At 47.7% G+C, this 57671-nt stretch carries 54 protein-coding genes (2 of these 54 running past the window's edge); 30 read left to right on the forward strand and 24 right to left on the reverse strand.

Features of this window, described 5'->3' with window-relative positions; genetic code table 11:
• The 4 genes from FJ444_RS14020 to FJ444_RS14035 form a co-directional block, all read left to right on the forward strand.
• Positions 1-127, forward strand: partial view of a cobalamin-binding protein gene (locus tag FJ444_RS14020; RefSeq protein WP_140959154.1) — the 3' portion only. 692 nt of this gene lie to the left of the window's left edge; 127 of the gene's 819 nt are visible here — the last part of the coding sequence; the start codon falls outside the window, past its left edge; its stop codon occupies positions 125-127.
• A gap of 18 nt (positions 128-145) precedes the next feature.
• Complete coding sequence (locus FJ444_RS14025; RefSeq protein WP_140959156.1) at positions 146-526, forward strand: rhodanese-like domain-containing protein; 381 nt, start codon at positions 146-148, stop codon at positions 524-526.
• A gap of 94 nt (positions 527-620) precedes the next feature.
• Positions 621-1013: a DUF2721 domain-containing protein gene (locus FJ444_RS14030; RefSeq protein WP_140959158.1), complete on the forward strand. Its 393-nt coding sequence runs from the start codon at positions 621-623 to the stop codon at positions 1011-1013.
• Positions 994-1572: an N-acetyltransferase gene (locus FJ444_RS14035; RefSeq protein ID WP_140959160.1), complete on the forward strand. Its 579-nt coding sequence runs from the start codon at positions 994-996 to the stop codon at positions 1570-1572. Before FJ444_RS14030 ends, FJ444_RS14035 begins: the two co-directional genes overlap by 20 nt.
• Positions 1573-1644: 72 nt before the next feature.
• Here FJ444_RS14035 and tyrS read toward each other — a convergent pair whose 3' ends face one another.
• A complete protein-coding gene (gene tyrS / locus FJ444_RS14040; RefSeq protein ID WP_140959162.1) occupies positions 1645-2844 on the reverse strand; it encodes a tyrosine--tRNA ligase in 1200 nt (399 codons plus the stop codon).
• A gap of 174 nt (positions 2845-3018) precedes the next feature.
• On the opposite strand from tyrS, the gene FJ444_RS14045 reads away from it, so the two are divergent.
• From FJ444_RS14045 to FJ444_RS14060, 4 genes are all read left to right on the forward strand, one after another.
• Positions 3019-4332, forward strand: coding sequence for a peptidoglycan DD-metalloendopeptidase family protein (locus tag FJ444_RS14045; RefSeq protein WP_181405168.1), 1314 nt, complete (start codon positions 3019-3021; stop codon positions 4330-4332).
• A 5-nt stretch (positions 4333-4337) separates the two neighbouring features.
• Positions 4338-5465: an anhydro-N-acetylmuramic acid kinase gene (locus FJ444_RS14050; RefSeq protein WP_140959166.1), complete on the forward strand. Its 1128-nt coding sequence runs from the start codon at positions 4338-4340 to the stop codon at positions 5463-5465.
• 13 nt (positions 5466-5478) lie between these two features.
• Complete coding sequence (locus FJ444_RS14055) at positions 5479-5946, forward strand: Lrp/AsnC family transcriptional regulator (RefSeq protein ID WP_140959168.1); 468 nt, start codon at positions 5479-5481, stop codon at positions 5944-5946.
• 175 nt (positions 5947-6121) lie between these two features.
• Positions 6122-7216: an alkene reductase gene (locus tag FJ444_RS14060; protein WP_140959170.1), complete on the forward strand. Its 1095-nt coding sequence runs from the start codon at positions 6122-6124 to the stop codon at positions 7214-7216.
• 54 nt (positions 7217-7270) lie between these two features.
• On the opposite strand, the gene FJ444_RS14065 is transcribed toward FJ444_RS14060, so the two are convergent.
• The 4 genes from FJ444_RS14065 to FJ444_RS14080 form a co-directional block, all read right to left on the reverse strand.
• Positions 7271-9058: a PLP-dependent aspartate aminotransferase family protein gene (locus FJ444_RS14065; protein ID WP_140959172.1), complete on the reverse strand. Its 1788-nt coding sequence runs from the start codon at positions 9056-9058 to the stop codon at positions 7271-7273.
• A gap of 130 nt (positions 9059-9188) precedes the next feature.
• Positions 9189-9761, reverse strand: coding sequence for a glutathione S-transferase family protein (locus FJ444_RS14070; RefSeq protein WP_140959174.1), 573 nt, complete (start codon positions 9759-9761; stop codon positions 9189-9191).
• A gap of 102 nt (positions 9762-9863) precedes the next feature.
• Complete coding sequence (gene erpA, locus FJ444_RS14075) at positions 9864-10208, reverse strand: iron-sulfur cluster insertion protein ErpA (RefSeq protein WP_140959176.1); 345 nt, start codon at positions 10206-10208, stop codon at positions 9864-9866.
• 148 nt (positions 10209-10356) lie between these two features.
• Positions 10357-10872 (reverse strand): type II secretion system protein, encoded by a 516-nt coding sequence (locus tag FJ444_RS14080; protein ID WP_140959178.1) that lies wholly within the window; start codon positions 10870-10872, stop codon positions 10357-10359.
• A 482-nt stretch (positions 10873-11354) separates the two neighbouring features.
• On the opposite strand from FJ444_RS14080, the gene FJ444_RS14085 reads away from it, so the two are divergent.
• Complete coding sequence (locus tag FJ444_RS14085; protein ID WP_140959180.1) at positions 11355-13271, forward strand: alpha-amylase family glycosyl hydrolase; 1917 nt, start codon at positions 11355-11357, stop codon at positions 13269-13271.
• A 49-nt stretch (positions 13272-13320) separates the two neighbouring features.
• Here the strand turns inward: FJ444_RS14085 and FJ444_RS14090 are convergent, their stop codons facing one another.
• From FJ444_RS14090 to FJ444_RS14100, 3 genes are all read right to left on the reverse strand, one after another.
• On the reverse strand, positions 13321-14064 hold the full coding sequence (locus FJ444_RS14090; RefSeq protein WP_140959182.1) for a MauE/DoxX family redox-associated membrane protein: 744 nt from the start codon (positions 14062-14064) through the stop codon (positions 13321-13323).
• A 131-nt stretch (positions 14065-14195) separates the two neighbouring features.
• On the reverse strand, positions 14196-15071 hold the full coding sequence (locus FJ444_RS14095; RefSeq protein ID WP_140959184.1) for a copper resistance D family protein: 876 nt from the start codon (positions 15069-15071) through the stop codon (positions 14196-14198).
• An 8-nt stretch (positions 15072-15079) separates the two neighbouring features.
• Complete coding sequence (locus tag FJ444_RS14100) at positions 15080-15415, reverse strand: copper resistance CopC family protein (RefSeq protein WP_140959186.1); 336 nt, start codon at positions 15413-15415, stop codon at positions 15080-15082.
• 252 nt (positions 15416-15667) lie between these two features.
• Between FJ444_RS14100 and FJ444_RS14105 the strand changes: the two genes are divergently transcribed.
• Together FJ444_RS14105 and FJ444_RS14110 are read left to right on the forward strand one after the other, a co-directional pair.
• Complete coding sequence (locus tag FJ444_RS14105) at positions 15668-16213, forward strand: PH domain-containing protein (RefSeq protein WP_140959188.1); 546 nt, start codon at positions 15668-15670, stop codon at positions 16211-16213.
• The gene (locus tag FJ444_RS14110; protein ID WP_140959190.1) at positions 16210-17757 is read left to right on the forward strand and encodes a PH domain-containing protein; all 1548 of its coding nucleotides are present in this window, start codon (positions 16210-16212) and stop codon (positions 17755-17757) included. Before FJ444_RS14105 ends, FJ444_RS14110 begins: the two co-directional genes overlap by 4 nt.
• Positions 17758-17775: 18 nt before the next feature.
• Here the strand turns inward: FJ444_RS14110 and FJ444_RS14115 are convergent, their stop codons facing one another.
• Positions 17776-18516 (reverse strand): hypothetical protein, encoded by a 741-nt coding sequence (locus FJ444_RS14115; protein WP_140959192.1) that lies wholly within the window; start codon positions 18514-18516, stop codon positions 17776-17778.
• An 8-nt stretch (positions 18517-18524) separates the two neighbouring features.
• Positions 18525-19262, reverse strand: a complete 738-nt coding sequence (locus FJ444_RS14120) for a DUF6776 family protein (protein WP_140959194.1) — start codon at positions 19260-19262, stop codon at positions 18525-18527.
• Between the two features lie 147 nt (positions 19263-19409).
• On the opposite strand from FJ444_RS14120, the gene FJ444_RS14125 reads away from it, so the two are divergent.
• The 3 genes from FJ444_RS14125 to FJ444_RS14135 all read left to right on the forward strand — a co-directional run bounded on the left by FJ444_RS14125 (position 19410) and on the right by FJ444_RS14135 (position 21773).
• Positions 19410-21086, forward strand: coding sequence for a chloride channel protein (locus tag FJ444_RS14125; RefSeq protein ID WP_140959196.1), 1677 nt, complete (start codon positions 19410-19412; stop codon positions 21084-21086).
• A 13-nt stretch (positions 21087-21099) separates the two neighbouring features.
• The gene (locus FJ444_RS14130) at positions 21100-21528 is read left to right on the forward strand and encodes a CopD family protein (protein ID WP_140959198.1); all 429 of its coding nucleotides are present in this window, start codon (positions 21100-21102) and stop codon (positions 21526-21528) included.
• 62 nt (positions 21529-21590) lie between these two features.
• Positions 21591-21773, forward strand: a complete 183-nt coding sequence (locus FJ444_RS14135) for a hypothetical protein (RefSeq protein WP_140959200.1) — start codon at positions 21591-21593, stop codon at positions 21771-21773.
• 29 nt (positions 21774-21802) lie between these two features.
• Here FJ444_RS14135 and FJ444_RS14140 read toward each other — a convergent pair whose 3' ends face one another.
• A complete protein-coding gene (locus FJ444_RS14140; RefSeq protein ID WP_181405169.1) occupies positions 21803-22426 on the reverse strand; it encodes a UPF0149 family protein in 624 nt (207 codons plus the stop codon).
• A gap of 146 nt (positions 22427-22572) precedes the next feature.
• Here FJ444_RS14140 and FJ444_RS14145 point away from each other — a divergent pair, with 146 nt between their 5' ends.
• Positions 22573-23760 carry an Nramp family divalent metal transporter gene (locus tag FJ444_RS14145; RefSeq protein WP_140959204.1) on the forward strand — a complete coding sequence of 396 codons (1188 nt, stop codon included), beginning with the start codon at positions 22573-22575 and terminating at the stop codon, positions 23758-23760.
• Here the strand turns inward: FJ444_RS14145 and FJ444_RS14150 are convergent.
• The 3 genes from FJ444_RS14150 to typA form a co-directional block, all read right to left on the reverse strand.
• Positions 23749-24879 (reverse strand): MalY/PatB family protein, encoded by a 1131-nt coding sequence (locus FJ444_RS14150; RefSeq protein ID WP_140959206.1) that lies wholly within the window; start codon positions 24877-24879, stop codon positions 23749-23751. The genes FJ444_RS14145 and FJ444_RS14150 overlap by 12 nt on opposite strands.
• A gap of 29 nt (positions 24880-24908) precedes the next feature.
• Positions 24909-25286, reverse strand: a complete 378-nt coding sequence (locus tag FJ444_RS14155; protein WP_140959208.1) for a response regulator — start codon at positions 25284-25286, stop codon at positions 24909-24911.
• Positions 25287-25843: 557 nt separating this feature from the next.
• Positions 25844-27670 (reverse strand): translational GTPase TypA, encoded by a 1827-nt coding sequence (gene typA, locus FJ444_RS14160; protein ID WP_140959210.1) that lies wholly within the window; start codon positions 27668-27670, stop codon positions 25844-25846.
• Positions 27671-28077: 407 nt separating this feature from the next.
• On the opposite strand from typA, the gene glnA reads away from it, so the two are divergent.
• The 4 genes from glnA to glnG all read left to right on the forward strand — a co-directional run bounded on the left by glnA (position 28078) and on the right by glnG (position 32708).
• The gene (gene glnA, locus FJ444_RS14165) at positions 28078-29487 is read left to right on the forward strand and encodes a glutamate--ammonia ligase (protein ID WP_140959212.1); all 1410 of its coding nucleotides are present in this window, start codon (positions 28078-28080) and stop codon (positions 29485-29487) included.
• A gap of 136 nt (positions 29488-29623) precedes the next feature.
• The gene (locus FJ444_RS14170) at positions 29624-30091 is read left to right on the forward strand and encodes a DUF4124 domain-containing protein (RefSeq protein ID WP_181405170.1); all 468 of its coding nucleotides are present in this window, start codon (positions 29624-29626) and stop codon (positions 30089-30091) included.
• A gap of 125 nt (positions 30092-30216) precedes the next feature.
• On the forward strand, positions 30217-31293 hold the full coding sequence (gene glnL / locus FJ444_RS14175; protein WP_140959341.1) for a nitrogen regulation protein NR(II): 1077 nt from the start codon (positions 30217-30219) through the stop codon (positions 31291-31293).
• A gap of 2 nt (positions 31294-31295) precedes the next feature.
• Positions 31296-32708, forward strand: a complete 1413-nt coding sequence (gene glnG / locus FJ444_RS14180) for a nitrogen regulation protein NR(I) (RefSeq protein WP_140959216.1) — start codon at positions 31296-31298, stop codon at positions 32706-32708.
• Between the two features lie 60 nt (positions 32709-32768).
• Here the strand turns inward: glnG and FJ444_RS14185 are convergent, their stop codons facing one another.
• A complete protein-coding gene (locus tag FJ444_RS14185; RefSeq protein ID WP_140959218.1) occupies positions 32769-33926 on the reverse strand; it encodes an HD domain-containing phosphohydrolase in 1158 nt (385 codons plus the stop codon).
• A 232-nt stretch (positions 33927-34158) separates the two neighbouring features.
• Between FJ444_RS14185 and FJ444_RS14190 the strand changes: the two genes are divergently transcribed.
• The 4 genes from FJ444_RS14190 to FJ444_RS14205 all read left to right on the forward strand — a co-directional run bounded on the left by FJ444_RS14190 (position 34159) and on the right by FJ444_RS14205 (position 37739).
• A complete protein-coding gene (locus FJ444_RS14190) occupies positions 34159-34884 on the forward strand; it encodes a 1-acylglycerol-3-phosphate O-acyltransferase (RefSeq protein ID WP_140959220.1) in 726 nt (241 codons plus the stop codon).
• Positions 34885-34916: 32 nt separating this feature from the next.
• Positions 34917-35312: a ribonuclease E inhibitor RraB gene (gene rraB / locus FJ444_RS14195; RefSeq protein WP_140959222.1), complete on the forward strand. Its 396-nt coding sequence runs from the start codon at positions 34917-34919 to the stop codon at positions 35310-35312.
• A 159-nt stretch (positions 35313-35471) separates the two neighbouring features.
• Complete coding sequence (locus FJ444_RS14200; protein WP_219993903.1) at positions 35472-36683, forward strand: YjgN family protein; 1212 nt, start codon at positions 35472-35474, stop codon at positions 36681-36683.
• A 9-nt stretch (positions 36684-36692) separates the two neighbouring features.
• Positions 36693-37739, forward strand: coding sequence for a M48 family metallopeptidase (locus FJ444_RS14205; RefSeq protein WP_140959226.1), 1047 nt, complete (start codon positions 36693-36695; stop codon positions 37737-37739).
• A 57-nt stretch (positions 37740-37796) separates the two neighbouring features.
• Here FJ444_RS14205 and FJ444_RS14210 read toward each other — a convergent pair whose 3' ends face one another.
• Both FJ444_RS14210 and bla read right to left on the reverse strand, forming a co-directional pair.
• On the reverse strand, positions 37797-38990 hold the full coding sequence (locus FJ444_RS14210) for an FAD-dependent oxidoreductase (RefSeq protein WP_140959228.1): 1194 nt from the start codon (positions 38988-38990) through the stop codon (positions 37797-37799).
• Positions 38991-39235: 245 nt separating this feature from the next.
• Positions 39236-39967 (reverse strand): subclass B1 metallo-beta-lactamase, encoded by a 732-nt coding sequence (bla, locus tag FJ444_RS14215; RefSeq protein ID WP_140959230.1) that lies wholly within the window; start codon positions 39965-39967, stop codon positions 39236-39238.
• 89 nt (positions 39968-40056) lie between these two features.
• Here bla and FJ444_RS14220 point away from each other — a divergent pair, with 89 nt between their 5' ends.
• Entirely contained in the window at positions 40057-40755 is a 699-nt protein-coding gene (locus FJ444_RS14220) for a choice-of-anchor H family protein (RefSeq protein WP_140959232.1), read from the forward strand.
• A gap of 68 nt (positions 40756-40823) precedes the next feature.
• Here FJ444_RS14220 and FJ444_RS14225 read toward each other — a convergent pair whose 3' ends face one another.
• The gene (locus FJ444_RS14225; protein ID WP_140959234.1) at positions 40824-42755 is read right to left on the reverse strand and encodes a PHB depolymerase family esterase; all 1932 of its coding nucleotides are present in this window, start codon (positions 42753-42755) and stop codon (positions 40824-40826) included.
• Between the two features lie 260 nt (positions 42756-43015).
• Here FJ444_RS14225 and FJ444_RS14230 point away from each other — a divergent pair, with 260 nt between their 5' ends.
• Positions 43016-44281 (forward strand): sensor histidine kinase, encoded by a 1266-nt coding sequence (locus tag FJ444_RS14230; protein WP_181405171.1) that lies wholly within the window; start codon positions 43016-43018, stop codon positions 44279-44281.
• On the forward strand, positions 44262-44897 hold the full coding sequence (locus FJ444_RS14235; protein WP_140959238.1) for a response regulator transcription factor: 636 nt from the start codon (positions 44262-44264) through the stop codon (positions 44895-44897). The genes FJ444_RS14230 and FJ444_RS14235 overlap by 20 nt, the downstream gene beginning before the upstream one ends.
• A gap of 569 nt (positions 44898-45466) precedes the next feature.
• On the opposite strand, the gene azu is transcribed toward FJ444_RS14235, so the two are convergent.
• The 6 genes from azu to FJ444_RS14265 all read right to left on the reverse strand — a co-directional run bounded on the left by azu (position 45467) and on the right by FJ444_RS14265 (position 52695).
• The gene (gene azu, locus FJ444_RS14240; protein WP_140959240.1) at positions 45467-45910 is read right to left on the reverse strand and encodes an azurin; all 444 of its coding nucleotides are present in this window, start codon (positions 45908-45910) and stop codon (positions 45467-45469) included.
• An 865-nt stretch (positions 45911-46775) separates the two neighbouring features.
• Positions 46776-48068 carry a PAS domain-containing methyl-accepting chemotaxis protein gene (locus FJ444_RS21745; protein ID WP_140959242.1) on the reverse strand — a complete coding sequence of 431 codons (1293 nt, stop codon included), beginning with the start codon at positions 48066-48068 and terminating at the stop codon, positions 46776-46778.
• A 376-nt stretch (positions 48069-48444) separates the two neighbouring features.
• Positions 48445-48864, reverse strand: a complete 420-nt coding sequence (locus tag FJ444_RS14250; protein ID WP_181405172.1) for a group 1 truncated hemoglobin — start codon at positions 48862-48864, stop codon at positions 48445-48447.
• Positions 48858-49694 (reverse strand): DUF3034 family protein, encoded by an 837-nt coding sequence (locus tag FJ444_RS14255; RefSeq protein WP_140959244.1) that lies wholly within the window; start codon positions 49692-49694, stop codon positions 48858-48860. Before FJ444_RS14255 ends, FJ444_RS14250 begins: the two co-directional genes overlap by 7 nt.
• Positions 49676-51934: an EAL domain-containing protein gene (locus FJ444_RS14260; protein WP_181405173.1), complete on the reverse strand. Its 2259-nt coding sequence runs from the start codon at positions 51932-51934 to the stop codon at positions 49676-49678. The genes FJ444_RS14255 and FJ444_RS14260 overlap by 19 nt, the downstream gene beginning before the upstream one ends.
• A gap of 86 nt (positions 51935-52020) precedes the next feature.
• The gene (locus tag FJ444_RS14265; RefSeq protein ID WP_140959248.1) at positions 52021-52695 is read right to left on the reverse strand and encodes a methylamine utilization protein; all 675 of its coding nucleotides are present in this window, start codon (positions 52693-52695) and stop codon (positions 52021-52023) included.
• A 534-nt stretch (positions 52696-53229) separates the two neighbouring features.
• On the opposite strand from FJ444_RS14265, the gene FJ444_RS14270 reads away from it, so the two are divergent.
• The 4 genes from FJ444_RS14270 to FJ444_RS14285 form a co-directional block, all read left to right on the forward strand.
• Positions 53230-54669: a hypothetical protein gene (locus FJ444_RS14270; RefSeq protein ID WP_140959250.1), complete on the forward strand. Its 1440-nt coding sequence runs from the start codon at positions 53230-53232 to the stop codon at positions 54667-54669.
• Between the two features lie 561 nt (positions 54670-55230).
• A complete protein-coding gene (locus tag FJ444_RS14275) occupies positions 55231-55782 on the forward strand; it encodes a GbsR/MarR family transcriptional regulator (RefSeq protein ID WP_140959252.1) in 552 nt (183 codons plus the stop codon).
• A gap of 13 nt (positions 55783-55795) precedes the next feature.
• Positions 55796-57157 (forward strand): cytochrome ubiquinol oxidase subunit I, encoded by a 1362-nt coding sequence (locus tag FJ444_RS14280; RefSeq protein ID WP_140959254.1) that lies wholly within the window; start codon positions 55796-55798, stop codon positions 57155-57157.
• Positions 57158-57166: 9 nt separating this feature from the next.
• A protein-coding gene (locus FJ444_RS14285) for a cytochrome d ubiquinol oxidase subunit II (protein WP_140959256.1) crosses the window boundary here: on the forward strand, positions 57167-57671 show its 5' end (the start). Its footprint extends 506 nt past the window's final position; only the first 505 of its 1011 coding nucleotides appear in the window; it begins with the start codon at positions 57167-57169; its stop codon lies off the right edge, out of view.

Consider the following 57671-nt stretch of genomic DNA (forward strand, 5'->3'; position numbering starts at 1 on the left):
GCTGATAAAGGCACCGCTGATTCAGGCCGACGCTAACGCGTTGCATCGGTTCTCCTTGCGGATAGTGCCTGCTATTAGCGAGTTATGTGAGCGCATTGATGCGGTTCGATCCCGGGACGTTGAGTAATCTATCAATGGAGAAGGTATGAAGTTAATTCAGCGAGTAATGCTTAGCATTTACCTGAGTGTGTCTGTATGGCCTGTATTTGCAAACGACAACCTGTCTTATGTAACACCAGTCAGTGTTGAGCAGCTGGTAGCCGAGGGTTTTAACGGGGTAATTCTGGATGTGCGAACGGTAGAAGAGTTCAGTGAATCCCACGTACCGGATGCGGTAAATGTGCCGCATGATTTATTAAGCAGTCACCTGGCTACATTGGGACGCACCGATACGCCGCTGTTAGTGTATTGTCGGTCGGGTCGCCGGGCGCAAATTGCCATGGAACAATTGCATGCACTGGGATATACCCGGCTCTACCACCTGTCGGGTGACATGCAGGCCTGGCAGGCGCATCAACAACAATAAAATACTTGCCTGCGGGGCCGAACCAACGTAGACATCAGATACAATTCACGGCATCATTGCAGCTCAAATTCACCCCCTGCAAATTACTATTCCTATGACCATTGATATTGCAACGCCGGCTATGTTGTTTCCGGCAATATCCTTGCTGTTGTTGGCTTATACCAATCGTTTTCTTACATTGGCCTCACTGATCCGCCACTTTGATAAAACCAACAGCAACGAAAATACCCATGCGCAAATTCTGAATCTGCGTAAACGCATTCATTTTATTAAGCGAATGCAGGAAGCCGGCGTATTCAGCTTCTTTTTGTGCGTATTGTCGATGCTGGCTATTTATTTGTCTTATCAGCTGGTTGGAAACTGGCTGTTTGCTGCCAGTCTGGTGTGTTTACTGTATAGCCTGTGGCAATCAGTGCGCGAAATTCGCATTTCTTTGGATGCGTTGGATGTCCACCTACAGGGGATAGATCTTGGAAAGAAATCCTGAATTGGTCACCTACGGGCCACTGTTACCAGAGCACTTCGACACGATTATTTCGCTGGGTAACCGGGTGCAGGGTGACGGCTATCTGAACGAAGAAAACCTTCGCCAATATTATACGCTTGGGTTAAAAGACGGCATCAACAGCGGGCATGTTGCCTGGTTTAACAATGAAATGGTGGGATTCAGGCTCAGCTTTGCACCGGGTCATTGGCCAATTGACCAATGGGCCAGCCCTGAACTGTGGGGTGTCGATCCTGCAAAAGTATGTTATTTCAAATGCAATACCGTGGATCCGGCCATGCAAGGATATGGAATCGGCACCACGTTATTAAATCTGGCCAAACAAAGTGCAACGGAGCAAGGCGCGGTTGCAGGCTTAGCCCATATATGGCTTGCCAGTCCAGGCAACAGTGCGTTTCGCTACTTCAGCAGAAACGGTGGTGTGTTGATTAAAGAACACCCCAACAAATGGCGGGAAGCAGCAATGTACGAAGGTTACGATTGCCCGGTTTGCCCTGATATTTGTGAATGCGTTGCGGCAGAAATGCTGCTTAAATTCTAGTTGAAGCAGCACCTACAAAAAAAGCGTGTTACCTGCTAGCCGATAACACGCTTTTTGTTTCAGCAAATTAGCTTACTTTAGCGTAATGCGGGCAAACTTGCGTTTACCTACCTGGTACACGCGTTCTGACGCTTCGGTGATCACTAAGCGAGTATCTTCTACCTTATCGCCGTCGATTTTAACCGCGCCCTGCTTAATCATACGCATGGCATCAGACGTTGAGTCCACTAAGCCTGCTTCTTTCAGCAGGTTGCCTATGGCAATTTCGCCATCAACCAGACTAACCGTTACCTCAGGCATATCATCGGGAATGGCATTTTTCTGGAAACGCTGAATAAAGTCCTGATGCGCGCCTTCCGCGGCTTCGTCGGAATGGAAGCGGGCAATAATTTCTTTGGCCAGCGTGATTTTAATGTCGCGCGGGTTGGCACCGTCAGCCATTTGCTGTTTCAGGGCCGCAATCTCTTCCAGCGGCTTAAAGCTCAGCAGATCATAGTAGCGCCACATCAGATCATCAGTAATCGACATGATTTTACCAAACATGTCGTTTGGCTCATCCGTGATCCCAATGTAGTTATTCAGCGACTTAGACATCTTCTGAACGCCATCCAAGCCTTCCAGCAATGGCATCATTAGCACTGCCTGTTGAGGCTGCCCCTGCTCTTTCTGCAGTTCACGGCCCATTAGCAGGTTAAAACGCTGGTCGGTACCGCCCAGTTCTACGTCGGCTTTCAATGCTACTGAATCCCAGCCTTGTACCAGTGGATACAGAAACTCATGGATCGCAATTGGCTGGCCATTACTGTAACGCTTTTTAAAGTCGTCACGCTCAAGCATGCGGGCAACCGTTTGACTGGCTGCCAGTTTAATCATGCCCGCGGCGCCAAACTCATCAAACCATTCTGAGTTAAAACGCACCTGGGTTTTTGCTGGATCCAGAATTTTAAATACCTGCTCCTGGTACGTTTTGGCATTGGCCAGTACTTGTTCTTTGGTCAGTGGCTTACGCGTAGCGTTTTTACCTGTAGGGTCGCCAATCAGACCGGTAAAATCCCCGATCAGAAAAACCACATTGTGGCCTAACTGTTGAAAAGTACGCAATTTGTTGATGAGCACCGTGTGCCCTAGGTGCAAATCGGGTGCTGTTGGATCGAAGCCCGCCTTAATGGTTAACGGTTTACCGGTTTTCAGTTTGGTAATTAATTCTTCTTCCGGCAGGATCTCATCAGTCCCGCGCTTGATCTCGGCCAGTGCAGCTTGCCAGTCGCTCATTTCTTGGATTCCATCTAACTTCGTTCTGGGCGGGCATTTTACGCGGGCAACCCCGCTATTAAAACCCTTTATCCGCGATCAGTAGCAGATCTTTGCTAAATTCGTCGTTTTCAAACAGGAAAATTAGCGCTCCCCCTAGCTTATCCCCTTGTAAACCGCTATTCTCAGGCTGTTATGATAAAGAGAATACCCCCTAAATTGATGTCTACTATGTTAAAGCAACTACCAAGACCTCACCGGTTGGGTCTGATTGCTGCCAGCGCGTTTGTTGGTTTGCTTATCCTGCTGCCTTCTGATCAGGTTGAAGCGTCCCGTCATACCGAATCCCTAGTATTGGAAACCGGCGTACGGTACCCGCTTTCTATGCACGTGATATCGCAAGAAACTGAAGTACAAGAATTTGAAGAGAACGTTTGGCAAACGTTCGAGGTAAAGCGCGGCGACACACTGGCAAAAATTTTTAAGCGTGCGGGACTCAGCCCACAGGATACCTATGCGGTGAGTCATGCTGGTGAACAAGCCAAAACACTGGTTACTCTGTTACCCGGCGACAAACTGGATTTAGACGTACGCGACAACCAGTTTTACGGACTTCGTTATACCCTATCGGCCACCGATACTCTGTTAATTAAGCCTGAAAGCGACGGTTCGTTAACCTCCAGTATTGATACTAAGCCAGTTGAAATACGGTACAACTTTGCTCAGGGCGAGATCAGTTCAAGTTTCTGGAATGCCGGTACAGCTGCGGGTTTAACCGATAACCAAATCATGCACCTGGCAGGAATCTTTGGCTGGGATATCGACTTCGCGATGGAAATTCGCGATGGCGATACCTTCAACGTGATTTTTGAAGAGCGATATATCGACGGTGAATTTGTCGGTTACGGCGACATCGTTGCTGCGGAATTTGTTAACCAGGGCGAGCAGTTTCGGGCTATCCAGCACGAAGACGGCAACTATTACACCCCGGAAGGCCGCAGTATGCGCAAGAGCTTCCTGCGCGCACCAATTAACTTTAAATATGTAAGTTCAAACTTTACTAAAGCGCGTTTTCATCCGGTGCAAAAACGCTGGAAAGCCCACCGCGGTACAGATTACGTAGCTGCTGTTGGCACGCCGGTAATGGCCGCAGGTGATGGTAAAGTAATCAAATCTGCCTATGACAAATACAATGGCCACCACGTGTTTATTCAGCACGGCGAATCCTACACCACCAAATACCTACATTTTAGTAAACGCGCGGTAAAAACAGGCGATACGGTAAAACAGGGGCAAACTATTGGCTATCTGGGTAGTACCGGCCTGGCGTCCGGGCCGCATTTGCACTATGAATTTCTGGTTGACGGTGTGCATCGTAACCCCAGAACAGTCGACCTTCCCAAGGCACGTCCCATTGCAGACAACGAACGTGAAACCTTTATGAAGATTGCAGCACTCAGGCTGGATCAGTTGAATGCGTCGCGCCGTATTATGCTGGCAATGAAATAACGCCCATGTCTTATGTGATTGGCGCGATGTCTGGTACCAGTATGGATGGCGTAGATGCCATTCTGGTTGATATCACCCGCGATCACATTCGCCCTGTTGCTGCTTTTCACCAACCCTATCCTGAAGCCCTGTTAGCGCAATTGCACAGCCTTTGTCGAATGGGCGACAACGAATTAAATATCTGCGGCAGTGTTGATCGCGCGGTAGGCTGTGTATTCGCCAGTACTGTGAACGGTTTGCTGGCGCAGCAAAAGCTTACTCCCGCCGACATACTGGCGATTGGCTCTCACGGCCAAACGGTTCGTCACTACCCATCGCAAGTACCAGGTATGAATCCTGAGGACGCGGGTTTTACTCTGCAAATTGGCGATCCAAATACTCTGGCTATTTTAACTGGCATTGATGTGGTGTCTGATTTCAGGCGCAAAGACATTGCCCTTGGCGGTCAGGGCGCGCCACTGGTACCGGCCTTTCATCATGCGCAGTTCAGTACATCAGGCAAAGCAAGAATAGTGGTAAACATTGGTGGGTTTGCCAACATTACTGTGCTACCGGGTGATGATCCTGCCGGGATCCGCGGTTTCGATACTGGCCCGGGCAACGTTTTGCTGGATGCCTGGTGCCTGCAACACTGCGGCAACGCTTACGATGACAATGGAAACTGGGCGGCCAGCGGCAAAGTAAACACAGTACTGCTGAATAACATGCTGGCCGATCCGTATTTTCACGTATCCGGCCCCAAAAGTACCGGGCGGGAATATTTCAATATGGCCTGGTTGCAGCAACAATTAGTGCGTGTCCCGGCTCTGCCTGCCGAAGATGTGCAAGCCACCTTGCTCGCGCTAACCGCACACTCTATTGTCAACGCCATAAAAAACTATACGGATACCACAGAGTGCTTTGTATGCGGTGGTGGCGCGTTTAACAGCGCACTCATGAACACCTTACAGGCCATGTTACCTGCAATAAATGTAGCCACTACCCAAGTGTTGGGTATTCCCCCCCAATGGGTAGAAGGCGTCGCCTTTGCCTGGCTTGCGTGGGCGCATTTGAATGGCATACCGGGCAATGTGCCTGCTGTTACCGGCGCTTCCCGCCGGGCGGTGTTAGGAACCTTTACCCCAGCAAGCTAAACACGGAGACGTTATGCGAAAGCTCGATCATGTTGATATTGCCATTTTGGCCTGTTTGTACGAAGACCCCTGCATGACCAACAAGGCCATTGCCGAAGCCATTAATATGGCTCCGTCTTCGTGTCTTGAACGCATCAAACGCTTGCAACATGAACAAGTGATCCGCGGTGCGCGCAGTGTACTCAACTTTGCCGCGTTGGGCGGGCATATTCAGGCTATGGTAGCGGTTCGTCTGTCGTCTCACAGTCGCGATACAGTAGATCAGTTTCAGCAGGAACTGGTAGCCGAAAAAGAAGTACTGAGCGTGTTTCATATGGGCGGTGAGAACGACTTTTTACTGCATGTTTGCGTACCCGACGCCCTGCACCTTCGCGATTTTATATTTAATCAAATCACTGCCAGAGAAGCGGTTACTCACGTAGAGACTACCCTTATCTACGATCATATTACCAGCACGTCACTACCCTGTTTCCCTGATTAATATCCACTCGCGGGTTATCCTTAGTTCCAATATGCTATGACCTATAACGCAATGCTATTTGGAAAATCGCTTGGTTGCACACAGATCGTGAGTTAACTGATCGATGGGCTCGAGAATGCGTATAAGCTCCTCTGAGTCAGTACATCGATGCGATCACAACTACAAAGGATGACCAATGACAGACAAGCATTTATTCAAGCCCATTCAATGGGCTGGCGAAACACTTAACAACCGAATGGTGCTGGCACCACTTACCCGTGGCCGCGCAGGCGAAACCCGTGTGCCCATCGATATTATGGGCGACTATTATGTGCAGCGAGCCTCAGGTGGGTTACTGATCACCGAGGCTACAGGGATTTCTTCTGAAGCCAATGGCTGGGTAGGTGCACCGGGTATCTATACCGAGGAAATGACACATGGCTGGAAAGCCATTAACGAGCGGGTACATGCAGCTGGCGGCAAAATTGTACTGCAAATGTGGCATACCGGCCGCGCTTCGCACAGCGATTTCCACAATGGCGAACTCCCACTTTCTGCGTCAGCCATAGCCATTAATGACGACGGCGGCATTCATACACCCAACGGTAAAAAGCCCTTTGAAGTGCCACGCGCCATGACCAAAGAAGACATCGCGCGTACCGTAGCCGACTATAAACAGGCAGCAGTGAATGCGAAAGCCGCTGGCTTCGATGGTCTTGAAGTGCATGCCGCCAATGGCTACCTGCTTAACCAGTTCCTCGACAGCCGCAGCAATCAACGCGACGATGAATACGGTGGCAGCGTAGAAAATCGCTATCGCTTCCTCGGTGAAGTCCTTAGCGCCATACTGGAAGTCTGGCCCGCAGAAAAAGTCGGCGTGCGTTTATCGCCTAACGGCGTGTTTAACGACATGGGAGCCGATGATTTCCGCGAAACCTTCTTGTATGTAGCCAAACAACTGAACGAACTTAAGTTGGGCTACCTGCACGTTATGGACGGACTGGCGTTTGGCTTCCACCAGCGTGGTGAACCTATGACACTGGCCGAATTCCGTTCGGTATACAACGGCCTGCTGATTGGCAACTGTGGTTACGACCAGGCTGCGGCAGAGCAGCGCATTGCCGATGGCGATGCCGATATGATTGCATTTGGCCGCCCGTGGATCACCAACCCGGATTTACCAGCGCGCTTTGAACATGATTATCCGCTAGCCCCCAGCGATGATATGAGTCGCTGGTATGGCGGTGGTGCCGAAGGCTATTCAGACTACCCGGCGTACAAGCCACAGTAGAGATAAATCATCAATGCGTTTCACAGGCGCACATCATGTGCGCCTGCTGTTTTACTAGCCCAATAACTCAACCAAACTCGGTTGTGACGCTGCGTGTTGGCGATGCACCGTTTCAATTGTATTGAAATAGAAAGTATCGAGTTCGTCGGCACACATAAACTGCTCGCTAAAACCCGGCACAATGGGGTCAATAGCGTGCTTCAACGCCAGTACAAAGTGCGCGATCAACTGTCTTACGTTGTCGCTGCCCATAGCAATGCGCATGGTGGTGAGGCGAATACCCGCTTTTTCCTGCTCTTCCCGGCTTAACTCCGAGTGCGACGTAAGTGCCGGGCAAAGTATTAGCGTGTTGGTTTGCCCAATACTGATTTGGTGACCAAACGCAGGCTCCAGCGAATCGAAGAAACGCGCAAATTCCACCCGGTTTAACTCAGGTAAGTCCAACTCTACAGTAAATAACGCACAGGGCCAGCCGTGCTGATGCATCTTCTCACGCAACCCGGCATTGGGATGTTCCGGCAACGCATGGCTGTTTACTTTTACTTTGGGATGCGATGACAGAAAGCGGGTAAATACCTGGGTATTGATCACCTTGCTTAACATGCGGTGGTTCAAGGTTTTCATACCGGTTAAAACGTCGAACGCTTTTTCCGAATCCAGGAACGAGCCTTTAATGTAGTACACATCCCAAAACAGAGTTTGCGACCAATCGACGCCCTGTGTGGAGTGCCCTTTGGGCTGGAACATACGGTGGTTTTCACCAATCACTACGCCCGCTGTTGTGGTGCCGGTACCACAAATATCCTTGGTATAACTGTGCATCACATAATCGGGGCGACTGGCTTTGTCGGCGTGTTGCAGAGGCTTGTGCAATACCGGTGTTGCCAGTGTTGAATCCAGCATGACCAGCGCATTTTCGGCATGCGCGAGTCGGCAGATTGCCGGTACATCAAGTACCAGTCCATGCGGATTACAAGGTGACTCAATGTAGACGTGTAGTTTTGCGCCACCTGCCAGTCTGTTTGCGTACTGGGTTTTCACGCTTTCCAGATGTGCAGCGAACTCAGCTTCTGAGTAGCCATCAAACCAGGCCAGCGTAATAGCCATCCGATTTTCGCGGGCAAAATAGTCGTGTAGTAATTGGAACACACCACCATACACGTTGCGCGACACTATCAGTACATCGCCGTGAGACAACACATTCGATAGCATGGCATCCACCGCCGCCATACCAGAGTTGAAGTTCCACGCCAGGTATTCCTGAGCATTGGGGCCCGCTTCCAAATCCACTATGGCGTTGGCTAACGAAATATTAGTGGGATTCATCAGGCGGCTATAAATTTGATGGGTCGATTCTTTACCCTCAAACGCCTCCTCTACCCATTCGGTACAGGCATACACATAGGTAGCCGTTTTCACTACTGCTGGTGTGGCTGAAAACAGCGCTGGCACATTGTCAAAAAGCGGGTAGTGTTGCTGAGAATCGTGGTTCAGACTTTGCCAGGTTTGACGAAACGGGTTTTGCAGGGTATCCAGTACCTTGGCAATTTGAAACGACAAAAACTTTTTGGCATTAAAATAGGCCAGCTTATCGGCTTTATCGAGGCTATCGAGGGTATCACGCGTTACTTGCCACAACTGCTGCACGCTGTCATGCGCCGCATATAAGTGTGAGGCGGTATCAGCCAACGCTTTACCGTAGGCACAGTTTGGCTGAATGCCAAAGTGCGCTAACTGCTCATTAACCAATTCGGCAACAGACTGAGCTTCGGTAGTATGCCGCCTTGGCGAAAGCGCTTTGCTTGCAGCCGATAATTCAGAAGTAGGGTGAGAGTGAGTCATTTGCAAACCTGTTCGTTAAATTTATTATTAGCTGAATATAATTCGTTAAAGACACAAAATTAAGGAATTATATTCATATAAATTTAACAAACAGGAAACAAATGTTTACTGTGATGTGAATTTAGCCTGATTAGATCCGCGGATCGGTGGCCTTAACCCCGGTATTATCCTGATGCTGTTGCCATAATGCGAGCAGCGCCGGATACCCCGAGAAGTCCCACAACTCCCGAAAACTCACCCAGTCGATTAAACAAAATAAACAAATTGCAGGGTAATCCCACTGACTGAATTCGCCCTTTTCGGCGTCGGCATTCAGCACACTCAACAAAGTTTCTATGCGCTCTAATTGCAGCCGGAAAAATAACAAATCCGGGTTTTGTTCAATCCCTGAGCGCTTGAGCATCATCAGTTGCACAAATGAATCGTTGGCGGCATCTATCATGGTTAACTGATTTTCCTGTTGCCAACTCAAAGGCTTAGCACCGGATTTATCCTGCAAATAACGAAAGATAACCCGCGAGTCGAAGACCATTTGTTCGTTATCTTCAAATGCGGGTACTTTTAACGCAGGATTTTTTTCTTTCAACAACGCGCGCCCCGGGCCAGCGAAAATATCCATATTTACAAACTCGTAGTCTGTATCGCGAAGCCATAACCGAATGCGGCGAACATAGGGGGATGTGGTAGAGCCGTACAGTTTCATGATCTGATCTCGTGGAAAATTGAGCACTCAGACTAATACGAAAAAACGGCTATTGGCAATTCAAAGGAATAAGCGGGGCGATAAATCCCCGCAAAAATCTGTTTAAACGCTGAAGCTGGCGCCACAGCCACAAGTTGTAGTGGCGTTAGGGTTTTGTACCAGAAAACGCGAACCTTCCAAACCATCAACGTAGTCAACCACGCCGCCAACCAGGTATTGCAGGCTCATGGGGTCTACCACCAGGGTTACGTCGTTTTTGTCGATAGTGGTGTCGCCGTCATTCACCTTTTCGTCAAATGTAAAACCGTACTGGAAGCCTGAACAACCACCACCCGTTACATACACGCGAAGTTTCAGATTCGGATTTTCTTCCTCTTGCACCAGCTCTTTCACTTTGCTGGCCGCTGCGTCTGAAAACTCAATCGGAAGTGCCATCTCAACGGACATAAATACCTCAAATAAAAAACCGGCACGCCGGTAATAACATGGCGGTATTATCTAATACCTGAGTAATTACATCAACTATTCTGACGGGAGAATCTTTTGGGCGAAACCTCAGCGATCCACACGAAGCAAATTGCTGCATACAAAAGGCTCAAAGGGTTGAATCGATGGTAACCACACCGCTATTGGAATCATAAAAAATGGAATAGCCAGGTTCTGCGACCAACAAAAACGTACAGGTATTGTTGCTGTAGGTTGCCTGATAATCCTGGGACGTATCACTAGCTACGGTGGGTGAGCCATCACCGAGCACGGCTCCCCATACCGACATACAGTCAAACTCATTATCAAGCATCGGACTGGCTTCGTATGGCAGATAGCTTTGTGCAGGCCAACCGCTGGCATTCATGTCCATGAGGTTACTGCCATTACCGTACAAATCCAGATTGTCCACCGGGCCTGAATTGCCGGTAGAAGCCCATTTTAAATGCGCCAGTTTGATTGCTGACGCAAAGGCCGCACCAGTTCCTTGCACAGTAGCAGCATGGGCTTCGCCCTGAAAATCAATAAAGCGCGGCGCAGCCGTTACTGACAAAACCCCCAGGATCACGATCACCAGGACAAGTTCGATCAGCGTGAATCCGAAATTAGCTGAATAGCGGGACATGTTAACACTTAGAAAACCAGATACTTATTCAGTGATTATGTTGAATTACGCTGAAAAATAATACCTTTTTCTAGGGCGTGTTGATCTTTGCTGTACGACTTTTGGTCTATATGAAAGCATTTTAATCGCGAAACAGCCCTGCAGGCATAGTTGTTCTACGTCAAAGGGCTGTGACAAAGAGTAAAATGCTTTCATGACGACCCCTTCGGGCAGCGCCCGGTAACCGGCCAGTGTGCACCATTTATACTGCGTTGACTGTTTTTGATTTAGGCCCACTAGACCTGCAGACAGTCGCCTTGCCTAAATGGTGCACACTGGCCAGCTATGGACTGCTGAAAAAGTGCACAGCAAAGATCAACACGCCCTAATACTTACGCGTTATAAGTCAGGCAAAATACGCTTTTGTGAATACGTATGTATATTTCGTCTTCGGCTAATAGCCGCTATGCTCGAACGAAATAAGCTACAGAATACGCGTGATCATGAAATCAAACCTCCTGCACACATTAACCCGGGTAAGCGCACTGGCGCTAACGCTTCCTTTGATGCTATCGTGCCAACAACCACCGGATCGGGCACCGGAACAGTTATTGGACGCGCCTGCGCAGGATTTCACAATGCACACTAATAACGCCAACGCAAAGCCAGTAATCTATCAGGTATTCACCCGTTTATTTGGCAATAAAAACACGACTAACACGCCCTGGGGTACGCTGGAAGAAAACGGTGTTGGGAAGTTCAGCGATATTAATGATGATGCACTCATTGCGCTAAAGCAGATGGGAATAAGCCATGTGTGGTATACCGGCATTGTGCACCACGCGTCTGTTACCGACTATTCAGAGTACGGTATTCCGGTTGATGATCCCGACGTAGTAAAAGGCAGGGCGGGTTCGCCTTATGCCGTGCGCGACTATTACAATGTAAATCCGGATCTGGCTGACGATCCCACTCAGCGCCTGGCAGAGTTTGAGGCCTTAATTGCGCGCACGCAAGCCCAGGGCCTGAAAGTGATCATCGATATTGTGCCCAACCATGTGGCCCGCAAATATGCGTCACTCACCTACCCGGAAACCAGTTTTGGTTTACATGACAATACCAATGTCGAGTATCAGAAGAACAACAATTTTTATTATGTGCCCGGTCAGGGGTTCGAAGTGCCTGATATACCAGAGAGTTTGACGCCTCTGGGCGAAGAGGCACATCCATTGGCTGACGGCAAGTTCGACGAATCCCCAGCCAAATGGACCGGCAACGGTGCCCGCGCCGCTAAACCAGATGTTAACGACTGGTACGAAACCGTAAAAATCAACTATGGCGTAAGACCAGACGGCACATACGACTTCCCAGCCCTGCCAGAGGCAATGCGCGGGTTACCTGCAACGGAGCATGTTGCGTTTTGGAAAGACAAATCCGTACCGGATTCCTGGGTGAAATTTAAGGATATTACCCAGTATTGGCTTAACAAAGGCGTGGATGGCTTTCGCTATGATATGGCTGAAATGGTGCCCGTTGCGTTTTGGTCGTATCTGAACAGCCACATTAAAGTGCGCCGCCCGGATGCATTTTTACTCGCTGAAGTGTACCAGCCTCATCTTTATCGCGATTATCTTCAATTGGGATTAATGGACTCGCTGTACGACAAAGTGGATTTTTACGATACGCTAAAACGCATCATGCAAGGTAACGGCGCCACCAGTGAACTGGTTGCCATTCAACAGCAATATCAGGATATTGCGCCACAACTACTGCACTTTTTAGAAAACCACGATGAACAGCGCATCGCCAGCCCTGACTTTGCGGGAGATGCGGAAAAAGGCAAACCTGCGTTAGTGGTGTCAGCACTCATGAGTTCGTCGCCAATGATGGTCTACTTTGGTCAGGAAGTAGGCGAAGATGGCAGCGAAGACATGGGATTTGGTAAACCTACCCGCACGACGATATTTGATTACGCGGGAGTACCTGCGCACCAACGCTGGATGAATGATGGTAAGTTTGATGGTGGACAGCTTTCCGATTCAGAAAAAGCCTTAAGGCACTACTACGAAACGGTGTTGAAAATCGCTGCAACACATCCGGCAGCAACGGGCAGCTATGCCAGCCTGCATCAGGCAAGCCTTACTGGAGACAGTGATTACAGTGAAAAACAACTGGCCTTTGCACGCTGGCAAGGCGATGACAAACTCATCGTAGTAAGTAACTTTGATGCCAACAATGCAGTTGATCTCAATGTTTTATTACCCACTTCGTTACAAGGCAGTTGGTCTATTGACTCTCCACTGGTATTAACTGATTTATTGACAGGTCAAACGCTGATCTCAACATTGACTCAGCAACAACTCTCGATCGTAGTTGCCTTACCCCCTCTTGGTTCAGTAATTCTCTCCGTTGCTAAATAAACACTTACCCAACCAACAATAAATGCCAGGTCTAATAACCTGGCATCACCTACATGGCGTATGTTGCGCCAGCTAACATCATGAGTCCACCAGCAACCATAAATACGTTCTCACTAAGGGAAACAAACCCCAGAGGCACGTTACTGTCGCCGCCCACACAGGCGCACTTGAGTTCTCGTTTATCAATATAAACCGCTTTGACAACTGAAACTGCACCGACAGAACCGATAAATACAGACACCGGCGCCACCAGCCAGGGAGAAATACCACTTAGCATGCCTAACCCCGCATACAGCTCCAGAAACGGATAAGCATAGCTGTAGCGAATGTGACGCATCGCTAGCAAGTCATATGTAATAAAGCTATTAGTAAAAGTATACAAATTCTGCAGTTTTTGCACTGCCAGCAGGGTCATGGCAAATCCAATGAAAAGCATAATGGTGCCGCTAACAGAATATCCGGCGGTCAGTGATTGCTGATAAACCAGCGCGAGTAAAAACGCGACTGAAAAAATCGCTATCACCGGCTGATAACTGGTGCCCTTTTGACCCTGTGGAGATTTACCAAAAAAAGCTCGCAGGTCGTCATACCCGCCCACGCGCTTATTATCAATGAAAGTTTGAGGGGTCGTTTTAACGTTGTGCTTAGCCTTAAACGCGTCGGTTTCTTCACGCGTTTTAAGCCATCGGTCGTCTACCTGATAGCCCTCACGCTTTAGCAGGTCCTTTGAGCGCAGGCCGAAGGGACAAATGTGTTGGTCCGTAACCATACGATACAATATTGCCGTTTTCATTTCGCCTCCTGACATATTAAAGATTTCAGAGATATGAAGCGTCACGTGTAAGCTTTTCAGACTTTACCCGTAAAACCCCATAGATCTGACTTTATTACAGGAGATATCGCAAAAAGCGATCCAAACTGTTATCAAACGCCGACCAGGCTGGTCAATACAGAGGTAACGACAAGTAATACCACGGCGACCACAATTTCCACATTGAGAGAAGCAACAAACTGCCGTACATCACCCGAGGTATGGATCGCTGGCACCAGCGATAGTTTGTGACGAGCCGCTAGAAACAGGATCCCACAGAACAACAATACCTTCCCCATCAATAACCAGCCATATCCGGTAAATAACAGATTGTGGACAGTACCGACAATGGCATATGCCAGGACAGCCCCCATTACAGCCATTATCAACACCAGCACACTGGCTTGTTCACCAAACCTGACTAGCCAGGGTAATAGCACGTCGACAGCGTCGTGTTGACAGGCTTTTCGCATAGGTAACAGTGCGCCAAACCACCACACAGCTACCAACACGTGAGTAGTAAGTAATGCACCATACCAAGGAGACATCTCAGCGGTATGTCCCGTAAACAGGAACGCACCGATTAAGGCGGTTGCGGTAGAAAGTCGCATGACTAGTGAAGATGCCTTCCACACCTTATTCTGGCTGGATGCTAGGATAGCGAAAAACGCTAAGACAAAACCTATCGCCCGCCAACGCGTGGCATCGCCTGCACCGGTAGACCAAACGATTTGCATCATGAACGATGACACCGCGCCTTGCAGGCCATCATCGGCCAGCATGCCGGTTTGTGAGAAAAATTGCAGCGCAACAGAAACTAACCCGATTATCGACCAAGCGATAAGTGACGGAGCAGACATGACTATACCGCTTTCAAAACACCCACCAACCGTTTGTTGCCAGTAAAAACTGCCAAGCAAGACAATCATGGCGGCATAAATCCCCCACTTGCTCACCACAATCAGAACTGGCCAAAACAGTGAATCCATCACCGGGTTTAGTGCACCATAAAGCTATATTGTTTTTGTACCTTGTGGCCGTCTTTGCCCACAATGGTCCAATCAACCACATAGGTTTCAGGCTTCAGTACTGGCAATGGCCAGCTGAATTGGCTAGCGGCCGTAGTTACGGGCTTAAAGCCAAATGATACGTTGTTGCCATTGCTGTCGGTTACTTCAACACTCAGTAAGATAACCTCGGCAGAATAACTTAACGACAGCGTTTCAGGTGCTTTCATCAGCATAGCGTTATTGGCTGGCACAGACGCAGTTAGATGGGTGTGAGCTGATGCACCAACACTCCAAAGCAACAGTAGTACACTCAACAATCTCATTGTAAACCTCTTAAAATACACAGTGTTCTGATAGCGATAATCAATCCTTAGTCTAATAATACCGCGAGAAGAATTACGCTGGATATGCCACTGCGAACACAATTACGTGTCGATTGTAAACGTAAAGCAGCAGACTGTGCTTTTTGAATTACCCCTTTGCAGAAAAAATCGGTAACACTTTTCGTAACGAAGTAATACCAAATCGCCAAAAATTCGGTGATATAGTGGCATTAACGCTTTAAGGATGAACACATGCAAGCTTCTGAATTCTCAAATAACGTGATACCCGTTGCCGACTTACCCAGTTTAACCTCCGTGGAATCAGAACCCATTTCCCCGGCCTACCGCCAACTGAATTTATGGCTAACCAGCGCCATCTTTGGGTTCATTGGGTTGCTGCTGGGAATAGTGTTAGTACAGCCGTGGTTTGAACTACCAGAGCCAGTTCCATTTATCCTGCTGTTGTGTTTGGCGGGGTTGGTGTTCATTGGAGCCTGGATTTTTACGTACCATTATTTTGCCGATCCGCTTATTCGCTTTTCAATACGGGAACAGGATCTGGTGCTATTCAAAGGGCTGTTCTTTAAAGACATTATTTGCCAGCCAATCCTGCGAATCCAGCACATCGATATTCAGCGCGGGCCATTTGAACGCCTGGCGGGATTGGCAACTCTCAAGGTGTATTCTGCCGGTGGAAGCGATCACACCCTGGCGATCCCCGGCTTGCCCGCGGAATCAGCCGAACGCATGCGGCAGTTTGTGCTGAATCACTCAGACCTGTCACAGGATGAAGCATGAACGCCCCTGTTGATACAACCAGCGCAGTAGATAACTGGCAACGGGTGTCACCCTGGTCGGTTCTGCACTTTTTATTTGAACAATTGAAGCAATCTGTCAGCATTGCCGTTTACGTGATCCCTGCGTTTATTCTTGGTGCTCACAACAATATACCTGACGCACTGGTACCTTTTATCATTGCTGGCCTGGTAGTGAGTTTTGTGGTTTCTGGTGTGCTTAAATACTGGTTCTTTCAGTTCACTATTTCAAAATCCGGCATCGCTATACGCTCTGGGGTACTGGATCGCACCTATACGGATTTGCCATTTGAGCGCATTCAAAATGTAAAATTCGATCAGCCATTTTATTTTCGATTTCTGGATATGCTGGTGGTTACACTGGATACCGCGGGTTCCTCCAAACAGGAAGCGAAATTTGCCGGGGTCACGCGTGATTATGCCGAAACCCTGAAGCACACTATCTTGCAGGCGCGTAAATATCACCAGACAGCGGTGCAGGCTTCGGCAGAAGATTCTCCGGAAACTGAGCAGCAAGTTGCAGCTGACCAGGTTATTAACCGCCGCAGTCTGAAAGACTTGATCCTGCATGGCATCACCAATAACCGCGTATGGATTTTACTGGGTGCCGCAGCACCATTCTACGAGCAGGGAACCGACTGGGTTATCAATCAAATGACGTCTCTGCGTCCTCACATTGAGCAATGGTTTGGCAGCGAGGCCGTTACTTTTTGGTATGTGGGTGTAATGACCGCCATGCTGGTGATTGGGCTAATGGTGATCATGGCGTTGCTCTCAGTTGGTGGCAGTATTCTGATGTTTTACGGCTACACCCTATCTAAACGCGAAGATAAATACATTCGCCGCAGCGGATTAATTAACCGTCAGGAAGTGAGTATGAAACACTCCCGTATTCAGGTGTTTCGCATGCAGCAAGACTGGCTGGACAGGCTGTTAAAACGAGTAAATCTCTACTTTGAACAAAACGTAACAGGTAATCAGTATCAGCCCGAAACCAAAGCGGCCAACAAACTGCTGGTGCCCTCGGTTACCGTGGAGCAGGCGGTTGCCCTGGCTGAAGATGTATTCCCTGCCCAGCAAGCGCGTAACATAACCTATACTGGCGCGCATATTCGTTATTTTTGGCGCTTGATGCTGATTGTGGTAACACCATTAACCGTGGTAGTTGCCATGCTTACTATTGGTTTTCTGGGTTTATACGGTGTGCTGCTCACGCTCGCGTTTCTGGCATGTGCCAGCGCTGTGGCAAGAGCGTGCTGGAAGCGCTGGGGACTGGCCCACGACGACCAGTATATCTACTTGCGCAAGGGAGCGTTTGGCGTGGATTACTGGTATTTTCCTCGCAGCAAGCTTCAGCAGGTAGCCCTGTGCCAGAATATCTTTATGCAAAAACGACGATTGGTTAGCCTGGATTTAGTGCTGGCAAGTGGTCGGTTAACCATGCCCTATTTGCCACAGGACTATGTCTATTCACTAACCGATGACACCCTTGCCGAAATTGAGCAACACAAACCCGGCTGGATGTAGCGCAGCTCTGGTCTGAGCCTATCGGGTTGAGCGATAGGCGATGACCGTTAATCCCCACATACTGCGAGTGCCTGAAATCTCAATATTACCGCTCGGGGGCATTGAATTGTAATCCTGTTGACTGATACACAGCGTTGAAGACGCTAACCCTTCTGCGGCGTTGATGAGCGCACGAAAATGGCATCCTTTTGTACGCGTTTTTAACTGATAATGGGTAGTGTATTCGTAGCGATTGTTCACCGACAGTTCGTGCCCGGCCGAAGGTACCACATACATAATGAACGGATACAGGAACATCGCAATCAAGAATGGGGCAAACACTATTGTGAATTTCCCCGAGCGACTACGACGCTTTAAATTGCGGCTAAAATAATTGTCTTTCGAAACGAAAAAGTAGAATGCACAAGATAGGACAATCGTGTAAATAAGTACTTGCACAAACACCCACTCCTCCCACCAGGCAGCGGGCACAAAGCTCTGTCTGAACATCACCAAAAAGTCCAGTATCAGTACGCAAGAAAACACCCCTTGCCAAAACCAAACCCACAGCTTATTTTCCGCAGGCACAGGTTCGAGTGCTTCGCCATAGTAGGCTTCTTCTTCCGTTAGTTGCTCAGCGGACTGTTCTTCACGCCGTTTTTCAATCCACTCTTGCAACGATTGCAAACGGTCCGGGAAGCGCTCCCGGTCGAGTTGAGACAAGGCATCTTCGAGCTCGCTCAAACTATAATGCTGATAATCCGGTCCTTGTTGGTTCACTGCTTGTCCTATTGCGTTACTGTGAGCACGTCCTGCCAGTTATACTGGCGCTCATAATCACCGCGCTTGCGATTGTACTGAAACACCGATGTGGTAAATCGCAGTGTTTCCGGTACAAATCCTTCGGGTAATTGAAGATAAAAGGTGACGGCCTGAAAATACTTAAACCCATAAGGTATTTCACCTTCGGGTAAGAATTCATCCTGTGAGGAATGCAGTACGGTATGTCGCCCGTCCTGGCTGCCAGTGATCTCTAATTGCAAGGTGCCTTTTACCACGGCATTCACGGCTCGTTGTTGCAATAACACCATTGAGCCTTTGAAATAGTTGGTGCCAGCCGATGCCACTAGTTCAAGCCCGTCGATAAAAAAGCCATCCTGACTGGTTTCGGGGGCGATTACGTGCTGATAAAACGCTTTATCCTGCTGAAGGGCAAAGACTTGTTCCTGTTGGATTACCAGTTCATTTTTAAGCTGTTCTGCGTGTAATTTGGCTAACTCGAGCTCAACCCGAAGCTGATTTTGCACAGTGAGTAATTGCGCGTTTTCTGCCCGCAATGTGGTATTGGCATTGTTGGCACTGGCTAACGCTTCCGATAATCGCACGCGGTCAACATTAGCCAGAACAAACCCGAATACCACCATCGCTACCAGGCTAAAGCCAAGTAATATGATGGTGCGGGTATTGCCTAACCGCTTAGGAATATCAGATACATGCATGGTCAGACTGACACCAAATCGACTCACTATTTAAACAATTGACTGCACTTTGCCTTTTTTAGTTTCATTATTCAAATATCTTTGCTGCCAAGTTCTGTAATGCACTAACTCAATACTTTGAATATTAAGCGCTTGTGGTAGTATTTATGCATTCCTCCGTGCATACCCGGTATTATGCGACTGCAGTCTCTCAGACAAGAACTTGCCCATCCTCGCACTTCAGTGCAATTGTGCCTGTTGGGGATTGTTGCCGGTGTTACATCAGCCTTGCTCATTGTGCTATTCAGACTGGGAATTGATTGGATTCAATCACTGGGTTTATATCTGCTTAGCCAATTTCAGCTAGGTAGCACGTTCGACTGGTTCATTTTGCCAATCGCGGCAGCCATCCTCATTTTGGTCATTGCGTTTTTCACCGGATTTAAACACTACCGTTTGGGTATCCCTTTTGTGATCCACCGGGTAAAACGGCATTACGGACATATCCCCTGGCGCACTACGGTAAATCAGTTTTTTGGTGGTATGTTAGCGCTGGCCGGTGGCTTTGTAGTGGGCCGAGAAGGGCCGTCAGTACATTTAGGCGCAGCAGGCAGCAGCTTATTCGGGCAAACCCTGCGCCTGCCTCAAAACAGTATTCGTACCCTGGCCGGCTGTGGCATTGCCGCAGGAATCTCCGCGTCATTTAATACACCACTGGCAGCGGTTATTTTTGTGATGGAAGTGGTACTCCGGGAATACAAAATACATATATTTGTGCCCGTCATGCTATCTGCCGCCTGTGGTTCGGTGATCACCCGGATTGTATTTGGTGAAGCTAACGAGCTGGCACACTTTTCTTATACTTCGTTCAGTCAGTGGCTATACCTGTACCTGATTATTTTTGGTTGTTTGCTCGGTGTGCTCGCCACCTTGTTTAACCAGGCGCTTATGACCGTTATGGCCGCTTTTCGCAGGGTATCAATGGTATGGCGTTTATTGTTGGCATCATTGATTACCGCAATGTGCGGGGCGCTGTTGCCAGAATCCCTGGGGGCGAGTTTTGAGGACGTTAACGCGCTATTCTCGCAAAACCCCGAAGCCATCATGGTGCTGGTAATTTTGCTGATGAAATTTGTGTTGGCTACCTGTGCGATTGGATTAGGTATTCCCGGTGGGATCATTGGCCCGGTGATGGTAATTGGTATGCTGGCGGGCGCGTTTTTGTTGATCCCGATATCTTACTGGCTGCCCCGTGAAGACTTTACCAGCAGCTTTGCGCTGCTGGGCATAGCAGGTATGCTTACTGCGGTATTACACGCCCCGCTGGCGGCATTGGTAGCAGTAATGGAATTGTCCTATCGGCCGGAAATTATTCTGCCGGCCATACTGGTGATCGTGCCCGCTTACGTAACAGCAACGCAGTTTTTGGGTAACCGCTCTATATTTATGCAACAGCTGGATTTTCAAAAACTGCCCTATACCACTACGTCCATTCGGGAAGCACTTGAGAAAACTGGTGTGCAGGCAGCCATGGAAACAGACTACAAGCTGTTTTACGATGCGCCAGAAGAAGCGCTGTTGAAGTGTCTGGCCGATGCGCCTACCCAACTGGTTATTCAACAAAGTAAGTTTGAACTGGACATTAAATACGCCTGGGTGCATTACGATGTAAGTTTAAGTCAGCATGCCCACCCTATCAGCTATCAAACGATGACAGGTATATCATCACAAGCCACACTGGCAGAGGTTTACGAACAGCTTTACAGCGCCCGCTCGGGCGCCGTTTATATTTACGACGACAATCCGTCGGTGATCACGGGTGTCATCACCTGGAACCGCTTGCAAAGTTTCCTGCAACGCGCGCAGTTTTAAAAAGGTACACGCTATGACAATTCTGTGGCTTAAAGCCCTGCACATTTTCTTTATGGTAGCCTGGTTTGCCGGCATTTTTTATTTGCCACGCCTGTTTGTCTATCACGCAGAAGCGGAAAATCAGGCCGTTAAAGATACGTTCAAGGTAATGGAGCGTCGTTTGTGGTTATTTGTTACGCCATTCGCCGTCTTCACATTGCTATTTGGCATTGCCCTTATCTACACTTATGGCAATGGCTGGTTTGCTGCTTCCCACTGGTTGCATATTAAACTACTATTGGTTACGCTGATTTATGGCTATCATTTTTATTTATGGTATCTGGTAAAGCAATTTGCAGTCGATAAAGTAACGCACTCAGCACGTTTTTTTCGCATTTTAAACGAAGCGCCGGTGCTGGTGTTGTTAGCGGTGGTCTTGCTGGCTGTCGTAAAATTTATCTGATTTTCTTTCTCAAAATCTGTATCCGCCCTAAATGGACGTTCGGGCACCCACAAGGACATTACATGGACGTAAACAATCAACTGCTTAAAGAGTTGTTACACAAGACCGACATCGCCTTTGAGGCGCTGAGAGAGGATCCAGGCTCGGAAGAATGCCAGCTGGCCTACGACGAAGCCAAACAAGCCTTAGACAGCTACATTACTACCGTAAAAGAACTTCTTCAGGTTAAACATCGCTACCGGTAAACGTATACCGATTCGCATAGACATTGTCATTATTCCGACTGGAACGTTTCAAACTGATTAGGTAAATGCCCGGCTAACTCTCCGCTTATCGCCACGTATTCCTGCAACATGGCAGGCAAGCTTACAAACAGCTTAGGTAAGCCTTCATGCAATGTACTGCGCTTATTGTCAGGCGCATTGGCCAGGGCCTGCTCCGGCTCTGCTAACGTACTAAACAACTTAAGGCAACGCGTTAACCTTTCAGCTAAAGCGGGTAAATCTGAACCTTGTTCTCCGCCCTGATGCCAGGCACGTTGCCATACTTTTTCAAGTTGTTGATGGCCGGTCAGCACGCCCTTTAGCCAGTCACATAATGCACGTCGCTTTTCACACTCCTGAGACCATTGGCAATAGGCTGGCAGCAGTGCTGCCTGCTTGCGCATTGCGTCCAGCGCATCACGGAGTTGCTTCATTAGCCCATCGGCTAATTCATCGGCCTGTTGTTTGCTAATTGACTGCGAACCAGATTGTTCGATCACCCAGGGCATCCACTCTTCCGGCATTGGGATTTCAGGTGCCGACGCCACAGCGAATATCACCCCTTCTGCATAGGGCTGCGAGGCTAACATGCTGGAAAACTCAGGGTGTTCAAAAATACTGATGTGTATTGGCATGGCGGATTCCATTGGCTTGCGTCTGTTCACTGAAGTGCAGGCATGGTTTAATAGCTAAAACAACACAGGCACTTTCGGCGAAGATAGACTTTGCTATTGCTTTCCCTGATGTGCGCCCAGCTTAAAACAATAATAAAGAGTGTAGCATGACCCCAACCCGAACCAAATCCGGTTATATCATTGCCGCTGCCTTCATTGGTCCGGGTACTGTTACCACTGCCAGCCTGGCGGGCGCGCAGTTTGGCTTTCATCTTGTGTGGGCACTGCTGTTTTCCGTCATTGCTACCATTGTGCTCCAGGACATGTCTGTGCGATTAGGCTTTGCGACAGGTAAAGGCATGAGCGAAGCACTGCACCATCAGTTCAAGCGCCCCTGGGTAAAGTATCCTCTGATTCTGCTGGTAGTTGCCGCAATTGGAATAGGTAATGCTGCCTATGAATCGGGCAACCTTACCGGCGCAGCACTGGGGCTGAACGGCATAGTGTCACTTGGCGTTGGTACATGGGGCGGGATCATGGGACTGATTGCAGCCATGCTGTTGTGGTGGGGCAAATACCGGATTATTGAATCTGTGCTGGTTGCCTTGGTGGGCTTGATGGCATTGGTTTTCGCTGTCACGTTTGCGGTATCAGAACCGGATTGGTCTGCCATGCTTAACCAAATTTCTTCACCCGTGCTCAATACCAGCAGTTTAACCACCATTCTGGCATTGATTGGCACCACCATTGTACCTTACAACCTCTTTTTACACGCCAGTCTGATTGCCCGACAGCAACAAGAACAACATTTACCCGCCAGTACTTACCGACGCCAATCAGGGCTAGCCATTGGTGTTGGTGGATTGATTACCCTGGTGATCATGGCTACCGCTATGCAAGCCTTTTATGGGCAAACCAACGAACTCCAGGCGGGCAATCTTGCGGCACAACTGGCCCCACTACTGGGCTCATATGCTGAAGTATTTTTTGCAATGGGGATGTTTGCAGCCGGATTAACCAGCGCCATTACCGCCCCACTCGCCGCAGCCTATGCGGTGTGCGGAGCGCTGAATAAACCCACGGATCTCAGCAGTGTGTGGTTTCGCGCTGTGTGGGGTATTGTGTTAGTAGCAGGTGTAGTGGCTACCCTTACGGGAACCAGACCACTGTACGCTATTTTGTTTGCTCAGGCCGCCAATGGGGTGTTACTGCCAGTTATTGCCCTGCTATTGCTGTATATGATGAATACCCACCCCCAACTTGGCGCGCTGCGCAATCGCTTAGCGGCCAATGTATTAGGCGGTGGGGTTGTTATACTGATTGTTGGACTGACTTACCAGAAGCTATTTGCTTAAGCGATCCAGGATCTCGGTTAACATCGCCCGGCTACAACCAAAGTTGATACGGAAGAAGTTGGGCGCACCAAAGTCTTTACCCGGCGATGGGCCAATACCTTTGGATTCACACCATTGCTGCACGTCTTCAACACCCAAACCACTGCCGTCGATCCAGGCCAGGAAGGTTGCGTCGGCACACACTACAGAAAGACCGTCGATCCCGTTAATACGCGACACCAGATAATCGCGGTTCGCGCGCAAATACGCAATCTGTTCAGCCAGCCATTCATCCCCTTCGGTAAAAGCGGCCCGGGTAGCTTCCAGCCCCATAATATTTGCCCACGGCACAATACCGGCTGCAGACTGACTAAACTTACGGCGTAACGACGCGTCGGGAATGATCGCAAAAGATGTCCCTAAACCGGCTACGTTGAACGTCTTACTGGCAGCCATCAGGGTAATACTGCGATCCTGTAATGCGGCCACCCGACCAGCTGGGATATGAGAGACTTGCTCACTTAAAATCAGGTCGCAATGGATCTCATCTGAGCACAATGTCACATTGTGTTGTTCACAAATGGCGGCAATAGCATCCACTTCGTCCTGTGTCATTACCGAGCCCACCGGGTTCATTGGATTACACAAGATCATAAGTTTGCAACGCGGATCGGCAGCTTCTCTTGCTAAGGCATCCAAATCCAGCGTCCAGCGGCCATTTTGCAACACAGTGGGAATATCTACCCGCTGTGTTTTATTCAGAGCCGGAGCAGCCAGCAATGGCGGGTAATTGGGCGTTTGGACCAGTACTTTATCACCTTCTTCACAGTAAGCTTTAATGGCAACATTGAACGCGGGTACTACGCCAGGTGTCCATACAATCCAGTCAGATTCGATCGCCCAATTGTGCTTATCGCGCAGCCAACGCACAATAGCATCGTTTGCCGGCTTGTGTTGCGCCGGAAGGGTATACCCCATTACACCGTGCTCAGTTAACGCATGTAATGCATCCAGAATGGCTGGCGCACAACGAAATTCTGTGTCCGCTACCCAGCAAGGCAGAATGTCTTTTCCTGCGTATTTCTGCCATTTAAACGACCACTGGTTGGTGCGGTCTGGTGTGTGATCAAACGTACTCACTGCAACTACCTTTTACATGGGTTGTATGACTATTTCGTCAATTGTTGTTTTAGCAAACTCACTAATTTATCGCGTCGGATTGGCTTAACCAGGTACGCAACGGCACCCAGTTGTTTTGCCAGTACCTCGGTTTGACGCGATGCGTAAGCGGTCATGAAAATAAACGGCACACTCAGGCCTTTTTCGCGGCAGGCCCGCAATAACGCAAGGCCATCGTATTCCGGCATCACCATATCGCTCACAATGATGTCCAGCGATGTGTTGGTTTGATGCATTAAAAACTCTTTTGCAAATGCACTTCGCGTAAAACTGATAACCTGTGCATCCAGCTCCGATTCAATGACGTGCGCAATGAGTTCCAAAGACACCTCATCATCATCTATTACGGCAATGGTATAAGTAGACATAGTATCGAAAAACCAAACCAGATAGTTTAGAAATATACACACTGAAATGAAGTCATCACTAAGGCGAAAACCGTTTCATATCTGTGTGTATTGGGCCAATGGCGGGTCGTAAGACTAATACCAATTCGCATAGAAGTTTACTCACTCAGCAATACTGGCTGGCTTTTTAGCTAGGCTTGGTTGCACAGGTGTGGTGGTTCCAAATCAAGCAAGCGTAACAACGCTAAAAACCCTGCCAGTAATGCCCGAAGGGAGTGGCCAAAACGACTTACATCTGTGTTGCGTCCTCTGGACATAGAATGACTATGCCTCAGAGAACGCGTCGTGATCTAAGTCGTTTTCGACTAGCCCTCAGGGATCACTCTGAGAGGGCAAACTTCTATGCGAATTGGTATAACAAATAGTCAAAGAAGATTCGACCAGCCCGCACAAGTTACTATGTACATAATAGTAATAGAAAAAGGCCGGATGCGATAGCAACCGGCCTTTGTATATATAACTAAATCGAATATTTAGCGGTAAACATCCCAAAAACTGAGATGTATTACCGTAGTGATTTATTTAGAACGTGATGCGCGTTTACGATCGTTTTCGGTAAGCAGCTTCTTACGAATACGAATGCTCACAGGAGTAACTTCTACCAGTTCGTCATCATCGATAAACTCAAGCGCTTGCTCCAGAGACATCTTGATTGGCGGAACCAGTGTCTGCGCTTCATCGGTGCCCGATGCACGAACGTTAGTTAACTGCTTACCTTTCAGGGCGTTAACCGTTAGGTCGTTATCACGGCTGTGAATACCAATGATCATACCTTCGTACACTTCCACACCGTGACCGATGAACAAGCGACCACGCTCCTGCAGGTTGAACAGGGCGTTAGTCAGTGCTTTACCCGGAGCGTTAGCAATCAGTACACCGTTCTTACGCTTGCCAATCACGCCGCCTTTGTGCGGGCCGTAATGGTCAAATGTGTGGTACAACAAACCTGAACCAGAGGTCATGGTCATGAAATCAGTCTGGAAGCCAATCAAACCGCGGCTTGGAATAATGAAATCCAAACGTACACGACCCTTACCATCTGGGTTCATGTCGCGCATTTCAGCTTTACGCAAGCCAAGCTGTTCCATAACGGAACCCTGGTCACCTTCTTCAACGTCGATCGTCAGCGTTTCAAACGGCTCCTGCAGTTCGCCATCTACTTCCTTCAGGATTACTTCCGGACGCGATACTGCGATTTCGTAACCTTCGCGACGCATGTTCTCGATCAGGATACCTAGGTGCAATTCACCACGACCAGAAACACGGAATTTATCCGGGTCAGCCGTTTCTTCAACCCGCAGTGCTACGTTGTGGATCAGTTCGTCTTGCAAACGCTCCAGGATATTACGCGATGTTACGTATTTACCTTCTTTACCAGCAAATGGAGACGTGTTGACCTGGAAAGTCATAGTAACTGTTGGCTCATCTACGCTTAATGGCGGCAATGCTTCAACGGTGTTTACATCACAGATGGTGTCAGAAATTTTCAGTTCGCCCAGACCTGTGATAGCGATAATGTCGCCAGCAGTAGCCATTTCCACTTCGTGACGCGCCAGTCCGAGGTAACCGTATACCAGGCCAACTTTTCCATTCCGCTTTTTACCGTCAGCGGTAACAACCGTTACTTGTTGGTTAGGCTTGACACTGCCGCGAGTAATACGACCAACACCGATAACACCTACGTAAGAGTTGTAATCCAGCTGAGAAATCTGCATCTGGAACGCGCCGTCGATATCGGCATTCGGCGGAGAAACCTGATCGATGATGGTTTGGAACAGCGCCGTCATGTCTTCTTCTTTTTTATCAGAACTCAATGACGCCCAACCGTTTAGTGCAGACGCGTACACCACCTGGAAATCCAGCTGGTCATCGGTTGCACCCAGGTTATCGAACAGGTCGAATACCTGATCAATAACCCAGTCAGGACGCGCGCCTGGCTTGTCGATCTTGTTAATGACTACAATCGGCTTCAACCCCTGAGCAAAGGCTTTCTGGGTTACGAAGCGAGTTTGCGGCATTGGCCCTTCCTGCGCATCAACAAGCAGCAGTACAGAGTCAGCCATCGACATTACCCGCTCTACTTCTCCACCGAAATCGGCGTGTCCGGGGGTGTCCACGATATTAATGCGGTAATCGTTCCAGTTAATGGCCGTGTTTTTGGCCAGAATGGTAATACCACGTTCTTTTTCGATATCGTTCGAATCCATTACGCGCTCTTGCGCTTCACCACGGGTTTCGAGGGTGCCGGATTGTTGGAGCAGTTTGTCTACCAGGGTGGTCTTACCATGGTCAACGTGCGCGATAATCGCGATATTTCTAAGCTTATTGATGTCAGTTACATTCATTGAAAATCAACCTGCAGGGTGTGCAGCCCGCCAATCATATGGCTTTGCAGCACACACCGGCTATTACACACTGTAAATAATAAAAATGAGCGCGGATTGTACAGAAAATCCAAGTGCTTTGCGCAGTTTTTTTTCAGTTTCAAATAAAATTCATCTATTGCTAATTCTTGCGCTGGGTGAAAGAATGGCATGCGTGGTCTCATGAGAAACACTGCCGGCCACCAGCTGCACCAAAATAAACCACAAAATCACCAAAATAGTGCAGATAGAAGTTTAAGATCGTGACGACAGATCGAATTTACGCGGTGTCCAGCCTTGCGTTAGCAAATGGCATGATTATCGCTTAGGGATTTCCCACCTGCGAACCCAGTTTTGGTTCACACATTTAAAATAACCTGGAGGACACGATGTCAATTCAATCGGCATTAGAATTAATCAAATCTAGCGAAGCAAAATTTGTAGACCTTCGCTTTACCGACACTAAAGGTAAGGAACAACACGTTTCTATTCCTTCTAACCTGGTCGACGAAGACTTTTTTGAAGAAGGTAAAATGTTTGACGGTTCTTCAATTGCTGGCTGGAAAGGGATTAACGAATCAGACATGATTCTGATGCCAGACTCTAGCACTGCAGTAGTTGATCCATTTGCCGAAGAAACTCAGGTTATCATTCGCTGTGACATCGTAGAACCTACTACAATGGAAGGTTACGACCGTGACCCGCGTTCTATCGCTCGTCGCGCAGAAGAGTTCCTGAAATCAACTGGTATCGGTGACACCGTTCTGTTTGGCCCAGAGCCAGAATTCTTTATGTTTGACGATATCAAGTACCACACTGATATGTCAGGCTCTATGTTCAAAATCGACTCTTCAGAAGCAGCGTGGAACTCAGGTTCTGAGTTTGCAGACGGCAACATGGGTCACCGTCCAGGCGTTAAAGGCGGTTACTTCCCGGTTCCACCAGTAGATTCTGCACACGATATCCGTGCAGCAATGTGTCTGGTAATGGAAGAAATGGGTCTGGTTGTTGAAGCGCACCACCACGAAGTAGCGACTGCTGGTCAGAATGAAATCGCGTGTAAATTCAACACCATGGTAACTAAAGCTGACGAAGTTCAGATCTACAAGTATGTTGTTCACAACGTGGCACACTCTTACGGTCTGTCTGCTACCTTTATGCCTAAGCCTCTGGTAGGCGACAACGGTTCAGGTATGCACTGCCACCAGTCTATCTCTAAAGAAGGCAAGAACATTTTCGCTGGCGACAAGTATGCTGGTTTGTCTGAAGAAGCTTTGTTCTACATTGGCGGTATCATTAAGCACGCTCGCGCGATCAATGCTTTCTCTAACCCTGCAACTAACTCGTACAAGCGTTTGGTACCAGGATTTGAAGCCCCAGTAATGCTGGCTTACTCTGCTCGTAACCGTTCAGCGTCTATCCGTATTCCATACGTAACCACTGACAGAGCACGTCGTATCGAAGTACGTTTCCCTGATCCAGCTTGTAACCCATATCTGGCCTTTACCGCAATGCTGATGGCTGGTATCGACGGTATCAAGAACAAGATCCACCCTGGTGATGCAGCAGATAAAGACTTATATGATCTGCCACCAGAAGAAGCAGCAAACATCCCAACTGTTGCCCACTCTCTGGAGCAGGCACTGGAAGCTCTGGACAACGACCGTGAGTTCCTGACTGCAGGTGGCGTAATGTCTGACGACATGATCGATGCATACATCGAACTGAAAACTGCTGAAGTAACTAAACTGAGCATGTCTACTCACCCAGTTGAGTTTGACATGTACTACAGTGTGTAAGCACCGTATCAGATAAAATACCCAAGCCCGCTTATGCGGGCTTTTTTTTTATTCCAAATCACCTACAATCAATTGCATGCGAGCAAAATATGTCTTTTTACTAGCGGTAATATCTGTTGGTGTCTCCCATCAGATTATGGCCCAGCAAATCTACAAAGTTATCAATCAGGATGGCTCGGTAACTTATACCGATACGCCGCCACCGGATGCTCAACCAGTAGAGTTGGGGCCAGATAATCGCATGGTAAGTACACCAGTTTCGCCAGTGCCAATACAAGCGCAAGCCAAAAAGGCCACAGAGCGTGCACCATCTGTGATCACGGTTATCCAGCCGGATGACCAGGCAACGGTTAGAAATAATGCCGGCAGCGTGCAATTTGCTGCACGCGTTACCAACACGCAGAAAGGCGACGTATATCGTCTGTACTTCAATGGCGAGCTTGTGAGTGAGCAGTCAGCCCCCTTATTTACCCTGAATGACCTGCCCCGAGGGGCACATACATTTTATATTGCTCACATCGACAATACGGGCAAGACTCTTGCATCTAGCACTCCACGTACGTTTTACCTGCATCAGGCATCACGTCTTATTAACAATAATTAACAGCAAACCCACGTAATACGCGCACCATTGAAGTTCATGTAAGCGTTTATGCGAGAAGATATTGCACGGGTTTAGTTTGCCTGAAATAATGAAGCACCATAATGGTGCAAGTGGAGAAAGCTGGCATGCGAGCCACGCCGTTTGATACCAACAATTTGCTGGATAGTGTCACTACTGTGCTGGTAGTTATCGATAATGCCTTGCGCATTGTGTACGCTAACCACGCAGGTCAGGCCTTATTTGCAACGGGCACAAAACAATTGTACGGGCACTGCATTGCCGATTTTTTTGTACCCAATACCATCAACAAAGCCCGGCTCAGAGCCGCCTTTCGCAGTGGTCAGGATTTTACCGAAAATGAAGTAAAGTTGTACTTCCGCGATAATCGCGTAGTGTCGGCTGATTTAACGGTAACCAACCTGAATACTGAAGATGGCCCTCGTTTGTTGTTTGAAGTAAAAAAGGTCGATCAGCAAAAGCGCATTTCACGGGAAAACCAGCAGCACGCCCAGCACTTTGCCGCCCGTGAGTTAATTCGCGGCCTGGCACACGAGATTAAAAATCCGCTTGGCGGTATTCGCGGTGCAGCGCAGTTGCTTGAAAAGGCCCTCTCGTCCCCTGACGAAAAAGAATTTACTCAGCTTATTATTGAGCAGTCCGACCGCTTGCGTAATCTGGTTGACCGCTTATTAGGCCCCAATTCTCTGCCCCGTTTAGAGTGGTGTAACCTGCATCGCCCGCTGGAAAAAATCCGCAGTTTAATGAAAGCCGATACCAGCCAGGCTATTGCGATTTCGCGCGACTACGATCCCAGTATTCCCGACATAAAAGTGGATCCGGATATGTTGCAACAGGCTGTACTGAATATTGTGCGTAACGCCGTGCAGGCGTTGCGCGACTCTAAAACACCCAATCCCCATATTCGACTGGTTACCCGTATTGAGCGTCAGTTAACCATACATGGGCAGCGTCACTCGCTGGCAGCACAAATCAAAGTGATCGACAACGGCCCGGGTATTCCCGCAGATATACGCGACACCCTGTTTTACCCGTTGGTCACCAGCAAAGAGACAGGTTCTGGATTGGGCTTATCTATTGCACAGACACTGATTAATCACCACGATGGCAAGATCGAAGTCGACAGCCGTCCTGGTCACACTGAATTTATTATATCTTTACCGATCGACAGGAAGGAGTCGTAATCATGAATACTGAATCTGTATGGATTGTTGATGACGATAGCTCTATTCGATGGGTGTTACAAAAAGCATTGCAGGCAGCCAATATTGACTGCTGTTGTTTCGAGAACCCCCAGGATTTATTGTTACAACTGGAATCCGGCCAGTATCCTGAAGTCGTTATTTCAGACATACGTATGCCACAAATGGACGGCATGACGCTGTTAAAAGAAGTACATCAAATAGCGCCAATGATCCCGGTGATCATTATGACAGCGCATTCGGATCTGGACAGCGCAGTAAATGCTTACCAAAGCGGCGCATTTGAATATCTGCCCAAACCCTTTGATATTGATGAAGCGGTGACTCTGACAGAACGCGCACTAATCCACGCGCGCGAGCAGTCCCGCACCAGACAGGCACCACAAGCCGAATCCGCCACCGAAATCATCGGTGAGGCCCCTGCGATGCAGGAAGTGTTTCGCGCTATTGGGCGGTTATCACGTTCTTCCATCAGTGTGCTAATTAACGGTCAGTCTGGTACTGGTAAAGAGCTGGTAGCGCATGCGTTACACCGCCATAGCCCGCGAGCAGCCAACCCGTTTATTGCGCTGAATATGGCTGCGATACCTGCCGATTTGGTGGAATCCGAATTGTTTGGTCATGAGAAAGGCGCCTTCACTGGTGCACAGGCCGCCCGTCAGGGCAGGTTTGAGCAGGCCAATGGTGGAACGCTGTTCCTTGACGAAATTGGTGATATGCCACTGGATGTACAAACGCGATTACTTCGCGTGTTGGCTGACGGTCAGTTTTATCGCGTGGGCGGACATCAGTCGGTGACCGTGGATGTACGTATTATTGCGGCAACCCACCAAAACCTGGAAAAGCGCGTTGCAGATGGAAAATTCCGTGAAGATTTATTTCACCGCTTAAACGTAATTCGCATTCATATTCCGTCGCTGAATGAGCGTCGGGAAGATATACCACTACTGGCACGACACTTTTTACGCCGGGCATCTAAAGAGCTTGAAGTGGAATGCAAAATACTCAGCAAAGAAACAGAAAAGGTCATGAGCCAATTACCCTGGCCAGGTAACGTAAGACAGTTAGAAAACGTATGTCGCTGGTTAACCGTTATGGCTTCTGGCCAGGAAGTATTGCCCGCAGACCTGCCACCGGAAATTCACAGTGGTGGTGTCATCGAAAAAGGCACATCGCAAAGCGGTGACTGGACCGATTTACTGGCCACCTTTGTGGATCGTCAGTTGAAGGAAGGTCAACACAACATCCTGAATGACGCCATGCTAACCTTCGAACGCATAATGCTGGAACGCGCGCTGCATCACACTCACGGCCACAAGCAGGAAGCCGCAAAACGGCTGGGGTGGGGCAGAAATACCCTCACCCGCAAGTTGAAAGAACTGGGCGTAGATGCGTAAACATTAAAATGCAAAAGAGGAAGCCTGGCTTCCTCTTTTAGTTCTGACAGCAAAAACTGACTATCGGGTAAGTACTTTCGCCATTGCCCGATTAAAGTACTGCAACCAGGTATGGCTGAATTTGCCATCTGCCTGACGATTCAACTCAATAACGGCCATTTTCTTGGATATCGGTTGTTTGTCGGCTCTGGCTCGGGAATGGGTCATCGCATCAAAGGTATCCAGAATGGCAAGCAACTTTGCCCCATCACAGATATCATCTTCTTTCAAACCTAATGGATACCCTGAACCGTCTGCCCGCTCGTGATGCTGCATGACAATTTTGCGCGCCATGTCCCATTGATCGAGGTGTTCCAATAAGCGCGAACTCTTGTACACATGAGAACGCATAAGATTAAACTCGTTGTCGGTATACGGATCGTTTTTATGCAGCAGTTTTAACGGCATAAACGCCATACCAAAATCGTGAACATAACAGGCTACCGCAAGCTGATCTTCTTCAATTGGGTTGCCCGCTACATCGTTCACATACAACGCCAGTTTAGCAATGCGATCTCCCCTGCCCGCCCAGTAATTTGAACGGTGCTCAATGGTTTGCATCATTTCGCGAAAGAACAGGATGTCCATGCGCTTCTCTGCGCTGAGATCTTTCGGGATCCCGGTTTTCCCCAGTGTCGGCTTTTGTGGCGCAGGTGAAGCAACATTATCTGCGGGCTTTTCGCTAATGTCATTGCCTGTAACAGGTTGATCAAGTTCCGGATTCAGCAGTAAAACCGCCTCTCCTAAAAGCTTATCATGCTGATTTTTGTTGTCTGGCGTGATTCGCTTGATTGCCATAATCAGCTGTTGGTATAACACATCGTCGTATTGTGCTTCACCACTGGCAATAACACTTTCTACAAATTGCTTTACCCTATCCATAGTGAGCAATACTAAATCGCTCATGATACTGGTGTAGTTAACCTGCCCCTTGCGAAGGAAGTCCAGCAAATCTTCAACGTGCTGAAGCAAAGGAATGATGGGCGAGAAATTTACCAGCCCCAGATCCCCTTTAATGGTATGCACAGAGCGAAACAATGCGCGCTGCAGTTCGTTGTCTTCCGGCTTTAATTCAAGTTCGATCAAAGTTTGTTCGCTGGCTTCGTACAGCTCATGGATCTCTTCAATCAAGTCGGACAGGATTTCCGGTTCAAGCTCTTCAGGTATAAACGTTTGCATGGTAATACAACTCACTAAGCCATTCGCGCCACATAATCGCCAGACTGGCGCTTATTGGCTCATCAGCATTACGAAATAGCGCGATAGCCGCTACAATAGATACTCCTTTCAAGCATAGCACGAGTCATCAATAACAACAGTGGCATTTTGTGGCGATTCTCGCGACTGATCGGAGATGATGTTCAAGCCTAAGCCGTTATAATCCTGCGCAAATTTTCCAAAAGGTATTTAAGTGTTAGCTATTATTCGGGCCTTGTTGTTGGTTGTAGCCTTTTTATTGATTAATATCGTCGTGCTTTTGCGATGTGTTATTCGCCCTTTTCATCGCGACAATGTGTATTTTGCAGGCCAGTGGTATAGCAAGATGTCCCGTATTCTGGGGCTCAAAGTGATTATTCGCTATCCTGATAATCTGGACACCGACAAATCCTACGTGATGATTGCCAATCACCAGAACAGCTACGACATCATCACCATTTGCAAAGCCGCTGTGCCCGGCGTAGTTACCATTGGTAAGAAAAGTCTTAAGTGGATCCCCATTTTTGGCCAGATTTACTGGTTGAGCGGTAATATTCTGATAGACCGCAAAAATACCTCAAAAGCCATGGACACCCTGAGTCTTACTGCTAAAAAAATTACCGAAAAAAATCTCTCGATCTGGTTTTTTCCAGAAGGTACACGTTCAAATGGTCGGGGCATTTTGCCGTTCAAAGTAGGCGCGTTCCGGTTGGCCCGCGGCACCGATACCCCCATGATGCTGGTAACGGCCAGCGACCTGCACAATAAGATTCGCTGGAATCGCTGGAATAACGGGGTAGTGCTGGTTGATGTTGAGGCACCAGAACAGCTGGATGACTCCCGCTCACCCAAGGGCTGGATGGCCCATTATCACGAGCGAATGGAAAAAAAATTCAAAGAGTTAAATGCTGAAGTCGCCGAAATGGAAAAATCACGATAAAATAAACTTATACGTGAGAAGGCGGAAGCACTATGACACAATTTGACGAACGCGAAGAATGGTACGAATTTAATCAGGAAACCATTGAGGCGCTAATCAGCGACGGCAGCGAAGCCGACGCGAAATACACCATTGAACACCACATGGCGTGCAATAACTTTGACCGATTAGAAAAAGCGGCAGTTGATGCATTTAAAGCGGGCTTTGAAGTGACTGATGCTGAAGAAGTCTACTTAGATGACGGCGGTACGGTTTTCTGTTTCGATGTTATCGCTGAGCGTTTTTTAAAGCGCGAAGAACTGGATGCCGATATTGATGCGCTATTAAAAATTGCCGACAAACACCAGGTTCATTACGACGGCTGGGGCACCTATTACATTGGTGAAGACGCCGAAGAAATAAGCGATGAAATGGGCGAAGAAGAATAGCCCTTCCGATCAGGCCTGTATCACAGGCCTGTTGCATTCATCTAAAAAAACAGTTACAAAATAACGGTTAACATAAACAACAAGCCCGGATGCCTCTCAGAGAGAGTTTGCGTTCAGGTAACTTTCGTCATGACGACGATTACTCAGACAGGAGGTCACGTGGATACCACTCCCGATTATTCAGCTTATTCTTACCAAGAATTATGTGATGCACGCGCAACGCTTGACGAAGCCTTGTATCCCGAACGAGCAAAACAACTCGACGAACTGATAGCCAGTCACGCTGAACACATCTCAGAAGAATCATCACAAGTACTTGATAAGGAAGGCACGTTTTTACGTAAATCCCCGGTGAATTTTCACGGTTCTGCAAAAGAATTCTTTTCCATTTGGATTGTAAATCTACTGCTCTCCATTGTAACGCTTGGCATTTATTCAGCCTGGGCCAAAGTGCGCACCAATCGCTATCTTTACGGTAACCTGGAAATCGACGGACACCGTTTTTCTTATCTGGCAGAACCGTTGCAAATTTTGAAAGGCCGAATTATCAGCGCCATCTTACTGGTGGGCTATATTCTTGCCATATCCACCAGCCCAATTGTTGCCGTTGTAATGGCACTGGCTATTGCCATATTGTCGCCCTGGTTAATTTGCAAGGGCATGCAGTTCGGCATGAAAATGACCAGCTACCGCAATGTGCGTTTTGGCTTTACCGGCCGCTATGGAGAAGCCTTTCTGGTATTTTTACTCTTCCCGTTTTTAACCGTGTTTACGCTGTATCTGGCCATGCCATGGGCGCTCAAAAAGATGGATGAATTCATTCTTAATAACACCACTTACGGCGACAAGGCATTTAGTACAGAATTGAGTGGCGGTACGTATTTTGTTGCAGGTCTGGCAGCAGGTGTAGTCTCAATCATTACCTTTATAGTTGGCATAAGCCTTATTGGCGCGACTGCGGTATTTGCCGGGGCGAAAGAATCCGCTGAACAGGCAGGCAGCATTTCGGTAATGCTGGGAGTGTTCATTCTGTATTTCCTGGTATTTACGTTAGCGAGCGCCATTTACTCGGGCATGATCCGCAATCACATGTATGCGCAAACGCGTCTGGGCAATGTAGCAACGTTTGAGTCAAACGTTACCGTGGGTGGCTTTTTAGTGCTTAAAATTACCAACATGCTGGCATTGGTTTTCAGCCTTGGCCTGGCACTTCCGTGGGTGAAGACACGCACGCTAAGCTACCTGGCCGCGCATACACAGGTGAATGTACTGGATGGTATTGATTCTGTGGTGGCGTCTAACGAGCAAATCGGCACGGCAACAGCTGAAGAAGTCGCCAGTGCTTTCGACCTCGATGTATCACTGGGTTAAGTACCCTTTATGATCTACACAGGCAAGCTTTACTCAGCCGGTTCAACTGTGCATCAACTGGTTGAACTGGTGCTGGACGATGCGTATTTTACGCTGCACGCCATTCCGGAACGCACGGTTCTTGGCGTGCATACCCGTGAGGCGATTCGTACTAACAGCCGTGTAGGTAACCTGCCAAGAGAAGTCGCACTTAGCAATGGCGACATGTTGTCGATTCACGCCGACGACACGTTACATCGCTGGCTCGACACCAAGGCAGGAGGCAAACACAATCAACGTGGCTGGTCATTGTCATCATTGGAAAACAGTGCCAAATGGGCCATCGCCAGTGTGTTGTTAGCCCCGTTGATGCTGGTTGGTATCTTTAAATATGTTATCCCTGCCATGGCAATATCCTTTGCTTCTTACGTGCCATACTCGTTAAAGGACGTGGCTTCCCGCCATACTTTAGCAGCACTCGATCGCACTATTTTAAATCCTACTAAGCTGGACGAAGATGTTCAGCAACGCTTAACTCAACGCTTCGAATCCGTATTTAATGCGCTTCACCTGGATCACCCGGATTTTAACACGCAATTCAGATACACAGACGAAATGGGGGCAAACGCCTTTGCGCTGCCTAATGGTACTATTGTATTTACCGATCAATTGGTTGCGCTGGTGAACAACAACGAAGAGCAGCTCTCTGCTATTTTGTTGCACGAAATTGGACATGTAAACGAACAACATTCCATGCGTCTGATAGCAGAAACCATTGCTACCACAGTGGTGATCACCTATTTCTTCGGTGACGTGAGTGGCGTATTCGAAACCTTTATGGGTGCCAGTAATACCCTGATCAACAATCAGTTTTCTCAAAAGCTGGAAACTGAGGCCGATGATTTTGCGCTTGAACATGCCAATGCAGCAGGCCTGACCCCAGAGGACTTTGCCAATGCCCTGGAGTCGTTGGCTAGTGCCTCCCCGGAAGAAAGCGACATCAATAAGTTATTGAGTTCGCATCCCATGTTAAAAGAACGGATTGAAAAAGCGCGCGCCGCACAATCGTCTGAGTAGGTAACAAGCCCTGCTATTCCTGGAGCCAATCCGCCTAATCCCTATTGGAGCAGTTGCCTAAACAGAACGCATCGATTGCATAATGTCAGCAATTGCATTCACGGCAGCAATAGACTCTGCCGGATCAATATTCGCCTGAGGATTATTAAAGTCACCTTCTGCACCCGCTTGCACGAGAATGCCGTCGCGACGCGGATAAAACGACGTGTGTTTGTCGAAATACTGGATACCGTATTGCAATCCCGGTTGAGGGATCAGTTTGCAGGTTTGTCCTCGTACGGGAGTGATTGTGTCGTCGTTTAACAGTGTCTTCGCGCCATACCCGGTGCAGTTCACAATAACAGGCTCATCAAAGTGCTTAAAATCGTCCTGTTGCCTGAGTTCACGATGCACAATCACGCCGCCATTGCGGGTAAACACATCGAGTAAATACTGTGAATAGGCGCTGATATTAAACATGAGCAACGGAAACTGACGAACATACGGCGTGGCAAACGGATTGAGTTCTGTGGGTACATTGCGTGCTTTCGGCGTGAGGTCGTTAAGCAATTCATGTTGATAAGCCGGATAAGGCGGCTCGCCCGGGATATTATGCCCGCCCTTTTCGCTAAATGGCTTGTCTGCCATGCGAAACATCGTGGTCCACTCAACCGGGTGTCCGGGCAGCCCCAGTAAGGTTTGAAAACGCAGATAAGAGAGGCGCGCCATCCATTGCCAGGTTTGCGCATACCCGCTGGCATGTTCCAGCGTAACAATCCGTGAATCCGGTGACCAAATTCCTGTTGCATAACTGGAGCGCACATAGGGCGGCCGCTCTTTGGCATAAATGGTAACCTGATACCCCGCGCGCTGGCAGGCGATAGCAGTGGTAAGTCCAATAGCGCCGCAGCCCACCACCGCCACAGGTGTATTCGTTTCTGCCTGAATCTGCTTTTCTGCCAGTGCAGCTGCGCCCCACGACAGCGACCATCCACTCCCGCCGTGACCGTAGTTGTGTATAACGGTTTTGTTTCCCATCACTTCCACGTCGGTGCGAGGCCCCATTGCCCGAAATGGCCGGGTGCACACATTCATAGCAACAATGCGATCACTGCGCGCTTCTACTTTTTCGAGTGGCGGCAAACTCAAGGGCAGTTCAATGGGTGATAGAGGAGGATGATAAACGGTGGCGGGCTGACGACCAGCACAACCCAACAATGACCCGGCGAGACCTGCGCCTACGGCCTGTTTAATAAAGTGTCTGCGTTGCATAAATACTCCAAAGAAATACGGGTCCTGAAGCACTAAAACAACACATGTCTCCAAAAGCAGGTAACGGAGAAAGATGTAAACAATATTACCCATGCTCACACCTATTTGATTACAGGCAGAAAGCGCGGCATGAGCTGGTTGTTCTTATTATTGTGCCAGCTTATCGGCCCTGTCCGGCGTGCACAATGTTACTGGTCGTAAGAATTGATTATTCTGTGAACCAACAGCCATTTTTCCTGCGCAACTTACTGGTTAAGAATGGCAGCAGCCGCTTGCTTCGCCATGCGCTGTGTTTTCTTAATCATTTCAACCGAGCCTGTCTCGCCGTGCCCGGGCACAACGGTATCAATATCGCGATACCTGTCCAATACACGTTGAGCTGACGCCCCCCACTGGACTACATCGCCTTCAGCTGTGTACCCCATGGAGTTGGTTTCCATTGCGCGTATAAAGCAGCCGCCGAACAACACATGCTGTTTGGGCAGCCACACGACGATATTGTCCAGCGTATGTCCTGGCCCCGGATAAAACACTTCAATAGTGTCAGTTAGAACCGTATCTGAATCGGTAAACATATGCGTTGCAGGCTGTTCGCCTTTTTCTTGCAAAAACTCATTGGTAAGCGCATGAGCCCAGGTGGGGATGTGTTGTTGGTTAAATACATCCAGGTTGCCGCCAGCGTCGTCGTGAGAGTGCGTAGCAATAACACCTGCCAGGTGCAGCGAGCGCTGCTCAAGCCACTTCTGGATAACGCCAATATCATCGCGATCCCAAGGCGTGTCTACCAGATAAGCTTCCGCACCGGTTACCACAATTAACCCGTTGCCGGTTACGGCGCCATAACCTTCAACCTGACGGGATGACTGATGTAAAAATACGGTGTCATTAATGGCCCTAATGGTGAGATTTTCCGCATAACTCAGCAATGGGAACAGACTAATCAGCCCTGTCAGAACCAACGTTAACAACGCTTTCATACATCTTTCCTTAAGTTTCACTTCAGTTTTTGTTCATCTTACTCTGCGCACACTACAGGTGTAGATAAAAAGACCCAGAGGGATACACCATGAGAATCCAGTCACAGATTAAAGCAATATTGGCCTCACTCGCACTGTCGTTGAGCGTATCTGCTGTAACGTATGCCGACACGCCAACCGTTAACGTAAAAGAGCATTTTAATCAGCCCGATTTACAAACCGCTCTTGCCGGCACGCCAAAACACAAACAACAGGCAGACCTGAGCAGCCTGTCGGTTAAAACTGGTGAAATGCTGCGCACCACCGATCACATAGATTTTTGGTTCTACGATGCCTGGATAACGTTATTTGGTGACCGCGATTACGACGGCTATTTTTCTGGCTTCAGTCTGGAGTTTGATGCCGATACGGCTTACTACCAGGCCCCCGTATACGCCATTGTATATCTGGGAAAAAACGACTATTACGAGCCCTTTCATGTAACGTCGGTTTTCACCTTGTATGGCGAAAGCAGTGATGACTCTGTGTTGCTGGAAAGCGATCTGGTAACCGGATACCCAACGGGTGATTACGACATTCTAATTGAATTAATTGATGCCGCCACTGAACAACATGTCGCGACGATTGATGCCTACACCGATGCAGACTTATCTTACCAAAGCCTGGAAAGTGCAGACTTTGATCAACCCTACACCTCCGAAGTAGTGGTGGAGTATCACGCTGGCAGCTGGGGAATATTTGGGTTACTGGCATTGGCCGGGTTGGTAGTGATACGCCGCATAAAATAGCGCACTCCCGTCCTCTTTTGCAGACAACAGGCCGCTTACCGGCCTGTTTCATTTTACGCTATTTCACATTACGGACAGCTACCTACATACCAGTTGCTTCCATCACTGGAATGAAGCGTATTATTGCCCCAGGTAGAACCGCTGAGCGGCGCATTGGTGCCCGTAGCGAAATAATCTGGAGTCCAGTAGTTGCCGGTGCTGTAAGCACGCCCCGCCACTTTGTGATAATAATTCGCGGTGGTGTATTCTGCGCAGGTATTGCCTCCCGTACCACCACCAGTACCGCCGTCATCACCGCCAGAGCCGCCATCGCCTCCAGTGCTGCCGCCACCGGAACACGCCTGCACAGGACCTGTACATGATGCATCGTTATCCTGCCATTGACACATCTGGTTGCTGTTACTCACCTCGTTTAATTTAAACGCTGCCGTGCTGTACTCCAGATAGCAATTGGCGTAATTGGTATAGTCCAGGCGACCTGCATTGATGTGATCGGTTAGTGTGGCGGTTACCCCTGCATCCACAGTAACCGTAACCGTTACTGAGGACGACAGGCCAGCAGTATCGGAGGCAGTAACAGTTATCGTTTGTTCTCCGCCCGGCTGTTCACAGGCTTGCGCGCTGAAACTCACGCCATTAACCGTTGCACTCACATTCCCGGTAGCAAACCCTACTGATACTGTGCTCAGGTCTTCGTTTTCATCAAACACGTCGCCACTTACCGTTACACATTGCGCAGCAACATCCGACACAACATTCATTAATTCTGGTGCAGTGGGTGGCGGTGGTGGCCCCACCCTTGCCGTTACCGACACAGCATTGGATACCGCGCCCGCATCATCTGTTGCCGAAACGGTGATCACGTATAACGCATCCGGCAGACTCGCTGTTACTGCCGCAAAATCGCCGTTTTGCTGCGTAGTTGTGGTGTACTGATAGCTGTTTTGCGCATTGTCTTGCACCAGGATTTCAACGGCATCCACGCTACCGTCATTATCGACAGCATTGCCGTTAATGTTGAGTTGCCCGCCAATGTCCTGTGCGGTTATAGCACTAACTACCGGCGCCTGATTGCGATCCACCCGCTTGTTATTGTCGGCAAAATACTGGCCCAGATACATCGCGTAGTTGTAACCACTGCCATTTACATAAGAACCACTGGCACCAGCGCCCCCCGACCAGGCATGATCAACACCGTTTAACCACACCATGGATACCCGGCCATCCTGCCATAAAAATTCTTGCATGGTCCTGCTACCTGAACCAATCACGGTGCTTCCCGGTAGCTCCGTTACCCCGTAGGCATCCGCCATACCTTCCGCATTCTGGCGGTTGTAACACTGATCTACCGTAGTATCAGCATCGCCATGTGCAATGGATGCAATTTGGTCTGTTAGTGAACCACTATAACTACCAGCATATTGCTGACAGCGCGTGGCCACATCAGCATACTCACAGCTCCCAATAGCACCACTTGAGCTGGTTCCAATACTGGGGCCAGCACTCACGCCCACACCGGCAAACACGTCAGGTGCAAGACAGGCAGTGGTATTGGCGAATGCGGCACCTGATGACAAGCCAGCAATGTAAACCTGGTCCGCATCAATTCCTTTGGTGGTGTCTGCTGTCATCGCCGAAACCAGTGAAAGTAAGTTGGCGTAATCGCCTGCGCTGCGCGACTTGGTTCCCTGCCAGTACGACCAACAACTGAATCCCGCTTTGTTAAGTGCATCCGGCACCGCAATCACCATACCGTAGGCCTCAGCAGCCGGTTCCAGATTTGCGGTAAGATAGGCATCAACCGATTGGGTGCATCCGTGCAATACCACTAACAATGCGCGCCCTTGTCCCACTGGCGACACCGTATCCGGGGTGTATACATGTACTTTTGTAAAATTGCCGACAGCCTGATTGGTTTGCCAGCTTCCTGCCCAGGCCTGCAGTGCGCTGCAACCCAGAATAAGTGTCCCGAACAACAATATTGATTGTAACCGTTTCATTTCACCACCCTTGTTATTTATTAATAAATGGTAAAAATATTGTTGATCTTTTGTACACTCATGGCTGTAGCACTTTCGTACTGTGAATGATTCGAATGAAGATCCATGACGTTTTGAGTGAAGCAAGGTTAAGCATTCGCCACTCACTACGACTAAAGTACCCCTGCTTTCCTGACCAAAGTACTAACTCAACTCAGCCCTCGACATGCCGCAAAAGGATATAATGTTACAGTATTGTTAATTAACGAATGAATTGGGCTATGCTTGCTTCCAACAGAATCACACTGACCGTGGTTATGATTTTTACCGGCGTTTTCTCATTGCTGTCGGTGGTGATGTTTTTGCAGGCCAACGCTGATATTCAAAAAGAAGCGCGCGCTGCATTTGAGCAGGCTAAGGTGTTAGCAGACAGTGAAATTCCCTACGAAACGCTCCAATTGTTGCTTCAAAACAACAGGGACGTAGTATTACTCAATACACCCTCGCCGGCGTTTGAATCCAGCCAGATTTCCCCGTTATTAGATTTTAATGCTTCTCTCCCCCCGCTGGAGATAACCCACCGTCAGAGTGGTAAGTCGTTTTGGATAGCGGCCAATACAGATGCAGAACTCAGCGAAATTTCAGCCACGGTTATTCAGGTTCTGGGGATATTCTTTATTGCATTGGTGGTAACGTTGCTAAGCTTGCGTTATGCGGTTAACTCCCGCTTAAAACCACTGGCAAAACTGTGTGAAGGCCTGAACTCCATGACCACCGGAAAATACCAATTCAATGGTGATGCCACCGATATTGCCGAAATTCAAACCCTGATCGACCATTACAACTCTCTAACGTCAAACTTGCAGGCTAAAGAGAATCAGGTGGTGTCGTTACGCAAACGCGTAGCCGCCATACAGGAGCAGGAACGCCAGAGTCTGGCGCGCGAACTGCACGACAATCTGGGACAACTGATTACCGGTATCACCGTACAAACTTACATGTTGTCACAACAGCGGGCACACCCGGAGTATGTGGCCAAAGCCTGTGAGCAAATTCAGCAGCAATGCCGCGAAGTGCATCAGGGTATGAAAGAGGTAACGTCTCAGCTCTACCCGGTGTTTTTAACCCGCCTGGGACTGATACGATCGATTCAGCAAGCCACCCAAACCTGGCAGGACATACACAATGTCAACGTGAACTGGCAGGATGAATGTCACCCATTTGAAGCCCATCCTGAGCGCGACACCCAGGTGTATCGCATTGTTCAGGAAGCGTTGAATAACATTGCCAAACATGCCCATGCGAATCAGGTTGATATTAGCCTGACTACCGATACCCACCAGTTGCAGATCCTTATTCGCGATAACGGCAAAGGCTTTTCACCAGACACCGCGCCAGGAGGGCTTGGCCTGGAATCCATGCAGGAGCGGGCAACGTTGGCTAATGGCACATTAACCATTCATTCTTCCGACACAGGCACGCATATTTCATTGAGTGTACCTGTCACTTTCAACAAGGAGCTCAACCATGCGTATATTGCTCGTTGATGATCACGCTGTGGTTCGGCAAGGCTACAGCGCGCTACTCACCATGATGTTGCCTGAAACCCAGGTGGATGAGGCTGAAAATGCCCAACAGGCGCTTAAAGTACTGGGGCAGCACACTGTTGATTTAGTGATTCTGGATATCAATCTGGAAGCGTCAAGCGGGCTCACGCTGGCAAGCAGAATGCTGCGCCGCTGGCCTGCGTTAAAGATAATTTTCTTCAGTATGTTTGACGAACCCTCGGTAGTACAACGCGCCATGCAAACGGGTGCGATAGGGTATATAAGCAAACGCAGCAGTCCTGACACCATGATAGACGCCATCAAGACGGTGCGTTCAGGCAAACGCTACATTGAACACAGCCTGGCGATCCAGCTTGCCACTCACCAAATGCAGGAAAACGAGGCGGTTTGCGATCAGTTAACACAACGGGAATTTGATGTGTTTATTGGCATTGCCAAGGGGTTGGATCGTACTCAACTGGCAGATACCCTGAATGTGTCGAGCAAGACCATTTCGAATACCCTGACCCAGCTTAAAAGCAAGTTACAGATCCACACCAATACAGAACTGGTGCATCTGGCGATTGAACAAGGCTACTTAAAAGTCGCCGTGTAATGAAAAGGGCGACATCATGCATGAATCCCAGTAAGCCTGACATTCGCAGCCAGAGGCATTCGATTTATCAATAGCGGCACGTCAGCCTGCTGGAAAAACCAGAAAAAAGAACAAGTGTGATGCCGTCAACGTCATTTGGCACGTATTACGCACAACCACTGCCATTTGTTACTTACTCTTTTTTTGGATGTGTATTTAAATACAGCATTTTTTTCCATCCCTGAATTTCCAATGAGAGTCGCCAGTGAACAGGCAACCTCCTAGTGCCTCGCGTTTAGCATCACCTGTCACGACAAGGTTAAAATTTCAGAGGAATGTCCTTCTTCACGTACACAATTTCCACAATGCGCTAATTGACACCTCATTATCAGGCTATCCCATGATGTATTTTTGCTGGGGTAAATCGCGCTCCTGTACTAGCAGACACTTTCACAAGCAAAAGGGGAAGATGGCTGTGCTTTTGGATCAATCAAACAAAGTCGAAAAGCAAATACGCTAAATCTGCAATATGATGAAGTGTGTCGCCCTGGCTGATTTACCCGGGCGACAGCAATAATTGCATGGCCACGTTAGCCTTTTACCACGAAGCTGCCTTTCATAATGGCAAAGTGGCCCGGGAAACTGCAAAAGAAAGTGTAGTCTTCTGCGCTGGATAACTTACTCATGTCGAACGTTACCGTGTCCTGCTCACCACCTCCAATGATCTTAGTTGCCGCAATAATAGTTTTATCGCCCGGTGGTAAATAGTTGTTATCAGCACCCGCCTTCAGTGCGCCGCCAACAATAGCCTGGGCATCTGCCGTGGTTGACAGCACCCAGTTGTGACCCATGTATTTCTTATCGAGTTGGCCGGTGTGTTTTAGTGTTACCGTAAAGGTGTCGCAAGTTGCCGGCGCGGTTATTGCCGTCATATTAAATTGCATCATGTCATTACTTTCGATGGTAACAGCACACTCATCTGCAAACGCGACACTGCTTAACAGTGTCAGGAATATCGCCACATATTTTCTCATCTTGTCCTCCAGGAACGGCAAAATTAATGAGAAAGCCCCTCGCTTTACAGCATACATTTAAATACGTATTTTGCTGTTTGGACCTGAAATGGCTTTCTCCGGCTTAACTGCCTAACTATACATTGTGTGATAATGGTTATCATTAGCAGGGGCGTCGTCAAATAGTCGCTCTTATATAGGGCTTTAGTTCTAGTTAATGATCAGTAGATTAATCACACCAGCGGCTTGCATCCATACCATTAACTTAGCCAAACCAACGACATAAACAGGATGCAGCCCACCCAATAGAGGCCCCAGCGTGAAATCTGTTTAAAGTTGATAGAGCGCTTAATGAGTCGTAAGAGGCGTTACATTTTGAAGGAAAATCCAGTAAGCGAAATAGTTCACTGAGATTTTAATGGCACCAATGAGCGCAGAGTGGATAAGGGCAACCAGTATTGAGTTAGTCTGTTTCTAGACATTTTCACACAGTCAGACCTATGACACTGGACTTCTGCTATTGGTCAAAAGCGGTCGTAGGGCATTTCAATAGCCGATGGCTGCTTTGGTGTGTGTAGCGGACGTCATCGGGCTTAGAGAGTTTTACGATTGATATCGCTGTTGATGACTTGACTATACCGAGGATGCTCGCCAATAACGAGTAGCAGTGCATCCACTTGTCGCATTTTGTCGAGTGTGTCCTGTGGCACCATCTCCGCTGAAAACGGTTTACCAACAAGGGTATGCTCTAGAAGCACCCCTCTAATTTCCTTTGATATTTGAGTATTTAGCGAGAGAATTTTGTTTGCGCAAGCAGCAACGGAGACCGTTGATACATTTCTACTCATCATCTCTCCCCTATCACTCATAGGTTAACAATTGATTGCTACTTATCCACCAGTGCTTTCGCAACGCTTTGTGCACCTTGTCGTACTTCCTCAAGAATGGTGCTTGCCTCTGTGACTAACTCTTTGCTCTTGCTTGCTTTGTGCTGAATGGTTTTAATTCGATTAGTGGCATCGGTCGTCAATTGACCATTTTCACGAACAAGTTCTTCTATTTCCACGGTGGATTTATTGGTTCTCCCTGCCAGTGATCGGACTTCATCGGCTACCACCGCAAATCCGCGTCCATGCTCGCCCGCTCGCGCGGCTTCAATCGCGGCATTCAGGGCTAGGAGATTAGTCTGGTCGGCAATACTCTCAATGGTGGTTACAATATTGGTAATTTGTTTCGATTGTTGCTGTAACTGCTCCAAAAGCTGAGAGGCACTATCTACCCCCAACGAGATTTCCTCTGCCATAGCAACGGTATCAGAAAGAACGTGTTTTGCACGTTCCGATATTTGCACAGTCTCTTCAGACGTAGACAAAACGATACCTTGAAGACTGAGGTCGCGCTGTACTCTTTGCGTTACGTCACTGGCCATCTTTTGAATACGTACAATGTGACCGCTGTCATCGCGTATGGGGTTGTATGTGGCTTCTAACCAAACTTCTTGCCCTTGCTTGTTACGGCGTCGAAAAAGACCTTGCTTGAAGGTGCCAGCCCGGAGCTCCGTCCAAAACTGAGGATTTTGCCGATAGAAATCATCATAGCAAAGCATTTTATGATGTTGACCTACAACCTCTTCTTCTCGGTAGCCCATGGTATCCAGAAAATTTTTATTTACGTTGTTAATGTGCCCGTCAGGAGAAAACTCTATTAACGCCATTGATTTATCAAGCGAGGATTGCATGTCATTGAGCTCTCTTTGAATTTTTACGGTTTCAGTGACGTCACTTGCGACTTTTACAATACTCTCCACATGACCATTTACCAAGATAGGGATGTAAGTCGCCTCTAGCCAAATCTTATCGCCTGATTTGTGTTGGCGTAAGTACGTGCCAGGAAACGACTTACCCGCTTTTAGTTTTTGCCAAAATACGCGGTACTCCCCACTCTCAGTGTACGCTTTGTCGCAGAATATCCTGTGGTGCTGACCCACAACCTCGTCTACACCATAGCCAACCACGCTCAAGAAAAGCGCATTTGCCTCGAGTATAATGCCATCTGGCGTGAATTCGATCCATGGCACATTGCGTTTGAGGGATGCAAGGATGGCTTCGAGCCGTTCACAACGAACCGCAACGGCGTTGGCTTCCAAAGACGTATTTTTTTGTGCAAAAAGTGTAAGCATTATGCTGGAACCTCAAGTGTTCAGTTACGGTAATTACCTTAATAATAGATTATTTTTAAAAAAGCTCTGCAAATTAACTAATTCTCACCAACGTGGATTTGATTAGTTGATCTATATGGTTCGAAGAATTTTTTGAGTCCACTACAAGCGAGCTTACAATGTCCGTCACCACAGCAAATCCAAAGCTCATTAAGCAGCAAATAATCAGAGGTAATGCACATGAGTACGCCACATTCCAACAGCTCGATATGAACAGGACGTTTTTGCGTTTTCCTTCTGTTGGATTTTCAACATAGCAAAGCAGGCAAGCGCATAAACAAAAATCCCGCTTTGGTTAGCGGGATTAGAGTGAGTTAGCTTGAGATTGCGTCACCTGCTACAAATACAGCATCTGCTTGCGAGTGTGGGTCATCCGACTGATCAGTTTATTTTGCAATGGGTGGGGAATGTTAGCTTTGTTCATGGCATTAATAAATAAATCCACGGTCAGATTAAAATCCGCCTCGCTGATGTTCATACCGCCATGCACCTGCTCCATGGTATCGCCTGAGTACGTGCAGGGACCCTCAGCGAATACACACAACTGCTCGGCAAACTTTTGTATAAAGCGGTCTATGTCGGTATCTGCAAAGTACGGTAATATCGTGTTGTTGTATTCAATTTCATGGACAAAATTTTCCACGATTTCATTAATCTTAGCCTGACCACCCAGCTCTTCGTAGAGTGTTGATGAGCTGCTTGCACAGCCCCCCAGTAGGGCGATCGCCGCGGCCGTCATTACCAGTTGCTTTACCATAATTGACCTCCTACAGAGAGATACAGGCCTTTTTGTCCGGTAGCACCGGCAATACTGCCTAGGTCAGCCCAAGCCAGGGTGAAATTAACGTTTTTTGAGGGAATGTAGGTAACAAATACGTCCATCCAGTCATCCTCTCCTAAACCAAGATTATCCGGCTTCTGGCGATATTCCATACCCGCTGCAAAATGACGAGAGAACAACACACCGATACTGCCTTCCAGCATCAGTTCATAATCGCTGTTGTCAGGGCCACCAAAGCCAAGTAAACCGAGTTGATTGGCTTTGGTGAGACGACCAGTGAGGTTCCAGACCAGATTATATCCGCCCACAGCCCCTAAATGCACTTTGGTGGCGGCCAGAAAATAATCGATTCCGGTGGTATCTTTCGCACCAACCAGACCCGCAATAGCGGTATCCTCAAGGTCTTTATACTGCATTCCGGCGCTGATTTGCGGCCAGTCAGAATAGATAACGTCGCCGTATAATCTGACTTTCGCCCCATAGACGGTTTGCGCGATTTCGCCACCAAGGGTAGTTAAATCAAATGCATGGCGGGCAACGCTGAGCTCCACCCGATCATAAAGGGAAACGTTGGCACCCAGTACATTGAGGCGGTAGTCATCCAGATTAACTTGGGTGATAAAAGCATTCGCTGAAATTTGGTCCTGACTGTCATAACCAGACAAAGTTGCCCATGGCACAATCCCGCCGCCACCGGCGCCCTCCAGTTGATTGAGTCCAGCGGTGCCGATCAGTTTGCCGTCACCGGCACAGGCTATTCCGGAATAAACAATAAGTACAGAACCGATTAGTGTTGTAAGTCGCACTCAATACTCCTTTTTTTGTAATAATCCGATTCGGCCAACCATTCAAATAACGCTTTCAGGGGTAATGGACGGCTAATGTAATAACCCTGGGCCGAATCGCAGCCCCAGTCGGCCAGCATCGCCATGGCGTTGGCATCTTCAACACCTTCGGCCACAACCTCAAGATTGAATATGTTTGATAAGGCCAGTACGGTATGGACAATTTGTTGGTCGTCCTGGTCTGTACTCAAGTTCAACACAAAGACTTTATCAATTTTAATTGCTGATACAGGCAAATGTTTAAGATATGCCAATGAGGAGTAACCGGTACCAAAGTCATCAATGGCAATACTAAATCCTTTATCCCTAAGGTACTGAAGGTTATCAATCGCCATCTTGGCGTCTTCCACCAGATCGCTTTCGGTAATCTCAAGGGTAATATCCTTCGCTGACAAACCATTGCTGTCGAGCAATTGAATAAGCCGTTCCAGCAGAGGGCGGTTTTGAATATCTTGCGTCGACAGGTTTACGGCAGGTTTCAGGTAAATCTCTTGAGCCCTGAGTGCCAGGATATCGAGGACCACTTGATTTAATACCCAGCCGGTTACCTGTTCAATAAATCCTGCCTGCTCGGCAATTTCGATAAATTCATCAGGAGGAACGAACCCCAATCGCTGACTATTCCAGCGAATCAGTGCTTCCAGACCGCCCACTTGCCCTGATTTAAGGTCGACCTTGGGTTGATAAACCATAGACAATTCGCTTTGTTCCGACTGCAACACTTCTTTCAGTTCTGTAATGATATTAAGACGGCGTAAATAGCGCTGTTCCACTTCAGCAGTAAAGTTGAGTAACCAGTGACCATTATGTTCTGACTTATCCAACAGAATATTCATCCGACGGAAAAGGTCCTGAGTATTCGAAGCGTCCTCCGGGCAATTTACAATGGTGAATACAAGTCTTATTGGCATGACTAACATCTGAGTCGCCACCGGTTGTTCCAGCATGGTGTGGAAGGTTTCCAGTTGCTCATCGCTGAGCGGTTCATCAGCAAACCATACCAGCTCGCCGCCTGAGAGTCTCGCAGCTGTGCCCCCCCAGCGCTTTATCCGCTCGGCAATGGTAACAATACAGAAGTCACCATTTGAATATCCATACAGATCATTAATTGTTCTGAAATCATTAATATTAATACCAATAACCTGGATTGCATCACCATTATTCAGCGCTTGTTGGATAAGTTCTTCAATATATCTCCGATTATATAAACGGGTCAGCATATCAAGTCTGGATTGTTGCAGGATACGCTTCTCGCGGCTCTGGATACTGTCTTTCATGCAAATAAACGCATCGGACAGCTCGTTAATTTCCCGCAGTTTACTATCGACCTGAACCATTTTTTCGTAGTTTCCTTCAGCCAGTTTGTTGGCCGCAATAACGAGATTGGCAACCGGTTTATTTAACCGGCTGGCCATAAACATGGATAACAGCATTGAACCCGCAATAGCCAGTAGTGAAATACTCAGAATATTAAACTGTAACTGAGTAAAATTTTTAAAATGACTGGAAACGTCTACGGCTAAAATAATGGATACTTGCTTCTCAAGCGTTTCCGGGAGATTAATTTCTCGGGTCAGATAGGGGCTGTTTCTGGAAAACGTTACGTCAAACCAATTCAAGGTTTGCTGACTGTCCGCTGTGATTCTTTGAGCTTCTACGTGAGGTAAACTGCTGTGCAAAACAACATGTTTGCCATTCACTACTTGTTTTGTAGCGACAATAATATCTGCTTGAATAATCGCTTTTATCTGGGTTAAAAAAGCATCGCCATTCAAAAAGCCCATCCCTGCAATGGCAATAGGACCCGGTGCATAAACAGGTAGCATAATTACCTGGTAAAGACTGCCTTCCACAATTATTGCATCCTCAGAGCCCCCCTCTTCGAGGACATTTTCAATAATATTAGGGTAAGGAAACACTGTGTCCTGGCTGAAGTAGCCCGGCTGACTTTCGATAACCATACCAGATAAATCAGTTATCACCATAAAATCCGAAGATATACGTTGACCGTGGTTTTGTAACGCGCTGTGAATGGTTGGAATATCACCTGTGGCTACGGCCTGTTTAAAACCAAAATCGTCGGTGAGTACCTTGGCAGAGCTAAGGAGTTGGTCGCTTCGATCCTGAAGTAGCTGTTCGAGCACTGAATTAGCTACTTCGATATTGTTAGTGACCTGATTAAACGCGGTTTTAGATGTCACTGTCCATACATTGACGAGGATTAACGATGCGGTGATGAATATGCCAAAAAACAGGATTTGAAAGAGCGATTGTCGAAAAGTAATCGTCATTGGCGTTTAAACTTACTGTTGCCGAATGTCTTTTCCCCTGAATCGAGAACTGTAAATCGCTCGACAGTCAAAACAGAGGGGGCATTAGGGTTAACGGAAAATTCCAGCCGTTTCTGATGATTAACAGAAAAATCTGGATGCCAAATGGTTACGGTAGGCGATGAACTTGTCAAGTCTGCCATGCCCTGTTGGTTTGTTGTCCACACCGGGCTGTTATCCCTGATATATATAAACCCCACCATAGAATCATGGATATTGCAGCCAAGTACTACAATACCGGGCTTATCAAATTTAACCGGTGCTGCATTATTACCCGAATAGAGTTTTATTTCGAAAGGATGGGGTTCAGAAAAACTGTAAACATGGTGGCGAATATTGTCGCTGTTGGGAAACACTACCCGTTGTCCTTGTTGAATAACCAAAATTTTGGGTAAGAACTGTTTATCAACCTGGTCCATTATGGCCAGAGTTTCAGGAGCAACCGATTTTTCATTATCCTTTTGCGGTTGGAGCAAACTGATAACGGCATCAACATAAGGGATACCCTGTTGGTCGACTATCGTAATGGTCGCCGCGCGACCTGAAAAAGCAATCAGCCCACTTAAACCGGCAGTTAATGCGCATAACACTAATAATTTAAGTTGTCGGATTCGTTTTGGCATAACAACCATTGTGCTTCGCAAATTGAGAAACTTAACCACTAAAAATCCAAGGCAGTTTTGGGCAAATCTAACTACGATAAATTATAGAAGTTTTCTGAGATATCAATATATTTAGGAAGATACGAGTAAATCCCTGATGTTAGGTATAGTATAATTCTACGGATTTACAATCATAGTAGATATTGGACTTTCTGCCTTTACAAAGTAATCGAATGTGCAAAGAATCTGACCACTACAGCATGCGGTTCTATGATCCCAGTGGATTTCAAAAATCAAACTTCATGTTGCGTCTTTTTCGTCTTATAAGTCCGGATTTATTTAAGTATTCCGATATGCGATGCTTAAAATTTACTCGCTTCAAAGCAATAAATCAGTTACTTTAATTTTAGGTTGCATAGTGCTTTAATCATCATTACCACCTGCTTCACCTTCTCTGAACAACTGATATATCAATGCACTTAATTTACATGGACGTACAATATGAGAATTTTAATCTCGATAGTATTTTTGTTGAGTTCAACAGCTCTGTTAAACGGGTGCTTCTTGACTGATAAGCCGGTAAGTAACAAAAATTACACGCTTGTTTTTAAAAACCAACCAGACTTACGGAATATAGAAACATATGATGTTACCAATACTAAAATGTTTTTTAGCGATCTTAAAAAAAGTGACTTTTATTTATCTGGCTCACCTTCCAATATAGATTTAACTGACGTCAAGAAATTAGCGGAAGAAAATATCATCACCTACTCCGAATATCTACTTGTATCAAAATACTGGGATAGCGAGATTCCTAGTCCAGTTCCCACGTTTCTATCTTTTCAGCAAGATCAAGATAACAGCTGTTTTGCCGTCAGAATCGAACAACGTCCTGAGTACTATTTACGTCAGTCTAATAAAAAAACTTATGCAGATAATTCTGTTATGAGCGTGCATGGATTAGCAAATGGTAAGTATGCGGTAATATCGCTATACAGCCGAACTAAAAACAGTAATTGTACTCATGACACGGATCAGAAAGAAATTGTGACCGTGATGCTTGAAGTACGAGGAAATACTCTGAGTATTCACGAAAACATGAACAGTTGGTTAGAAGATAAAATCGAAAGTGGTGCATACAAAAGCCGTTTTTTTAGTAATGCACTTGGAAGAGAAAGCATAGATAAAGGTAATGCTGATAAGCCAATAGATGTATTTGTCATAAATTCAGATAAAGTTTGGAATGATTACATACAAGAAACAAATTATAGCTTCGAGCCAAGTATCATTATGGGAGAGGTTGAATATGACGTTAGAGCATTGTGGAAAATTAAGCATACTTTGGTTAGCTATACCAAAAAGCTGGAATCTGAACGGGAGACATTGGCGCAAGAAAAAAGGCGTCAGGAAGAAGCCAAGAAAAGAGAAGCTGAGGCACTTGCACGCAAACATCGAGAACAAGAGGCGGCTATTCAGGCTTCCAGGTTAAAAGGTAACCGGGATTACTACCTGGTTTTGTATACTGAAGATCAACTAGAACTTTCCCATGAAATACTCACCAGTGCCACATTTAAAGAATATAAATCAAAAGTACTAAGAAGAAGAACTCTAAAGCGGTTGCCAACGTCCGTAGACATTACAAGGTTACCTTACGTTGGTACGTCTTACTTTAATGAGTTTGAACAGGTCTTTTATACTACCTCAACCATACAAACTTACGGCAACTGTTTCAAATACATTGAAACCGGCAAACTAAAAGGCGGCCGACTAGTTCCGGTTGAGATTTCGCAGTTTTCGATGAGAGATAAGGTATTTAGGATTGAGCAAGGCGGAGAAGATATGCAGGTGTGTACCTATGGCTCTGTAAATGTAGACACCTGTGAGATTACAAAATGTAAACAGTATGGAGAAAGAAAAAAAGCTATCTCCTCTCTCCTTTTTTACGATCTGGGCGATGCCAAAACTATTTTCAACTACTACGCAGAAGGCTATCCCTTCGAATAAAAAGTAATATGTAGCATAACCCAGACCCAAAGACTTTTCTAAAATGTAGTGGTCAAGTATATCTGGCCACGGTTTTATTGGTTTCCCAGTAAATATCTTCCTTTTAGTTAGACGGTAGTCCAGCATTCTTTGAATGCGGTCGATAGCGACTATAATACCTATATTTAATTTGTTATTAGTTCTCTTGCGTCTATAAACACTAAGCACCCGATGATCCCCACATTCCTTTGTGGGCAAATAACGGCTAGCAATAGCCGTAGACGCACACTAAAAGTCCGTTATGGAGTGCTAAGTAGCCATGATTGCATGATGTTGTTGAAGGCCGCTTTTCGCTCAAAGCTGTCATTAGAATTGCCACAAACTAATGACTTCTATACGCACATAACCCCCTTCCAGAATTATCCAACTACTTACCTCAAAATCGATATCAGTCAAATGAGACGATTTATCAATCTTTATGAGATTCCACACCTCTCAATCTAACCGCGAAAATACATTGATCTGGATCAAGTTCAGGATTAAACTTTCAGTAATTTCTGAAACTTCAGCAAGGAACATAAAATGAAAATGTCACCGCTTGTCACATCTGCTGTGATGCACTTTGGTGAAATGGGCAGTCGCTGGGGATTTAATCGCACGGTAGGCCAAATGCTTGCGCTAATTGTGCTGCACGAAGAGCCACTGGCAGCCCAGGAAATCGCCGATGCACTGAGCATTTCGAGGGGCAATACCAGTATGGGGCTGAAAGAACTGCAATCCTGGCAGTTAATTAAGCAGCACCATGTACCCGGAGAGCGCAAGGAGTTCTATATTCCAGCGGGATCAATTTGGGTGCTGGCCAATAGGGTATTTGAAGAGCGCCGAAAGCGCGAAATCGACCCTACCTTATCGTTACTCAGGGATTTAATGATGGAGTCTCCCAATAGTGAGCAAGACAGCAATGTACAAGCCCGCTTAAACGAAATTCACGATTTGTTGGAGTCGGTAACGGCATGGTCGCAGGAGCTGCAAAACCTGGGCCCCGATAAACTGGCAACGTTAATGAAACTGGGTGCTGGTGTAGGCCGCATTCTTGAACTCAAAGACAAACTTCTTCCCGGAAAATCAGCCTGATCAGGAGGCGATTGTGGACGCATTCTTATTATCACGACTTCAGTTTGCACTGAATATTAGCTTTCATATTTTATTCCCTACTATCACCATCGCGCTTGGATGGTTTTTGTTTTATTTCAAATTGCGCTCAAACCTGTCGCACCATCCGGTATGGATGCGTATTTACCGTTTTTGGGTAAGGGTATTTGCGCTTACCTTTGCGCTGGGCGTGGTATCGGGCGTTACCATGTCGTTTCAGTTTGGCACCAACTGGCCGGGTTTTATGGAAAAAGCAGGCAACGTAGCCGGACCGTTATTAGGTTATGAAGTACTTACTGCGTTCTTTTTAGAAGCTACCTTTTTGGGCATTATGCTATTTGGTATTCGAAAGGTGCCTAACTGGCTGCACACGCTGGCTACCTTTGTGGTAGCGGCTGGTACTACGCTGTCGGCGTTCTGGATCCTGTCGCTGAATAGCTGGATGCAAACTCCGCAGGGTCATGAAGTCATCGACGGTGTGATATACGCCAAAGACTGGTATGCCATTATTTTTAATCCCTCATTCCCCTACCGGTTTGCACACATGTTGCTGGCATCAGGATTAACCGCCAGCTTCCTGATTGCGGGCTTGTCTGCCTACCGTATTTACAAGGGCGACAATAAAATTGCGCCCAAACTGGCATTGAAAACCGCCACCTATACCGCAGCAGTGTTAATCCCCTTACAGATACTGGCAGGTGATATGCACGGCCTGAATACGCTGGAACATCAGCCACAGAAAATTGCCGCAATGGAAGGCGTGTGGCACACCGAACAAGGTGCCCCGCTGTTGTTGTTTGCCATTCCCGACGCGGAAAGTAAAACCAATCACTTCGAGATTGCCATTCCCAACATGGCGAGTTTTATTCTTACTCATGATGTGAATGGCGAAATTAAAGGTTTGAACGAGTTTGAAGGTAAGCATCCACCGGTGGCACCGGTGTTCTATTCATTCCGGATCATGTTGGGCATGGGTATGCTTATGTTGTTTGCCGCCTGGTGCGGCACCTACTGGCTGCTTCGTAAAGACGCCCTTCCCGACTGGCTGATAAAAGTCTTTATTGGCATGAGCTTCAGCGGCTGGATAGCCACGCTGGCAGGCTGGTACGTTACCGAAGTTGGCCGCCAGCCTTATTTGGTAAGTGGCGTACTCACTACCCAGGATGCGGTAACCGGTCTGCCACCGGCAAACATTGCCCTGTCGTTCTCGCTGTATGCTGCATTGTATGGTGTATTGCTGATTGCCTACATACGCACGCTTATGCTGATGTGCCGCAAGTCGGTGGGCATTGAAGAAATCTCGGCTGAAGAGCGCGCGCAGGCCAAACTGCCCCTCTCCCCCCTACAGGCGAACTAGGAGAAAACCATGCCTTTCGAATCACTTTCTGCCGAAGCGCTGGGCAACATTTATGTTGGCTTACTGGGGCTGGCTGTATTGCTGTATGCCATTCTTGATGGCTATGACTTAGGGGTTGGCGTGCTGTTTCCTCCCCGAAACGAAACATTCAAAGATGACATGGTGGCGTCTATCGGGCCCTACTGGGATGCCAACGAAACCTGGCTGGTATTGGCGGTTGGGTTATTGCTTATTGCCTTTCCGCAAGCGCATAGTGCGATACTGCAAACCTTATACCTGCCTGCCACCTTTATGCTGATTGGATTGATTTTGCGCGGTGTATCATTTGATTTCAGAGCCAAAGTGCCGCAAACCAAGAAGCGCAAATGGGATACCTGCTTTAAGTACGGCTCGTTACTTACTACCTTATCGCAAGGCTATATGCTGGGTATATGGGTTACTGGCTTACGCACCGATTGGTACGCACAAGGCTTTGCCCTACTTGCCGCGTTTGGCGTAACCGCAGCCTATGCGT

It is taken from the genome of Aestuariibacter sp. GS-14, assembly GCF_006494365.1.
Classification (GTDB): Bacteria; Pseudomonadota; Gammaproteobacteria; order Enterobacterales; family Alteromonadaceae; genus Alteromonas; species Alteromonas mangrovi.

Coding starts and splice junctions, on each gene's coding strand:
- FJ444_RS14145 (WP_140959204.1), top strand. CDS start 22,573: ATGACCCCAACCCGAACCAAATCCGGTTATATCATTGCCGCTGCCTTC.
- FJ444_RS14070 (WP_140959174.1), bottom strand. CDS start 9,761: ATGAAACTGTACGGCTCTACCACATCCCCCTATGTTCGCCGCATTCGG.
- FJ444_RS14220 (WP_140959232.1), top strand. CDS start 40,057: ATGAGAATCCAGTCACAGATTAAAGCAATATTGGCCTCACTCGCACTG.
- FJ444_RS14060 (WP_140959170.1), top strand. CDS start 6,122: ATGACAGACAAGCATTTATTCAAGCCCATTCAATGGGCTGGCGAAACA.
- glnL (WP_140959341.1), top strand. CDS start 30,217: ATGCGAGCCACGCCGTTTGATACCAACAATTTGCTGGATAGTGTCACT.
- FJ444_RS14125 (WP_140959196.1), top strand. CDS start 19,410: ATGCGACTGCAGTCTCTCAGACAAGAACTTGCCCATCCTCGCACTTCA.
- erpA (WP_140959176.1), bottom strand. CDS start 10,208: ATGTCCGTTGAGATGGCACTTCCGATTGAGTTTTCAGACGCAGCGGCC.
- FJ444_RS14050 (WP_140959166.1), top strand. CDS start 4,338: ATGTCTTATGTGATTGGCGCGATGTCTGGTACCAGTATGGATGGCGTA.
- FJ444_RS14265 (WP_140959248.1), bottom strand. CDS start 52,695: ATGGTTGTTATGCCAAAACGAATCCGACAACTTAAATTATTAGTGTTA.
- FJ444_RS14135 (WP_140959200.1), top strand. CDS start 21,591: ATGGACGTAAACAATCAACTGCTTAAAGAGTTGTTACACAAGACCGAC.
- FJ444_RS14230 (WP_181405171.1), top strand. CDS start 43,016: ATGCTTGCTTCCAACAGAATCACACTGACCGTGGTTATGATTTTTACC.
- azu (WP_140959240.1), bottom strand. CDS start 45,910: ATGAGAAAATATGTGGCGATATTCCTGACACTGTTAAGCAGTGTCGCG.
- FJ444_RS14235 (WP_140959238.1), top strand. CDS start 44,262: ATGCGTATATTGCTCGTTGATGATCACGCTGTGGTTCGGCAAGGCTAC.
- FJ444_RS14030 (WP_140959158.1), top strand. CDS start 621: ATGACCATTGATATTGCAACGCCGGCTATGTTGTTTCCGGCAATATCC.
- tyrS (WP_140959162.1), bottom strand. CDS start 2,844: ATGAGCGACTGGCAAGCTGCACTGGCCGAGATCAAGCGCGGGACTGAT.
- FJ444_RS14110 (WP_140959190.1), top strand. CDS start 16,210: ATGAACGCCCCTGTTGATACAACCAGCGCAGTAGATAACTGGCAACGG.
- FJ444_RS14130 (WP_140959198.1), top strand. CDS start 21,100: ATGACAATTCTGTGGCTTAAAGCCCTGCACATTTTCTTTATGGTAGCC.
- FJ444_RS14095 (WP_140959184.1), bottom strand. CDS start 15,071: ATGGATTCACTGTTTTGGCCAGTTCTGATTGTGGTGAGCAAGTGGGGG.
- FJ444_RS21745 (WP_140959242.1), bottom strand. CDS start 48,068: ATGCTTACACTTTTTGCACAAAAAAATACGTCTTTGGAAGCCAACGCC.
- FJ444_RS14085 (WP_140959180.1), top strand. CDS start 11,355: ATGAAATCAAACCTCCTGCACACATTAACCCGGGTAAGCGCACTGGCG.
- FJ444_RS14185 (WP_140959218.1), bottom strand. CDS start 33,926: ATGCAAACGTTTATACCTGAAGAGCTTGAACCGGAAATCCTGTCCGAC.
- FJ444_RS14275 (WP_140959252.1), top strand. CDS start 55,231: ATGAAAATGTCACCGCTTGTCACATCTGCTGTGATGCACTTTGGTGAA.
- FJ444_RS14045 (WP_181405168.1), top strand. CDS start 3,019: ATGATAAAGAGAATACCCCCTAAATTGATGTCTACTATGTTAAAGCAA.
- FJ444_RS14105 (WP_140959188.1), top strand. CDS start 15,668: ATGCAAGCTTCTGAATTCTCAAATAACGTGATACCCGTTGCCGACTTA.
- rraB (WP_140959222.1), top strand. CDS start 34,917: ATGACACAATTTGACGAACGCGAAGAATGGTACGAATTTAATCAGGAA.
- FJ444_RS14025 (WP_140959156.1), top strand. CDS start 146: ATGAAGTTAATTCAGCGAGTAATGCTTAGCATTTACCTGAGTGTGTCT.
- FJ444_RS14055 (WP_140959168.1), top strand. CDS start 5,479: ATGCGAAAGCTCGATCATGTTGATATTGCCATTTTGGCCTGTTTGTAC.
- FJ444_RS14100 (WP_140959186.1), bottom strand. CDS start 15,415: ATGAGATTGTTGAGTGTACTACTGTTGCTTTGGAGTGTTGGTGCATCA.
- FJ444_RS14170 (WP_181405170.1), top strand. CDS start 29,624: ATGGCCCAGCAAATCTACAAAGTTATCAATCAGGATGGCTCGGTAACT.
- FJ444_RS14225 (WP_140959234.1), bottom strand. CDS start 42,755: ATGAAACGGTTACAATCAATATTGTTGTTCGGGACACTTATTCTGGGT.
- FJ444_RS14080 (WP_140959178.1), bottom strand. CDS start 10,872: ATGTCCCGCTATTCAGCTAATTTCGGATTCACGCTGATCGAACTTGTC.
- FJ444_RS14140 (WP_181405169.1), bottom strand. CDS start 22,426: ATGCCAATACACATCAGTATTTTTGAACACCCTGAGTTTTCCAGCATG.
- FJ444_RS14210 (WP_140959228.1), bottom strand. CDS start 38,990: ATGCAACGCAGACACTTTATTAAACAGGCCGTAGGCGCAGGTCTCGCC.
- typA (WP_140959210.1), bottom strand. CDS start 27,670: ATGAATGTAACTGACATCAATAAGCTTAGAAATATCGCGATTATCGCG.
- glnG (WP_140959216.1), top strand. CDS start 31,296: ATGAATACTGAATCTGTATGGATTGTTGATGACGATAGCTCTATTCGA.
- FJ444_RS14205 (WP_140959226.1), top strand. CDS start 36,693: ATGATCTACACAGGCAAGCTTTACTCAGCCGGTTCAACTGTGCATCAA.
- FJ444_RS14065 (WP_140959172.1), bottom strand. CDS start 9,058: ATGACTCACTCTCACCCTACTTCTGAATTATCGGCTGCAAGCAAAGCG.
- FJ444_RS14090 (WP_140959182.1), bottom strand. CDS start 14,064: ATGAAAACGGCAATATTGTATCGTATGGTTACGGACCAACACATTTGT.
- glnA (WP_140959212.1), top strand. CDS start 28,078: ATGTCAATTCAATCGGCATTAGAATTAATCAAATCTAGCGAAGCAAAA.
- FJ444_RS14250 (WP_181405172.1), bottom strand. CDS start 48,864: ATGGTAAAGCAACTGGTAATGACGGCCGCGGCGATCGCCCTACTGGGG.
- FJ444_RS14155 (WP_140959208.1), bottom strand. CDS start 25,286: ATGTCTACTTATACCATTGCCGTAATAGATGATGATGAGGTGTCTTTG.
- bla (WP_140959230.1), bottom strand. CDS start 39,967: ATGAAAGCGTTGTTAACGTTGGTTCTGACAGGGCTGATTAGTCTGTTC.